We start from the raw sequence: 57671 nt of genomic DNA, 5'->3' as shown, positions 1-57671 counted from the left end.
GAGCCGTGGTCGTAGTCGGCCTCTCCGGCGACGCCGGCGGGTCTGTCGGGCCAGCGGGAGCCGTCCGCGGAGATCGGGTACCCGTCGCGGTCGTGAAAGACCTGGCGCAGGATGCTCCCTTGCCGATAGCGCGTTCGCAGCTCCCAGGCGCCGGGCGGCACACAGCACGGTCGTAACCTGAGCTCCGTCGGGGCGTCGCTGCCGTACACAACCACCTCGCCGTCGAGCTCGCCGCCCCGGTAGCGCCCGCGCTGCGCGGGTTGACCGTTCGGGTGGAACGAGGTGAACGGCCCGTCCTTCACCCCACCCGCGTAGCAGCAGCGCGAGAGCAACGAGCCGTCGCTCGCGCGGTAGACGTGGCACTCGCCCGAGCGACGGCCGTCGGCGTCGGTCTCCACGAGCTCGAACGTGCCGTGCTCGGGGTCGTACCTGGCTGAAGGAGGAACCGACGGAGGCCGCTCCGCGCCGTGGTGTGCCGTGGAGTCCACGCATCGCAGTCTATCGGCTTTCGCGCCGAGAAGGCGGCCCTTCACGCTGATTGCAAAGATCCACGACGCGCGGGTCCGGGGAGCGCCGCTCCGAACCATGGAAGCTCGACCCTCTCGACGACCGCGGCCAGCGCAGCGGATCGCTGCAGTTGGCGCCGCGCTACTGGTTGGCGGTGTCGCCGGTGCAGATGACGAACTGCGTCGCGCCGTCCAGAGCTGCGCCGTCGCCGGTGAACCGGACCTGGCGGCGCTCCGTGGACGGGCACTTGGCGACGACTTCGTCTCGGCCGAAGCCGAGCCGCGGGTCGACATAACACCACCCGTGCACCTTCTCGCCGCCGACCTCGACCGGCGCAGGAGGCACCGTGTCCTGGCACGCCGCGAGCTCCTCCGGCGTCTTCAGCTGCTCGACCTCGCAGACGCAGTTCCAGCCGTTCACCGCCGCCACCGGATCCTCGAGCACCATCCGCTTCGCGGCGAGGTTCTCGCGGAGCACCTCCCGCCGCGCCGTGAGCCCGTCACAGCCGCACTTCCCCTCGGCAGTGCTCCGCGCCTCGAGGACGAGGCAGCTGACCTGTCCGCTCTCGTTCGGCTGGAGCGCGCGGGGCAGGCACTGCCCGCCGAGCTTCGTCTTCAGGCGATCGACGATCGCGCCGATCGCCGGCCGATAGCCGAAGTCGAGCCGGTCCTCCGCCGGGAAGTCGAGCTGCGCCGGGCACACGGAGCCGACGATGCCCTGCTCCCCGAGGTTCCGGATGAGCTCGAGCTGCCGCAGGCCCGGGTAGGCCTTCGCGTTGACCTGGAGGTTGCTGTCGGTGCCGTCGGGGTTGTCCTTGCACAGAGGGCTGTTTCGGTCTTCAGTGCTCTTGCAGTCATCGCCCGTCACGGACTCGAGCAACCGAAACGTGCAAGCGTACTGGAGGTCGCCGAAATCCGGGTTGGGGTTCCATTCATGGCCGTTGATGTCGTTGGCATCGTCCGGCGAGTCCGGGCCGGCGATGCGCGTCCCGGTGATCGGGTTCTGGCCCTCGCGGGGGACCGGCGACTCGATCATGTGGGGATCGCCCGGGCTCCGGCGCGACTTCGGATCTCCGAGGATGATGTCCCAGGTGCTCGCGAAGCTCGCGTTCGGGGTGCTCAGCTCCTTGGCGCTCTTGAAGCCGCCGACGCGGTTGCCGTCCTGGTCCCTGCCTTCCCGGAGATTGGGCTGGCCCGCGTCGTCCTGGCGCGCGATGTCCTGCCACGGGACGCCCACGAGGCCCGCGAAGAACACGTACTCCGGCGGACGGACCGCGCTGTTCTCGTCCTCCGGGTCGAGATCCGAGAAGAGCGGGTTGTCGACGATATTGCCCTGGTGATCCTCGATCCGCGCCAGCGTGAGCGCGTCCGTGTAGCGGTCGATCGGGTAGAGCAGATCGATGCCGAACCGGCGCTTCTGGTCGAAGCAGCGCAGGTTGTGCGGGTCCTCGTCGGGGGGGAGCGTCTTGGGCTGCCCCTCCGGGCCGCAGGTCTCCTTGTCCAGCGGGCACTCGCCCCTGGGCGTCCCGCAGGACTTGCAGCACGGGTCGTCCAGGCCCTTCTCCGCGCACTCCCTGCGCGGCGCGAACATCCGAAAGACGTCGCCGTCGTCGTCCTTCTGCCTCGCGACCCAGAAGGCGTTCCCTCCCTCCTTGATGGAACAGTCGTTCTCGTCCGACAGCATGACGATCGCGAGGAGCGAGTCCGGCCGCAGGAACGCCTTGCGCTGATCCAGGAGCTTCTTGTCCACGCCGCGCCGCTCCGCCTTGCCGTTCACCACCTCGAGGGTCTCGTAGGGCGCGGGGTCCACGAGGAATCGGTACCAGCTCTCCAGCTGCGACTCGAAGCCGCAGCCGTTGTCGGCCACCCCTCGGACCATGTTCGTCAGCGTCGGCACCAGGCCGCGCCCCGCGCCGTCGTCGAGGATCGACTCGCCGGCGGGGCTGAGCTTCTGCTCTGGATCCCAGGCGAGGAACCCCAGGTTCTGGTAGGTCGGCGGGTCGTTGTCTGCGTCGTTGCGGTCGTCCCTGTCGCTCCGGGCGATGAGGTGTCCCTTGTCGTTGTTGAAGAAGGCGAGCGACTCCTCGGGGCACGAGTCCGCGCCATGGCTGCCGAGGCTCGTGCTGATGATCCCGATGTGGATGTCGACGACGGGCTCGAACTCGCGCTCCTTGCCGCTCGGGCAGCGGCCGTCCTCCCCCGGCGGGGACGAATCCAGGGGGTTCAGCGGATCGATGCACCGGGGGTCGACCAGGCGCCTCACGAGGTCGGGCACGGCGAGCGCGAGGATGTCCTGCTTGTCCTTCATCGACGATGAGTTGTCGATGGTCAGGAGGAGATCGATCTTGTCGACGCGCCGCGGGAGCCGCTCGACGACGGTGCCAGTCGTGCGCGTGTCCTGATGGGCTATCGGGCGGCTCAGGCACCCCGGGAGGAGCGATATGCCGCCGACGACGAGGGAGCACAAAAGCGACGCTGCCGCGCGGGCAGCGCGGGACGGACGACGAGCGGCCATGGATCCTTCCTTGCGCGAGAGATGGAGTGGGCCCTTCGCGCGCCATGCGCGCGGAGCTGGCGCGCCCGTCTCGCGCGGAGTGGGTGACAGGCCGCCTGGCGATCGCGTATCAGACGCCGAGAGGGGGTGTTCTCTTGGCTACGTGGCGAGATGAGCGCGACCCCATCACGAAAATCCACGAACCATGGAGAGGCCGCGGTGCGGTGGCCGCGTCGCACAGCGGCGGCACATCCGCGGCAGCGGCTCGCGTCACGGGCGGCACAGCCGCCATCGCGGGCGGAGGCGCCGCCGCCTCGTCGGAAGCGGAGGCGGCCTGCGCCGGCATGCGATGGTATTGAAAGATTATGTGTGGAATGGAATCGTGAAGGCCGGGCGCCGGGGCGTCCTCGGCCGGCGGCGGGAGCTCAGCTCTCGGCGGAGGCGGCCGTCTCGGCGCCAGCGACGAGCGGCGCGTACTGCGCGAGGAACTTGCTCCAGCGCTTGTGCTTGCGGCCGGGCTTCCGGGAGCTCTGGGCGCTCCGCTCCTGCTTCTGGGTGACCTTGAGGGTGAGGTGCTCGTGCTGGCGCGTAGGGCGATGCATGGCGGCGGATGCTGCTCGAACGCGCCCCGCTCTGCAAGCCTCAACGCGACGGAGCCCGCGCCTGCTCGCTCCGTCCGTCCCGCTCCGCCCCCAGCCGGCCGAAGCTGTGGATCCCGTAGATGAGCACCAGGAGCGCGAGCACCGTGAGCCCCATGCCCGCGTCCGACGGCCCGACGCCGACCAGCGCGAGCCCGGCGACGAGGAGCAACCCCCCGCCGCCGAGCGCGCGTCGCGCGCGCTCCTCGGCGTCTCGCTCTCTCCGGTGCCCCCGGCGGCGCGTCGGCCCGCCCTCCTCGCGCGCGCTCACTGGAACTTCTGCGTCCGCGCGTAGGTGATGAAGTCCTGCACGTCGCGCGTCAGCTCGCGCTCGGCGGTGATCGTCGTGCGCTCGTGCGACTCGCCGACGAGGTCGTCGTAGAGGTAGTTCTGCTGGTAGAGGAGCACGAGGCGAATGGCCCCGTCCGGCCCGCCGCGGACGATGCGCAGCTTCTCGTCCCGGCCGTTCGGCGGCGGGATCGCGGCGCCGAGCGCCTGGGCGTCCTCCTCGGTCACGTAGACGACGCCGTACGCGCGGCTCTGCACGCCGACATCGACGCGCACCTTCTGCCCGCTGGTCAGCTCGACCTCGCGCCCGCGCGCCGGCTGCGCGCCCTCGTGCGCCATCGCCCGGCGGATCACCTCGATCGCCCTGCGCTCGTCGAGGGCGCGCAGCGGGTTCGGCGCGCGCGCCTCGCCGCCGCTGCACGCCGAAAGCGCGAGCGCCGCGGTCGCGATCCCCAGCGCGAGGCCGACGAGACGGCGCGCGTCCCGAGCCTGCCCGGGCGCGAGCGCGCGCGCTGAAGGCCGATGCTGAAGGGGGCCGAGATGGGGAGCCCCCGAGCCTGGATGAAGCTTCCTCGACATGAGCGGCATGAGAGTAGCCAACCGCCCGGAGCTTCGCTACTTCTCCCGACATGGCGCGGCTCGCGGCGATCGACATCGGATCCAACGCCATCCGGCTTCGCATCGTCGACGTCGATCCTCCGGCGCTCGGGGCGTTCGGGGCCGGCCGGGATCCGGCGCTCGCCGGGGCCGCGACCGGCGCGCCCGACGCGCCGCGCTTCCACCCGTTCCGCGATGTCCATGCGGATCGCGCGTCGGTGCGTCTCGGGCACGACGTGTTCACGAAGGGCCGGCTCGAGTCGGGGGTCATCGGCGCCGCCTGCGAGGCGCTCCGGCGCTTCCGCACGGCGATGGATGCGGCCAAGGTCGACCGCTACCGCGCCGTGGCGACGAGCGCCGCGCGCGAGGCCCAGAACGGCGACCTCTTCGTCGAGCGCGCCGCGCGCGAGGCCGGCGTCCACATCGAGGTCATCGAGGGGATCGAGGAGGCGCGCCTCGTCCAGCTCGCCGTCCGCGAGCGCGTCGCGCTCGGCGAGCGGACAGCGCTCCTCGTCGACATCGGCGGCGGCTCCACCGAGCTCACGCTGCTCCGCGGCCGCGGGGCCGTCTTCTCGCGCTCGCTCCCCGTGGGGACGGTGCGCATGGTCGAGGCCTTCCTCGAGGATCGCCGCCCGGTCGACGCGGGGCACCGGCGGCTCGTCGAGGAGTACGTCGATCGCGTCATGGTCGAGGCCACGCGCGAGATCGTGGAGCTGCTCGGCGAGGGGTCGGGCTCGGGGGTCGATCTGCTCGTCGGCACGGGCGGCAACATCGAGACGCTCGCGGAGCTCTGCCCCGCGCCGGCCGGGTCCGCGGAGGGGCGGGCGATCGACGTCGGCGCGATGTCCCGCCTGCTCGACGAGATGGCGTCGAAGACGCCCGAGGAGCGCGCGCAGATCTACGGCCTGCGCCCGGACCGCGCCGACACCATCGTCCCCGCGGCGACGATCCTGGGCCGCGTCGCCCGGGCGTTCGCGCAGCGGGTCATCGTCGCTCCCGGGGTCGGGCTCAAGGAGGGCGTGCTCGTCGATCTCGCCCACGCCCACTTCCTCGGCCCCGACTTCCGCGGAGAGGCCGCCGCGGTCAGCGACGCCTGCGTCCGCCTCGGCCGCCGCTACCACTTCGACGAGAAGCACGGCGCGCTCGTGGCCCGCTTCGCCGAGCGGCTGTTCGACGACCTCGCGCCGCGCCATCGCCTCGGCCAGCGCGACCGGATCCTCCTGCGCGCGGCGGCCCTGCTCCACGACATCGGCGACTTCGTCCGCTACGAGGGGCACCACAAGCACAGCTATTACGTGATCGTCCACAGCGACCTCATGGGCCTGACCCCGGAGGAGCGCGCGATCGTCGCGAACATCGCGCGCTACCACAGGAAGTCGCCGCCCAGCATGGACCACGACAACTTCCGCGCGCTCTCGCGCGACGCGCGCGCCAAGGTGAAGTCCATGGCGTCGATCCTCCGCGTCGCCGACGCGCTCGATCGCGAGCACCGGGCCAAGGTCGCGGAGGTGAGCGGCCGCATCGAGGGCGACACGCTGGTGATCGAGGTGCAGGGCGCGGAGGACCGGGCGCTCGAGGAGTGGACGGTCGTCGCGAAGGCGGGGATGCTGCGCGACGCGCTCGGCCTCGATGTGCGGATGGTCGACGCCACGCCGAGATCGCGCCCGCCTCCGGCCGCGAGCGCGGGCGGATGACGCGAGGCACCGCCGCGCTCGCGCCGGCTGACGCGAGGCGCCGCCGCGAGCGCGGGCAGGGTCGACGCCTGAAAAAGGCGCCCTGGCCTTTGCGTGGAGCCCTGCGGGCCACCATGAAGCTCTGCACGGGGGAGGTCCTGCCCCCGTGGACGAGCGCGGCGATGCCGTACCGACGGGCGCGGCTGCGCCGCCGCGGAACAGGGGCGAGCGACCGTTGACGCTGAAATCTCCGAAGCTGATGGAGGCCCGCCGCGCCGCCGGCATCCTGAGGTCCGCACTGCGCGGGCACACGGGCGATCTGACGCTCGCCGACGCGTCGGCGAAGAGCGGCCTGCCGCTGCGCTACGCGGAGAGCGGCCTGCACCTGCTCGTCAGCGAGCACCGCGGGCACCTCAAGGCGACGTCCGAAGGTGAGCTGCTCTTCCGCTTCCCGTACGGCTTCACCAAGCCGTGGGAGACCCGCACGCGCCTCACGCGCGCGCTCCAGGCCGTCCTCCGGGCCGCCGCCGGCGTGGCTCGCTTCCTCGTGCGGGCGTGGATCGCGATCGTGCTGATCGCGTACGTCGTGATCTTCGTCGGGATCCTGATCGCCCAGCTGTTCGCCCGCTCGAGCAGCGGCTCGCGCGACCACGACGGCGTCCCCGGATCGTTCGCCGGCTACTTCCTCTTTCGGCTGGTCCTCGACGCGATCTTCTGGACGTTCCACCCGTTCTCGCCGTTCGTGTGGACGTCCGAGCCGGCGTGGTCCTCGTCGCACGGCCGCCGCGGGGCGCTCGGGCAGCGGCGCGACGAGACGCCCTTCTACGAGAAGGTGAACCGGTTCTTCTTCGGCCCGACGCCGGAGCCTCGCGATCCGCTCGAGACCGAGAAGCTCATCCTGGCCGAAATTCGCGCGCAGCGGGGCCGGATCGGGCTCGCCGACGTGATGCGCGTGACGGGGCTCTCGCGCGACGAGGCGGATCCGCGGATGGCGCGGCTGATGCTCGACTACGACGGCACGGTCGACGTGTCGGAGGAGGGGGGCATCGTCTACCGATTCGAGGCGATCCGGCGGACGGCGGCGGAGGCGCCGGCGCGGGCGCCCGCGCCGGTCTGGGCGAAGCGCGAGGAGCTGCCTCCGCTGACGGGGAACGGGCCGGGGATGAACGCGCTCATCGTGGCGCTCAACGGGTTCAACCTGCTGATGAGCCTCTACGCGCTCGGGGCCCACCTTACGCTGGACAACCTCGGGCTCCTGGCGCGGGGCGTCCCGATGGCGGAGCTGCCCGCCACGGGGACGGCGGTCGCGCTCGGGGTGGTGCCGCTCGTCTTCTCGCTCGCGCTCTTCGCGCTGCCGCTCGGCCGGGCGCTCCTGCGCCCGCTGAAGCAGCGGAGGCTCGCCCGGCGGAACGGCCGGCGGGCCGTGCTTCGGGCGATCCTTACCCGCGTCGGCGCGCGGCAGGGCCGGGAGCCGATCACGGAGGCGGTGCTCCAGCGGGCGTGGCAGGAGGCGGCGGGGGAGCCGCCGCGTTCAGAGGAGATCACCCGCGAGGTGGTCGCCCTCGGGGGCGACGTCGACCTCGAGGCGGGCGAGGGGATCCGGTACCGCTTTCCCGATCTGGAGACCGAGGCGAAGGCCCTCGAGGCCGAGCGGGAGGCGGCCTCCGAGGAAGAGGCGCGCGCCGGGAAGGTGATCTTCTCGTCCGACGCATGAGCGCCGTCGCAGACGGTTTTTTCTGTGGTGCTTGATGAGGGCGCTGACAAAAACCGTCGATGACGTGTGCATGCGCACGGAGCTGTACCGCACGGAACCGCCGTTCATTGACGCGCTCTGGTCTGGACGTCTACGTTAGGGTGAATTTCGCTCATGTACTCCGTTGACAACAGGGCCGGTCGTCTCATCGAGGTGAGGCTCGCATCACCGCTCCCGACTGGCGAGGTCGACGCGTGCATCGCCCGGATCCAGGGCGTCGTGACCCAGAACCGGCATGGCGCTGTTGTGTGCATCGAGCTGCTCCAGGTCGACGTGCTCGCGCCCGAGAGCGCGGAGAAGTTCCTGGAGATGATGCGGGTCCAGAACGCCACGGTGCACCGGACGGCCTACCTGCTGCCGGTGTCGAACGCGATCCTGGGGCTCCAGGTCGAGCGCCTCATCCGTGACGCGCACAACTCGAGCCGAAAGGCGTTTCGCGACACCACCTCGCTCGAGGCCTGGCTCGTCCCGGTGATGACGATGGTGGAGGCGCAGCAGCTCCGGAAGTTCCTGTCCCAGCTCGGCTGAGGTGGCGCCGCCCGCGGCGCGCGCCGCGGGCGCCCCGCCGCGCCAGGCGCTAGCCGCGGACGAACGGCAGGTACTTCGGCTGCCAGAACCGCGCCTTCACGTAGGCCTCGACGTTCCCGGGGTCGACCTTCTTGCTCCTCGCGACGCCGTCCTCGAACGCCGCGCGGATGACCGCGATGGCGACGCGCGTGGAGACCTCCTGGAGCTCCTCCACGGGCGGGTAGATGAGCCCCTTGTCGAGGTGCTTCTCCGCCGTGTAGTCGACGAGCGCATACGCCGCCGCGAGCACCATGCCGTCCGTGATCTCGCGCGCGTCGGACAGGATGGAGCCGAACCCGAGCCCCGGGAAGATGAAGGCGTTGTTCCCCTGGCCGATGGGGATGGTCTTGCCGTCGAGCTCCACGGGCGGGAACGGGCTGCCTGTCGCGACGAGCGCGCGGCCCTCGGTCAGGGCGAGGATCTCCTCGGGGAGCGCCTCGCAGGCGCTCGTCGGGTTGGAGAGGGCGAAGATGACCGGCCGCGGGGTGTTGGCGGCCATGGCCTCGATCACGGGCTCGCTGAACGAGCGCGGCTGCCCGGACAGCCCGAGGAGCACGGTCGCGCGCGTGTTCTCGAGGGTCTCGAGCAGCGTCGGCACGGCTCCGGCCTTCTTCCATGCGGCGATCTTCGCCGGATCCTGCGCGAACTTGCGCTTGTACTCCTCCATCGGGCGGTCCTTCGCGAGGAGGCCCTTGGAGTCGAGGACGAAGATGCGGGCGAGCGCCTCGTCCTCGGTGAGCCCCTCGCGGAGCATCCCCTGGCAGATGGCCCAGGCGACGCCGACGCCGCCGGCGCCCGCGCCGTGGATGACCACCGATTGGTCCCTGAGCCGCTCGCCGCGCAGCCGGCACGCGGCGACGACGCCCGCGAGGGTGACCGCCCCTGTCCCCTGGATATCGTCGTTGAAGGAGGGGATCACCTTCCGGTACCGATCCAGCACGGAGAAGGCGGCCTCCTTGGAGAGGTCCTCCCACTGGATGACGGCGCGGGGGCAGCTGCTCTTCACGGCGTCGACGAACCTGTCGAAGAAGTCGAAGTAGGCGTCGCCGCGCAGGCGGCGCTGGCGAACACCGAGGTAGAACGGGTCCTCGATGAGATCGGCCCGGTCGGTCCCCACGTCGAGGACCACGGGCATCGTGTGGAACGGGCTCACGCCGCCGCCCGCGGTGTAGAGCGCGAGCTTGCCGATCGGGATGGCGAGCCCGCCGTAACCCTGGTCGCCGATGCCGAGGATCGCGGAGGAGTCGGTCGCCACGATCATGCGCACGTCCTCCCACGGGAAGCTCGCGAGCACGCGCTCGGCGCGATCGATGTTCACGGGGGAGAACGAGACGCCGCGCGCGCTCTGATAGAGGAAGTTGAACTGCTGCACGGCCTCGCCCACGGTCGGCGTGTAGACGATGGGCAGCATCTCGCCGAGGTGGCGATTGAGCAGCGCATAGTAGAGGATCTCGTTGCGCTCCTGGAGCGCCCGCAGATACTGATACTTGGCGATCGGCGTCGGCTCGCGGCGAAACCCGCCATAGACGCGGGCGAGCTGCTGATCCATGGTGTTGACCTGCGGCGGGAGCAGCCCGTCGAGCCCGAGGTTCACGCGCTCTTCCGGCGTGAAGGCCGTCCCCTTGTTGGTCATGACGAGCCTGAGGAGGGCGATTCCGTCGAAGTACACCTCCATGTACTCGCGGCCATAGGCGTCTCTCTTGACGTCGAAATACTTTGAGATCCTCACCATGGAGGCATTCTAAACCGACGCGCGCGCGCCGGCGAGCGATCCTTGAGCGCTGAGCGCGCGAGCGGGCGAACTCGGGTGGTTCCCGGTCGGTGACCCGGTCGGTGAATGGAGTGTTTCTGACAGGGGTATCGCCGGCGGGCGAACCCGGGCGGATCCTGCTCGCCGGATGCAGTGCTTCTCACATTGTTATCGCCCCGTGGTATAGAGGCGCGATGCGACGCATTGCCGTCATTGGAGGCGGTCTGGCCGGGTGCATCGTTGCGTTCCGGCGAGCGACGGCGGGCGACCAGGTGACGCTCGTCGAGGCGGCTCCGCGGGTCGGCGGGCAGCTCTGGACGGAGCGGGCCTCGGGCTTCGTCGTCGAGCTCGGCGCCGAGGGGTTCATCGCGCGGAGCGAGGCAGTCCCTGGGCTGGCGAGCGCGCTCGGCATCGCCGGCGATCTCGTCGGTCAGGAGACGCACCGGTCGTTCGGCTTCGACGGCGTCGCGCTGCGGGAGCTCGCGCCGGGCGAGGCGGCGGAGTTCCTCGGCTTCCAGGTGCCGCGCGACGAGCTCGGCAAGGGGATCCGGACCTTCCGCCTCGGGATGGCGCAGCTGACCGAGACGCTCGCGCTCGCGATCGCCGGGCGCGTCGAGCTGCGCACCTCCGCAGCGGTCGCCTCGCTCGCGAAGGGTGCCGGCGGCTTCCGCCTCGCGCTCGCCGGAGGGGCCGAGATCGACGCCGACGCGGTCGTCCTCGCCACCCACGCCGCCGGCGCGGCCGCGCTGCTCGGCGACGCGGGGCGGGCGCTCCGCGACGCCGAGACGCTCTCCAGCGTGACGGTCTCGCTTTCGTACCCGCGCGCCGCGATCGAGCACCCGCTCGACGGCACCGGCTTCGTCGTCGCCGCGGGGCACCAGGCGCACGGCTTCCGCGCGTGCACGTTCACGACCTCGAAGTTCGCCGAGCGCGCCCCCGCCGGCCACGTCACGCTTCGCCTCTTCTTCCGCCCGGATCCGGCGGACCTCGAGCAGATGGGCGACGACGCCTGGACGGCGCGCGCCGAGGCCTCGCTCGCGCGCGTGCTGCGCGTGCACGGGCCCTCCGAGCGCGCGTGGGTCTCGCGCTGGTCGAGCGCGCTCCCGGTCTCCACCCCCGCTCACGCGGCGCGGGTCCGGGAGGTCGAGCAGGCGCTCGCCGGCAGCGGCGTGCTCCTCGCCGGATCGGCGTTCCACGGCTCCGGGATCGACGCCGCCGTGCGCTCCGCCGAGGCGGCCGCGGAGCGCGTCGAGGCCCTGTAGAGCGCCGTCGCGCTCGGGTGCGACCGCGCACGAGAGGCGACCCGTCCTCCCGAATGCGCGCAGGCTGCGCCGACTCGGCGCGAGCAGCGCGGCCTGCCAGCGTCGATCTGCGGTGACAGGCTCGACCCGGGCGGGCGACGATGCGCACCATGACCACGGAAATCACCGGCCACCGCCGCGCGCGCGATGTCCACGGGCGCCTCGCGCTCGGCTTCATCGCGGCGTGTGTCGCCGCGGGCTGCCGTGACCAGCCGCCGCGGCCGACCGCCGAGAGCGCGCCGCCCGTCGCGGCGAGCTCACCTGCCGCCGTCGCGTCGGAGAGCAGCGCTGCGGCGCCCGCGTCGCCGGCGCCGCCGGCCCCGCCCGCGCCGAGCGCGCGCCCGCTCACCGAGAAGGAGAAGCAGGCCCTTGCCACGTACAAGGCCGCGCTGGCGAGAGGCCGGCTCGCGACCAAGAAGAAGGACTATGCGGCGGCCATCCAGGCGTTCTCCGAGGCGATCGCCGCGGACCCGAGCGACGCGCGGGCGCTCGCGGAGCGAGGCTTCGCGCACCTGACCGGGGGCGACAGCAACGCGGCGGACAGCGATTTCGACGCGGCGCTCGCGGGCGCTGGCGATCCCGAGCTCCGCTCCCAGATCTGGTACAACCTCGGGCTCCTGCGCGACAGGGCGGGTGACGCCGAGGGGGCCCGGGTCGCTTACGCCAACGCGCACCTGCTCAAGCCCTCGGCGGCGACGCGCGGCAAGCTCGCCGGCAGATCGACGTGCACCGTGGAGGTCCGCAAGGCCGACCTCGAGGGCGCCGAGCTCGTGAAGGGGTGGACCGAGCTCCTCGCGCGGATCGGCGCCGCCGAGCAGGCGCCCGGCGAGGCGACGAGCGAGGCCGCGGCGCGAGAGCGCCTGTGCAGGCCCGACTCGAGATGGGCGGACAGCCCGTGCGCCGGCGATCCGCCGTGGGTCTTCCCTCGCGACTACATGATGTACGTGCACCACACGAACCATGTGGTCTTCCCCCGCAAGCCGGACGGGTTCCTGGTCGTGAACGGCGGTCATTCGGGGGGCTGGCCCGCGCACTGCCATGGGACACGCAGCGTGAGCGGCTCGGTCGAGGGGGGGCTGCTCGTGCTGGAGAGCTCTTTCAACGGCGCTGGTGCGGTTTATGACGGAGAGGTCGATGACGAGATGCGCTGTCGGGACGGCGCGAGCTACCGCGAGCGGACGTTCTATGACGCGCGCACCGGCCGGGCGATCGTGGCGCTGCGCTGGCCGGATGGGGGCGAGGCCGTCGTGAAGGTGCAGGGCGGTCAGCTGGTCGTCTCTGGCGGCGGATGCGACGAGCGAGTCCGGCTCGATGCCAGCGTCAGCGTCGACGTCGACGCTGGCACGAAATAGGCCACGAGGTGCGCTGCGCGCGGTCGCCTGCTGCCGTCGCCCCTGGCTCAGGGGGCCTGAGCGCCGTCGCGGGTCGCGCCTGACGCCCGCGGCATATCAGGTCCAGGGCGGGCGCCGGCAAAGGGAAGATGGTGTGGCTCTTCGATTGCACCGACCGCGCTCGGACCGGCGAGCGCCGAGGGAGCGCGCCAATGTTGAAGGCGATGAAGGCGATGAAGGCGATGAAGGCGATGAAGGCGATGAAGGCGGCGAAAAAAAGAATCGACTCGAGGAACTTTTCTGTTGCGCAGCCCGTCCAAGGGGAGTACTTAATCTGAACACGAGGATTCGCCATGTTCAGCCGCCGCGACAACCTGCAGATCGTTACCATCCTGTCCAAATCGGGAACGCCCGATGCGGCCATGGCATGGGACCGCCTGCTGGGCGGTGGTGGTGAACATTTGGCGCATAATCCAGGCTACCCTTGCGGCCTCCGTCCGTCGCGGAAGCTCGGTAACCCGGAGAATAGCGCCTAGAGGCAGCCAAGCACGCGTCGATCGACGACGTTCGCGAAGGCCGCCTCGGGAAACCCAGGCGGCCTTCGGCGTTCTGGGGGCTTGTGGGCTGTCGGCTCGTTGCGGCTATCGGCCCGCTCGTGGGCTTTCGATCTGCCGTGGGATGTCGGCCTGCTGGAGGGCTGGAGATCTGTTGTGGGCTTTCGGCCTGCTGTGGATCGTCGGCTGCCGTCGAGTCGAGTAGATGAGTTGTCTTGCGCGCAGCGCGCGACGTCGTCGCGCGCTGCGGTGGGGGAGTTGCGCCCGGAGAAAGGAGGCGCGGCAGAGAATGCGTTGGGAGCATTCGATTCGAGGATGAGCGCCGCGGCGCGCGTTCACGGCGCCGGGTAATGCTTTCGTGGAATGGTCGACGTGGTTTGGCTTGCTGACACGGCAGGCCATGCGGAGGTGTGCCCTCCGCGCGGACCCGTAGCTCAGCTGGATAGAGCAGCCGCCTCTTAAGCGGACGGTTGGAGGTTCGATTCCTCTCGGGTCCACCTGTCCTCGTCCCCGCCGGCGCAGCCGCGCCGGCGGTGGGGACACCTGATCTGTGACAATCCAGGATGATGTAGATGGAGGCGCGCTGCGCCTCCATGTTCCGGTGTAGCTCAATGGTAGAGCGCCCGCCTGTTAAGCGGGTGGTTGGAGGTTCGATTCCTCCCGCCGGAGCCGCGCCCCCATTGCGGGAGGCAGGCCCGCCTCGTTCACGCGAGGCGCCGGCTCGCCGCCGGCCGGGGCGCGTCGGCGCCTCGTTCGAGCGGGCGCTGCGGGATGTAGCCTAGTGGAAAGGCGCCTCATCTGGGGTGAGGAGATCCGCCGGTTCGATTCCGGCCATCCCGACGATGGTTTGCGTGGGTGTTTCTCTTCTGGTGAAGAGGGCAGGTTGTGACCCTGCGGAGGCGGGTTCGATCCCCGTACACCCACCCAGGACGGGTCGAACGTGCTCGGTTATCTTTGGGAGATCAACCCGAGCGCGCTCTTTTATCCGTCCTCTTTTGCCCGGAGGCCCGGGCCGGAGGTGGTGTGATGGCCGATTATCTGAAGCACTTCGCCGCGCTGGTCACCCCGCAGCGGCAGAAGGCCCGCGCCGATCAGGCGAAGAACAGCGCCGGCGGCTTCGCCTTCGCCCTCGACGAGTGGGCGAGGCTCGACCGCTGGCTGATCCTCGGCGCCGAGGGGGGGACCTACTACGCGACCGAGCGGAAGCTCACGGTGGAGAACGCCCGCGCCGTCGAGGCGTGCCTCGCCGCGGACGGGCCCCGCGCCGTGCAGCGCATCGTCGACATCAGCGGCTCGGGGCGAGCGCCGAAGAACGCGCCCGCGATCTTCGCGCTCGCGATCGCCGCCGCCGACGCGAAGATCGAGACCCGGCAGGCCGCGCTCGCGGCCTTGCCCGAGGTGTGCCGCACGGGGACGGATCTCTTCCACTTCGTCCGCGATGTGCGGGGGTTCCGCAAGTGGGGGCGCGGGCTCCGGTCCGCCGTCGCCGCCTGGTACAACCACAAGCCCGTCGACAGGGTCGCGTACCAGGCGATGAAGTACCAGCAGCGCGACGGCTTCAGCCACCGCGATCTTTTGCGGCTCGCGCACCCTGTCGCGCCGACCCCGCAGCACGACGCCCTTTACCGCTGGATCGTCGGCGGCATCGAGGCGCTCGGCAAGGAGTCGGCGCGCGGCAAGGCGCTGCCCATGACCGATCTGCCGGACGCGGTGCGCGCGTTCGAGTCGCTCCGCGCGGCGACGAACCGCAAGCAGGTCACCGCGCTGATCAGGCAGCATCGCTTCACGCACGAGATGCTCCTGACCGAGTGGAAGAACGACCCCGCGGTCTGGGAGGCGCTGCTCGAGCACATGCCTCAGACAGCGCTCCTCCGGAACCTGGGGAAGATGACCGCGATCGGCCTGCTCTCGCCGATGAGCGACGCGTCCCGCAGGGTGGCGCGACAGCTCACCGACGCTGGGCGCCTGCGCGCGGCCCGGGTCCACCCCATCGCCGTGCTCTCGGCCCTCAAGGTCTATGAGCAGGGCCACGGCGAGCGCGCTCGCCGGCGCGCCAACGCGCTCTCGTGGACCCCGGTCCGCGAGGTCGTCGACGCGCTGAACGAGGCGTTTTACCTCGCGTTCCGGGCGGTCGAGCCGACGGGGAAGAAGCACCTTTTGGCGCTCGACATCTCCGGATCCATGACCAGCGGCTCCATCGCCGGCGTCCCCGGCTTGACGCCGCGCGTGGCGAGCGCAGCGATGGCCATGGCGACGGCGAGGATCGAGCGCGAGTACGGCGTCGTCGGCTTCTCGGCGGCGTCGGGCGGTTACGGCGGCAAGTGGGGTGGGGGCGTCTCCGGCCTCATGCCGCTGTCGATATCGCCGGAGCAGCGCCTCGACGACGTGCTGCGCGCGGTGAATGGCCTGCCCTTCGGCGGCACTGACTGCGCGTTGCCGATGATCTGGGCGAAGCGGAACCGGGTAGAGGTCGATGCGTTCGTCATCTACACGGACAACGAGACCTGGGCGGGCGGCGTTCACCCGTTCCAGGCGCTCAGGGAATACAGGCAGGCGATGGGCCGACCGGCCCGGCTGATCGTCGTCGGCATGACGTCGACCGGCTTCTCGATCGCCGATCCCACGGACCCCGGCATGCTCGATGTCGTGGGGTTCGACGGGGCGGCCCCCCAGGTGATGGCGGATTTCACCCGGGGTGTCTCGTGACAGGCAGCGTGACGGACGGGCTCCGCCGGCCCGTCCGTCAGGCGAGGGCGCCTCACGAGCGCCCTCCTCTTGCGGGACGCCGCCATGATGGATGGCACCTGTCCTTCACCCTTTGCCCGGGATCTCCCGGGCCTCAGAGGGACAGTTCTCGTGGTTCGACTCCAGCGTCCCGCTCTCAGCAACAGCCCCCGAGCCCGAATGGATAGGGGCCGGCCTACGAAGCCGGTCGATGCGGGTTCGAGTCCCGCCGGGGGCGCCGGGATCCCCTCTCCGTCGCCCGCTCTCTCGCCCGATCCGGGCCGAAGGACGACGGTTCTCGGATCCCGACCATGCCGCCGTAGCTCAGCCTGGTAGAGCACTTGACATTCCGCTCTCCACCATTTGCCCGATCCGGGCCGAAGGAGGACGGTTACCCGTTAATCTGGATGACGCGGGTTCGAATCCCGTCGGCGGCGCTGGTTTGCCCTCGTATGCATCTGGTGAGGCAGCCTGATTGTCGATCAGGTGAGGGGAGTTCGATCCTCCTCGGGGGCGCCTCGGGGTGTGCGTCATGGAGACGGCGGAGCCTCCAAAACTCCTGCGAGAAGGTTCGATTCCTTCACGCCCCGCCGCAAAAAAAGGAGCGCGATGAACCCAATAAAAACGATGAGTGATCGTCCAACGGGCGAGGAGGTAAAGGACGTGGGGAGACAAGGAGATGGATGTTCGATGATGAAGATCTGACGCCAGAACACCTGGCTCGGGGTGATAGTTCAACCGGGAGAACACTGCCTTCGCACGGCAGGGATCGAGGTTCGACCCCTCGTCGCTCCACCGGACGGGCCAATGTTCGTGGGTTACCATGCCGCTTGGCTGTTCCCCCTTGGGGCCTCCCCACGGCGCCCTTTGCGCGTTCGTTCGTCTCGTTGCCGAGGCGGGCCGCCGTCCGGCGGCCGCACGCGATGCGCGGGCGCGCGGCGCCCGGCGGCCCGCCTCCTTTTTCTTTCGATGAACCCGCGGTGGTAGCTCAACGGTAGAGCGCGAGCGTGCCAGGCTCGCGACGGGAGTTCGATTCTCCTCCACCGCTCCTGTCAGGGGCCGCCCCTCGCGGCGCTCTGCGCCAGCGACATCGCGGCGCCGGGGCCGCAGGTCGGCGCTCCTGAACATGTGCTTATCGTGTGTCCCTGTCCCCATCTCGCTAGAGGCTCAGGCGGCCGGATTTTCGCTCCGGAGGCGCGGGTTCGAATCCCGCTGGGGACACCGGGCCGCTCCGCTCGCCAGCGTGCTCCTTTGGGCGCCCGCGCCCGAGCGGGCGAGCCTGCCAATTCCATCTTGATGAGAACTTTCTGGGTGTGGCTCAACCTGGTAGAGCACCGGCTTCGGGAGCCGGGGACTGGGGGTTCGAATCCCCCCACCCAGACCGCGGAGGGGCGACTGCTCCGCCGCGACGCGCGACGAAGACCCTCTGGGTGTGGCTCAACCTGGTAGAGCACCGGCTCGGGGAGCCGGGGGCTGGGGGTTCGAATCCCCCCACCCAGACCGCGTCGCGCGGACGTCACCGTGACGGAACGGCATACGTGGCAGGCTGAGATCCTGCGCCCTTCGGGGTATGTGGGTTCGAGTCCCACCGGTGACACCCTGCCCGGGTGGCGAAACGGCAAACGCTGCTGGCTTAGACCCAGCCATCTGGGGGTTCGACTCCCTCCCCGGGCACCGATTGCGTCTAACCTGGAGTGACGTCATGAAGAGAAAGAGACGATAGAGAGGTGGGCCATGACCGCGCAGACGCTGCTTTTGACGCCATGGATGGTGCCCCATAAGGTCATCCCCTGGCAGACCGCCGTCACGATGAGCTTCCTGGGCAAGGTGGAGGTCATCGAGGTGTACGACGACGTCATCCGGTCGCCGTCGCTCTCCATCAAGGCGCCCGCGGTGGTGCGGCTGAAGCGGCCGACGCTGGGGATGAAGCGCGGCGTGAAGTTCTCGCGGCTCAACGTCCTCCTGCGCGACGGCTTCCGCTGCCAGTACTGCGGCGTGCAGAAGGTGGCCCGTGAGCTCAACTACGATCACGTCATCCCGCGTGTGCAGGGTGGCAAGACCGTCTGGGACAACATCGTCGCTTCCTGCTACGCGTGCAACTCGGCGAAGCGGGGGCGTACCCCGGAGCAGGCCGGCATGAAGCTGCTCCGCGCCCCCGTGAAGCCGAAGTGGCTGCCGCCTGCGCCCGTCATGGGCCTGAGCGAGCGGCGCATCCCGGAGGTGTGGGCAGGCTACTGCGCGAGCTCGGGGTGAGCCGAGCCCCTCGCGCCGGCGCGCCCGCGGCCCGTCGTGCAGACGGCGGGTCGGGCGCGCCGGCGCGCGTCGGGGCTTCCGCCGGCGGCCGCGCGGGTGCAGGATGTCCAGGCATGGAGACGCGTCAGGCCGAAGGCCGCGCGGAGGACGAGGACGCGCCGTTCCCCGCGATCCTGCGGGGCTGGCTCATCGAGGGAGAGCTCGGCCGCGGCGGGATGGGGCGCGTCTTCCGGGCGCGGCACCCGAAGACGCGGGCGCGGGCGGCGATCAAGGTGCTGCTCGGCGACTACGCCCGCCGGCCGGACGTCGTGGCGCGCTTCCGGCAGGAGGCGATCGCCGTCAACATCATCAACCACCCCGGCATCGTCCGTGTCTTCGACTCCGGTGAGCTCGAGGACGGCTCGCCCTACATCGTGATGGAGTACCTGGACGGGCGGGGGCTGCGCGACTGGGTGCAGGCCGTGCCGGCCGCGGATCGGCCGCGGCAGGTCGTGCGGCTCGGCTACCAGATCGCGTCGGCCATGGCCGCGGCCCACGCGTCCAAGGTCGTCCACCGCGATCTGAAGCCGGAGAACATCATGGTGATCGACGACGAGCTCGCCCCCGGGGGCAGCCGCGTCAAGATCCTCGATTTCGGCATCGCGAAGGTCCTCTGGGGCGGCCTCCCCGAGGTGCTGGAGCTGGACGCGAGGGGCTCCCTCGCGCCCGCGTCCGTGCCCACGCTCCGCACGGAGCTCTCCGCGCCGACGGCGCCGACGGTGGGGATGGCGCCCGACCCCGAGAGCGCCGCCGGGTGGGCGGGGATCGCGAGCGGCCCTGCGAGCGACGCGCGCACGACGGCGGAGAGCGAAGAGAGCACGACGGCGGAGAGCGAAGAGAGCACGACGGCGGAGAGCGAAGAGAGCACGACGGCGGAGAGCGAAGAGAGCACGACGGCGGAGAGCGAAGAGAGCACGACGGCGGAGAGCGACCCGCGCGAGGACGACGCGCTCCGGAGCCTTCCTCGGGTGAGCCTCGAGAGGCCTGCGATCCAGTTCCTCCCCGCGCCGGTCGAGATCCCGCCCGGGGTGGTCTCTTCTGCTGCGGGGCGCGTGTCCATCGAGCCCGCGTCGAGCGGCGGGGGCGCGGGACAGCCCACGATGCCGTTCACGCAGGAAGGCGCGTGGGGCCTCGGGACGAGGAGCTACATGGCGCCGGAGCAGGAGCGCCACTCCGGGAGCGTCGACGTCAAGGCGGACGTCTACTCCCTCGGCGTCATCCTTTACGAGCTGCTCGAGGGGCAGACGCCCGACGCGCCGCGCGGCGCGTGGCCGCCCCCGATGAGCGCCGCCACGCCGCCCGATCTCGTCGCCCTCGTCCACCGGGTGCTGTCGTTCGACCCCGACGCGCGGCCGCGCATGGCGGAGGTGGCGACGGCGCTGCACCGGCTCGGCCGGGCGAAGAAGGAGCTCGACGAGGCGCTCTCGAGGTGGGTCGCGAGCGGCAGGGCGCCGAGGCTCCTGCCGCGCGGCAAGGCGCTGCACGAGCTGTCCGCGTGGGCCCGGGACATCGACGACCTCTCGGGCCTGGAGCGCAGCTTCCTCGACGCGGCCCTCGGCGCGGAGGCGCGCCGCGAGCGGCTCACGCGGGTGCTCCTTGCGCTCGGCGTGGTCTTCCTGATGGGCATGGTCGCGACGACCACGGTGTTCTGGGTGCACGCGACGCGGGCGCGAGCGACGGCCGAGGCCGCCGAACGCGCCGCGCGGGAGCACAGCCGCCTCGAGGCGGCCGCGAACTCCTCCGCGCAGGAGGCCCTCGCGAAGATGACCGAGGCGCAGCGCGCCACCGAGGAGGCGCTCGCGCTCGCGATGAAGGCGAGCGACGACGCGAAGAGCGCCAACTCCGCCAGGGACTCGATGACCGAGGCGAAGCGCCTGGCCGAGGGCGCCGAGCTTCGGGCGAGGCGCGCGGCGCAGGCCGCGGCCGCCGCGAAGGCGGAGGCCGACGAGCGCTACGAGCAATCGAGGAGCGCCTTGGAGCGCGAGATCGCCGGGCTCGAGGGCGACCGCGAGCGCCTGTCGGCGCGGCTCGGACAGGCCGAGGACGAGCGCGAGAGGGTGAGGGACGCGCTCCGCTCGAGAGAGCACGAGCTCAGGGCGACCCTGTCGGAGCTGAGGCGCGAGTCCACGCGCGTGGGCTTGCTCGAGCGCAGGCTCGACGAGGCCTCCGCGCAGATCGACGCGCTGGAGAGGCAGAACGAGGAGTGCGCCCTGCGGCAGCGCAGGGCGCAGCCGCAGCCAGAGCCTCCCCCGGACGGGGACATGCCCCCTGCGAAGGAAGAGAGAGAAGAGATCGCGACGCCGCCGGCCGAGCCTCCGGCGGACCCGAGGCCTCGGCCGGCGCCCCGCTGGCGGTGGCGACGCGATACGACGATATAGCCTCGGCGGACAGCGGGGAGGCGGGGCTCGCGCCGCGCGCCCGTGCCCCGCGCGCCCCGCGTGTTCGTGCTAGCTGAGCGTAGGTATCTCCTCGCGGCCACGGTTGCCGCCGCGCGCGTCCACGACGCGCACGCTGCTCGCCTGAGGCCCCTCGTCGCCGTCCTCCTCGGTGTAGGCGACGCCCATGCCGACCCTCAGATCGGAGAACGGCGCCGATACGATGCTTCGCTCGTGGAAATAGATCTCCCGACCATCGATCGTCGTGATGAACCCGTAGTCGTTGAACAGCTTCGCGATGACGCCGGCCGTGTCCTGCGCCGGGTGTGCCTTCACCTCGCTCCGCTGCTCGTCCGCGAGCTTCTTGAGCTGGCGACCGGCGCGCTGGAACACGTCGCGCACCGCCGCCGGCAGCAGGTTCCTCGCGGCCCGCTCCTCGCTCACGATCTCGTGCTTGCCGGCCACGTGGAGGTCGACGCGCACGCGGTACTCTCCGCCCGTGCCCATGCTCGCGTGGTCGCGCTCGACCACCACCGCGCAGCTGTTGATGTGGTCGTTGAAGCGCTCGATCTTGTTCGCTTGCTCCCGGATCAGCTCCTCGAGCGAGGGGCTTTTGCCGATGTGTCGGAAGGTGAGCTCCACTTGCATGCTCTCTCCTTTCATCCTGCGTCGCTGGGACGCCTCACTGCAGTCATGCGTCTGCTTCGCCGGAGGCGCAGGCTCGGAGGGATTGGCCTGCGATCGTGAACACCTCGCGTGTGCTCGGCGTGATCAGGTTGCAAGTTCGCTGCCACGGCCGCACAACCGCGCAACAGCCGCGCGGCGCGCTCCTCCACGGTCGAGCGCGCCAGGCGCGCGCGCGGAGGCGCAGGCTCTGCGCGGAGGGAGCCAGTTCTTGCGTCCCTCGTGGATCTCCAGGGTGGCGCGGCGGTGTGGCGCGAAGCGACGGGGCGCCCTCTCCTGGGGCAGTTTGCGACGTGCGGCGCGCTTCACGTCGTTTCATGGCGGCTCGTCGGCGCTCCACGCGTGTCGAGTCCGGGAGCGGCGCCGCCCGGTCCAGACGAGCTCTGCCATCAGGGGGCGCCGCGAGGAGCGGCGCCCACGACGGGCCCTCCCGGAGCGCGGAGCGACGCGAAGGCCCGCCCGCCGTGCCGATCGGGAGCACGTGCGCACGGCGCGTCGTCGTGTCGTCGTGCGGCGCAGGAGCAGCGACAGGACGGCGAGCACGAGGGCGAGCGCTCGCGCCGCGAACGTCGCCGCGCCGCCGGCTCGCGCTCCTCCGCTCGGCCTGCCCTCCGGCCTGCGCCGTGCGCCCGAGCTCGCCCTCGTGCTCGCCGTGTGGCCCCTGGATCGAGCTCGCTCCTCGGCGCGTCGGGGCGCCGCTTCAGCGGATCTCGAAGACGTAGTCCGTGTCGTAGGTGCGGACGAAGAGCTTGCCGTCCTTCTCGACGAGGAACTCGGGGCCGCTCTTCAGCGGCAGCTTCGAGACGACCTTGCCGGTGGCGCGCTCGAGGACATAGAGGAAATCCGGCTCCGCCGTGAAGCCGTATCCGCAGAGGAGGTGATCTCCATGCAAGACGAAGTTCTCGGCGTTGCAGACGAGCGGCGCGCTCTGCCAGAGCAGCTGTCCCGAGGCGAGCTCGATGGCCGACAGGTAGGCGTTTTTGCCCTTCGACGAGGCCGCATACGTCCTGTGCCCCGACGAGACATAAAGGACGCCGTCCTCGACCGCGGCCCAGCCGATGCTGCCCTTCACGAAGCCGGCTTCCTTGGGCTCGAACTCAGGCGGCATGAGGAAGCTCTCGAAGTCGAAGAAGGCGACGATCGTGTGCGCCGCGTCGAGGATCGCGACGAAGCGCGCCTCGGCGAAGCTCGGGCCGTAGAGCAGCGCGCTGTGGTCCCCGTGGCCGATCGCCTTGACGAGCGCTTGATCGCGGTAGCGCTCGGGAGCGAAGGAGGGGAGGGTGTCGCTCGCCCCGCCGGCGTCCGCGCCAGGCGCCGGCGTGATCATCGGCAGCGCGAGGCCGTTCGTGGTGAACCATGCCGCCTCGTCCGTGATCTGGTTCTTCTTCTCGCTGACCTTCACGAGGCGCGGCGCGGCGGAGCTTCCGGCTGGCGCGCGCCGGAAGAGCGCCGCGCCGAACGGCGGCGGCGGGAGCCTCACCGGCGACCGGCTATCGAGCGCCGCGCCGTCGCCCGCGGCCACCAGCGCCGGCTGCCCGTTGCCGCCGCGGGGGGGCGGCGCGGGCCGCGGCGGCGGGGCGCCGTCGTGAGGCGCGGGCGCCGCTGCGCTGGCGCTGGCCGCGCCGGGGGGCGCCGCGGCGTCCTGGGAGGCGCGGGCGGGGGGCGCCGAGGCCGGCTGGCACGCGCCTACGGCGAGCAACGCGGCGGCGAGCCAGCGCGCGGGGCGAGGTGGCTGAGGCGGAGGCGGGGCGGCGAGCACGCGCGCAGCGTACCGCATCCGCCCCGGCGAGAGGGCGCTCCCAGGCGCGGGAGCTCAGCGGGCGGGCGTGAAGGAGAGGTTGAGCGTGTAGGGGCCGGCGTCCTGCGCGTTGTACGGCTCGACGAAGATGAACAGCGGCACGCCGCCGTCGACAGGGATATCGGTCCTCTCGTCGTGGCCTTTGATCTGCTCCTCGATGCACGCCAGCTGGCGGCCCGTGCAGCCGGCCCGCACGTAGAAGCCCTGGTCGGTCTCGGAGGACAGCACCACCCTGAGGCTGCCAGCGCTCGGCGGCGTGACCGCGTGGATCCCCTCCCGCATCCCGGCACGGGTGCAGGTGCCGTCGAACACCATCGTCCCGCTCGTCGTGTCGCCCCGGTTCTCGCCCAGGACGGCCACGGGCGCGTCCGCGCAGAGGTCGTCGAGCTCCCAGGTGCACGCGGCGGAGCAGCCGTCGTTGTTGACGGTGTTGCCGTCGTCGCACTCCTCGGGCCGGCTGACGGTGCCGTCCCCGCAGGTGGCCGGAGAGAACGAGAGCTCCAGCGTGTACGGCCCTGCGCCAGCGGACGTGACGGCGTCGACGAAGATCGGCACCTGCTGGTCCTTGCCCACGACGATCGCGATTTCAGGGCCGGCGACCGGGGCGGCGGTCTTGTCCTGGCAGGCGAGCTCGGTGGAGCCGTCCGCGCACGCCGTGCGGGCGTAGAGGACGTGATCCCCCGTCCCCGACTGGAGCACGACGCGGAGCGTGCCGGATTGCCCAGCGGGAGGCGTGAACAGGTGGACGTCCTCGGGCCCCACGCCCCCGCAGGTGCCTTCGAACACGCGCGTGCCCAGCGACGTATCGCCCTCGATCGTCGCGGCCGTCACCGGCGCCGCGTCCGCGCAGGCTGCGTCGACGAGCGGGCGGCAGGTCGCGGCGCAGTCGCTGTCCGCGCAGTCGACGCGCTCGTCGCCCTCGTCGTCCTCGCCGTCGGAGCAGTCCGTCTCGCCGAGCTTGCAGAGGCCGTCGAACGTGTCGCACACGCCGAGCGTCCGGCACTGCGAGTTCTCGGTGCACCCAGGGATGCACGCGGTGCGCTCGCCCCTGACCTCGCTGCACCGGTAGCCGTCGCGGCAATCGTCCGGCCCGCTGCACAGAAGGAGGCACAACCCCAGGCCCTCGCCGAAATCTTCACAGATGCCGCCGTTGGGACAGTCTCCCACGGCGGGATCGCATTGGCCCGCGCAGGCTCCGGACGGCCATCCCCACTCGCGCTCGGTGATGCAGTAGTCCTCGGGGCAGGCCGCATCGCTGGTGCACGCCGCTCCATAGGGCGCGGGGCTCGCTCCGCCGGAGCCGCCGGTGCCCGTGGGCTCGGCGCCACCCGAGCCGCCGGTACCCGTGGGCTCGGCGCCGCCGGAACCGCCGGTGCCCGTGGGCTCGGCGCCGCCGGAACCGCCGGTGCCCGCGGGCTGGGCGCCGCCGGTGCCCGCGGGCTCGGCGCCACCGCTGCCGCCCGTGCCGGTCGCGCCCGACGCACCGGCGCCGCTGCCCGTCGGCTGGGCGCCGCCGGACCCGCCGGAGCCACCGGCGCCGCCTTCGCCACGTTCGCCGTCATCGCCGCCGCACCCAGCGGTCGTCGAGAGCGCGAGCACAAAGAGACCTGCAACGAGTCGTACGTTCATCCACCCGCTCCACCAAAGAGAGATCGTCGAGACGCGGGGTGAACTCCACCCCACGGCGCAGCACTGCACCATCTTCAGTGCAACGGCTTCGCCTGCCAACCCCTGGTTCTGGTTCACGGCATCCGTGCTCGTTGGCGCGCCGCGTTTGCCGCGCGCTCGTCATGCGCGATCCGCGCCGGACAGCGGGCTGTTCCGCGGAAAGAGGGCGCACGGAGGCGGCGCGTAGCATGCGAGACTACGATGCGGACGGGCGCGGCGGCGGCGCCGCGCGCGAACGGGGCGCCGGGACGGCGTTCGACTTTTTCGGCTGAGCGCGGCCGCTACGGCGTCCTCGCGCACCGCACGCCGAGGCTGTAATAGGGCGCCGACGGCGCGACGCTGACCCGCTCGGACGTCAGCAGATAGCTCGGCGTGCCGAAGCTGCTCCCGCCGCGGACCACCCGGTTCGAGGTGTCCGTCAGGTTGGCGCAGTCGACGCATTCCGCCGGATAGGTCCCGTACCCATCCAGCACCCACTCCCGCATGCTCCCGCCGAGATCCGCCTGCGTCCACCGCCCGTCGCCCTTCGGCGAGCGGGACCCGACGTGCGCGATGTCGCTGAAGTCGCTCTGGAATGTGCAGCCGGGCGCCGCGCTCTCCCTGCAATCGTAGGAGGCGTAGCTCGCGTCGATGATCGTCGACGCCGGCGGGTTCGACCACGGATACTGCCGCTGCTCGTCCCCGCCGGCCGCCGCGTAGTTCCACTCGGCTTCTGTCGGGAGCCGGCCCCCGTCCCACGCGCAGAACGCGAAGGCGACAACCCAGCTCACGCAGTTCATCGGCAGGTGCTCCTGGGCGCCCGCCTCCTCCGTCCACGTCCGCATGTCCGCGTTGTCCGGAGTGCACATCACCGCTGCTCGCAGCGCCGCCGCGTCCGGGGGCAGCTCGCTGTTCCAGGCCGGGTTCCACCCGCTCCCCTGGATGCCCGGGTGCGCCCCCGCGTCGGCCGCGGGCTGGCTGCCGGGGTACGCCTCGAAGAACCTCCGGAACCTCCCCACCGTCACCTCGAAGCGATCCAGCCGGAAGTCGCTCACCGTCGCTGGAGATGCAGCATCGTTGCCGCGGTCGAAGGTCCCCCCGGGCACCACCGCGCTCGCGCAGCAGCTCTCGCTTTCGCCCGGCCCGCACGTCGATGGCAGCCCTTCGCAGCTCGGGGGCGTCGTGCACGCCCCTCCGCTGCACACGGGCGCCTCCGCAGGACACGGCTCCGGGGCGTCCCACTGACTGTGGTCGTTGCACCGCTCTAGCCGGTTGTCCGAGCACCGCGCGTCGCCGCGCGTGCACTCGGCGGCGCCGCCGCCGCCGTTGCCGGCGCCGCTGCCGTTGCCGGCGCCGCTGCCATTGCCGGCGCCGCCGCGGCCCGAGCTCGCGTCGCCTCCGCCGGAGACGGCGTCGCCGCCTGCGCCTTCGAACGGGTGATAGTCCTTGTCCAGCCCCAGTATCGCCGTGCAACCGCTCGCCATGAAGGCCGATGCTGTCCACCACCACCGACGCGTGCGCTTGCTCTTCATATCTCCTCTTTGGCCGCTCTCCCCGCGCTGTCCACCGCGGCGCGCGCCCGCGATCTTACAAGTCGCGCCAATCTGCAATGGATGGGCGGCGCCGCGGCGGGCGCGGGTGCAGGCGAGGCTTCGGGCGCAGCGGCCGGCGGCGCGGGGGCGACCTGGGGCTGGGGCGCGGAGGCGCCGCGCTCGGCGGAGACGGCCGGGAAGCGCTCCGCGGCGGCGGGGTCGTCCCGCTCCAGGTAGCGGCCGAGGTGGAGGAGCTCGACGTAACGACGTAAAACGACGTAAAACGACGTAAAACGACGTAAAACGATGCAAGCAGAGAGCCAGTGCGCTGGACGCCGCGTGGGCCCGCGGGAGACCACGCCATTCCACCGCGTGCGCCCGTCCGGCTGGCCTGTGGACGACGAGGCCGTCCCGTCCCCACGAGCTGCTCTTACGCAGGCGCTGTCGCCGGCGTCAGAAGCGCCCTCGCGCGCCGAACACGGCACCCTCTGGCCCTGCCTCCAGCACGCCCGCGCTGATCCACCTCGGGCCCGCGCTGGCCGCCCGTGCCGCGGTCTTCGGCTCGGTGAGATAAAGGACGAGCGCCGTCCCGGCCCCGGCCAGGCCCACCGCGAACCCGATGGTGCTCACCGTGGCCAGCGTGTTCGCGCTATCCCCTGCGTCGCGCCCTGTCGTGTCGCAGGCCTTCGGGTCCGCGGCCTGGATCCCGCGGCCGCAGTGGTCGTCGATGGTGGCCTTCTTGCCGAGCACGAGCGCGCCGGTGATGCCGCCCAGCGCGAGCCCCGCCGCGCCGAGCCCGCCCGCCAGGTAGAGGGCCGTTCGACGGCCCGCGGGCGCCTCCGGCGCATCCGGCGGGGCCGGCGCAGGCGCCGGCACGATCGCGGGCGTCGGGGACGCCGGATGCGGCGCGGGGGCTCGGGCGGCCGGCGCGTCCTTCAGCGCCAGCGTGAGCTCTTTCGTCTCGCCCGCCGCGATCGTGACGTGTTGTTCCCGGACGGGCTCTCCCGGCGCCTGGATCGACACCCGGTGATCTCCCGGGTCGACCGGCAGCGCGACGCCCAGCGCGGCCTCGCCCAGCACGGAGCCGTCGCGCTGGACCACGGTGCCCGCCGGCGCTCCCGGCGGCAAGGAGAGCGCGAGCCTCGGGATCCGGGGCGAGAGCCGATCGCGCTCCTGCCTCGCGAGCTTCGGCCGCTCGCCCTGGCGGGCCTGCTCGGCCGGCGTCATCCGATCGAAACGCGCCAGGTAGTCCTTGAAGCGCGCGACCGCCGTGGCGATGCGGCCCCACTGGGCCTCGCAGGACGCCAGCGTGAAGAGCGTGCCGGGCTGAGGGTCGATGCGCTCGCTCTCGGCGAGGGCCTTGCAGCCCGTCTCGTAACGGCCTGCCTGCATGTCGGCGAGCCCCCGTTCGAAGAGCGCCTCGGCGGCGGCGATGTCCTGCGCCGCCGCAGGAGCCGAGAGGGAGAGCACGCCGAGGGCGGCGAGGAGAGGGGCGGAGCGGCGGAGACAAGAGGGCATGCGCTGGCACTCGGCAGGTGAGGAGAAAGCGGGAGACGCGGTCACTGGCGCGGTGGGCGGGCGGATTGGAGCACGAAGACGGCGAGGTGGGAAGGCGGGGAAGGGGAGGGGAACGGGGCGCCGTGCCGTGCTCTTCACGACGGCGCTCGAACCACTCGGGGCCAAGAGGAGGTGGAGCTCGGCGCGCAGGGCGCGAGCCGGCGCTGCCGCGGAGGTGCAGCTCAATACCGGCCGTACGGGGAGGTCGATGTAGTTTGCGGCAGCGCGGACGGCTTCTTGTCGCTCGAGGGCGGCCTGGGGCCCGACAGCGATGGCTTGGCGGCGGGGGCCCGCGACGGCGCACCCGGGCGGAGCGTTGTCGACGTGGGTGCCGTGGAGGCTCGCACTGCCGCTGTGGACGGCGCGCGTGGCGCCGTCGTCGAGGCGGGAGGAGGCGGCGCCGCGGCGGACGGTTCCGCTGCCGCGGGAGCCGACGCGGGCGCCGGCACGAGGGTTGGTTCGGGCGTCGACGCGGGCGCCGGTACGAGGGTCGGCTCGGGCGTCGACGCGGGCGCCGGTACGAGGGTCGGCTCGGGCGCTGCCGCCGTCGTGACGTCAGCCGCCGCCGGCTCACCGCCGCGGCTGGCGCGCAGCGCGAGCCAGCCGCCGCCCAGCAGCACGAGGAGCCCGAGCCCCGAAAGCCCCGCGGCGAGGGAGGCGCGGCTCGGTCTCGACGGCCTGGACAGCATCGCGGCGCCGGTCGAGCTCCCCACGAGCGCCGGACCGGACGAGCGCGCGTCGCGCTCCGGGCCCGCGCTCATCGCCGCCGCCGGGGCCGGCTCGGTCATGACGAGGGCGGGGGACACCGCCGCCGCGGCGGGGGCCACCGCCGCCGCCGCGGGGGCCGTTCCGGGCCAGGACGGCGCGGTCGGGAACGCCGCCTGGCCGCCGGCGACGGGGATGCCGAGCACCTCGCCGAGGGCCCGCACCGCGTCCGTGGCCCGCTGGAACCGCGCCGCGGGATCGACCGCCGTGGCCCGGGCGAACCACGCGTCGAAGGCCGGCGGCAGCGTCACGCCCATCGAGCGCGCCCGCTGCACCGGCGGCTCCTGCGGGCCGCCGACGGCGATCATCGCGAACGCGAACACGCCGTCGACGGTGCTCGCCTCGGGATCCCAGTACGAGGCGCCCACGAGCAGCGTATAGGCCATCATGCCGAGCGCGAAGATGTCCGCGGCGCCGGTGAGCCTCGTGCGGCCGTGGAACTGCTCCGGGGGCATGTAGATCGGCGTGCCGAGGCTGCTCGTGGCGCCCGCGGCGGTGGAGCCCTCGGCGACGAGCTTGGCGATGCCGAAGTCGAGGATCTTCACGCGGACCGAGCCGTCCTCGCGCTGCGACAGGAAGATGTTCGCGGGCTTGAGGTCGCGGTGCACGATGCTCGCCGCGTGGGTCCGGTCGAGGGCCAGCGCGGTCTGGTAGAGGTAGGTGACGGCCTCGGCGGGCGGCAGGCGGCCGGCGCGCTCGACCCGCTCGCCGAGCTCCTCGCCGCGCAGGAGCTCCATGACCAGGAACGGCATTCCGGTCGCCTCGTCGACGCCCGCGTCGAAGACGTCGACGATGTGCTCGCTCTCGACCCTGGCCCCGATGCGCGCCTCTCGCTTGAAGCGCTCGCGCATCTCCTCGCTCTGGAAGAGGTGAGCGTGCATGACCTTGAGCGCGCGGCGGCGCTCGGTCTCGAGGTGAATCACCTCGTGCACGGCCCCCATCGCGCCGGCGGCGATGAGGCGCACGACGCGGTAGCGGCGCGCGAAGACCGTCCCCTCCGCAAGGATGACCGACACAAGCCGAGGCTCACGCGCCGGGTGGGCGGCGTCAAGGGGACGGGAGGGCCACTGTCCGCCGGTGACGACCCCGGGAGGCAGCGCGCCGCGTGGGACGCGGGGGGAGGCGGTGCGGTCGCGCCTGCACCCGCGCCGGCTCGGCCCCGGGGGAGCCCGCGGCGGGCGCCGCGGGCGCTCCTCGCACCCCGAGGGGCGCGGCGACGCGAGGGTGGAGGGTTCAAGGATCAAGCTTCAAGGGAAGCGATGCGTTGAGCGAAGTTGATGCCATGTTACCGCGGTGTCCTCGCGCACCGGGCCCCGACGTCGATGGTGCGGGCCGACGAGTCGTCGTAGTTGCGGCCGGAAGAGCGCAGGGTCGACGCAACGTTGTTCCAGCCCCCGCCCCGGATCACCCGATACGAGGCCATGGCCATGTTGGCGCAATCTTTGCATTCGCCTGATGGGTACGTCTCCGCGTACCAGTCCAGAACCCACTCCCGCAGGTTCCCGGCCAGGTCCGCCTGTCCCCACCTCCCATCTCCCGGCGACCTCGACCCGACGGCCTGCATGTCGCCGGGGGGCTCGCACTTGCCGTCAGGCCCGCAGCCATACACCGCGTGATCGGCATCGATCGCCGTCGAGTCTGCCGGTTTCGACCATGGATACACGCGCTGCCCGTCCGCGCCGCCTCCTCCCGCCGCCGCGTAGTTCCACTCCGCCTCCGTCGCCAGACGGCCTCCATCCCACGCGCAGAACGCGAACGCCACGTACCAGCTCAGGCAGTTCATCGGCAGGCGCTCGTGATCACCCGCTGCATCCGTCCACGTCTGGTATTCTGACTCGCACATCACCGCCGCCTTCAGCGCCGCTGCGTCCACAGGCAGCTTGCTCGCCCAGTCCGCATTCCACCCGCTACCCGCGATCTTCGGGTGCGCACCTGCTCCCGCCGCCGGCTTGCTCCCGGGATACGCCTCCACGAACTTCCGGAATCGACCCACCGTCACCTCGAACCGATCCAGCAAGAACCCGCTCACCGTCGCTGGATACGCTGCGTCGTTGCCCCGGTTGAACGTGCCCCCGGACACCGCCTCCCCCGTCGCGCAGCAGCTCTCGTTGCTGTCAGGGCCGCACGTCTCGGCCAGTCCGACACAGCTCCGTGGCACGCACTTCCCTGCGTCGCATGCGGGCGTCGTCGCACCACACGGGTCCGCGTCCTCCCACGACCCGCGCTCTCCGCACCGCTGCGGGCGATTGTCATCCGAGCAGCGCACGTCCTCCGGACCACACTCCCCAGTGCACTTCCCGTCGACGCACGTCTGACCGACGCACCGCTGTCCGGCCAGCGTACACTCGTCCTCGCCGCCAGCTCCCCCGGCGCTTCCCACCCCGCTGCCAGCTCCCCCGGCGCCTGCCATTCCGCTGCCAGCTCCCCCGGCGCCTGCCATTCCGCTGCCAGCTCCCCCGGCGCCGGCTTCGGCTCCGGTTCCGCTCCCGCCACTGCCTTCTTTCTGCAGGTAATAACCGTCCTCCAGCCCCGCCGCCAGCGCACATCCGCCTGCCGTCATCGCCCACGCCGCCCACAGCCACCTCGCGCCCTTCGGCTTCTCCATGCCCAGTCCTACTGCCGCTCGGCTCCCGCTGTCCACCGACGCGCGTCCTCCCACGCGTTCCCTGCTGCGCCGCCGCACGCTCGACATGCGCCCGCCCGTGCTGGGCAGCAGGCGGTGCCAAGCGTGACAGACACCGCCGAGGCGGCCCGACGCCCCGAGCGCGCCATCCTCTCCGCCCTCACGCATGGCGCTGGCGAGCAGGGCGCGAACATCGCCGCCGCCGTCCTGCCCGCCATCCGCGAGCTCGATGAGGACAGGGCCAGGTTCTACGGCGATCTCGTGCTAAATTCCCTGGACGATACGGCCCGGCGGGCCCTGGAGTCGATGGTGAAGGGCTACGAATACCAGAGCGATTTCGCCAAGAAGTACGTCGCGCAGGGGCGCGACCAGGGCCGCCGAGAAGGGCGCCTCGAAGGAAAGCGTGCCGTGCTCCTGCGGCAGCTCCGCGCTCGCTTCGGCGAGCTGCCGGATGCCGCCGTGGCCCGCATCGAGGCGGCCGAAAGCGCCGCGCTCGAGCAGTGGGCCGAGCGGGTGCTCAGCGCAAACTCCCTCGCTGACGTGCTCGACATGCCGAGCTGAGCTGCCGAGCTCGTCGCGCTCGCGGGCGAAGTCGAGGTGCTGGGCCTCGGAGACGCAGCGGAGGGTGCGGGCGAGCCGCATGAGCACGCGGGCATGGACCAGGCCGCGTGAGGCGGCGATGAGGTCGGCGCGCTTGTCGCGAAGGGAAGAGGCCTCGACGAGGTGCGCGGTGACGTCGAGGCAGGCATGGAGGAGGCGGTCGCCGACCGTGAAGCGGTGATCGCGGGGGAACTTGGCGACGCGCTCGGCCACCCAGGCGAGCAGCGCTTTCCATGCGGACGGCGATCACCGGCCCCCTCCCGCCGTTGCCTCCTTCCACCACGTCATCGCCGTCCTCCGGGCCCGCCACCGACCCACACCCGCCTGCCGTGAACGCACACAGCGCCCAGAGCCATCTCGCCACTGCCTCCGATCCATATCGTCTCCTATTGCAGCCCGCTGCCTCGGTCCATCGCCGTGCGGGATCCGATGCGGGGGACAGTCATGTAAAACTCGCTGCGATCGCCGTGCCGGTCCGCTATGGCGTCCTCGCGCACCGGACCCCGACGCCGTTGCCGTAATCCGATGGGACGCCGTAGCTGCGACCGGACGAGAGCAGGGACGGCGCACCGAGGCTGAAGCCGCCGCCGCGGAACGCATGGTACATCGTGGGGGTCGTCGTGGCGCAATCGTCGCACTCTTCTGGGTAGTCTCCGTACCCATCCAGGACCCACTCCCACAGGCTCCCTGCCTGGTCCGCCTGTCCCCACTTCCCATCTCCTGCTGGCGACCTCGATCCGACCGGCAGGATGTCGCTGAACGCACACGATCCCGGAGCAGACTCATCCCCGGTGCAGTCATGCACCGCGTGACTGACATCGATTGCCGTCGAGCCCGCCGGATTCGACCACGGATACTCCCGCTGCTCGTCTCCCCCCGCCGCCGCGTAGTTCCACTCCGCCTCCGTCGGGAGCCGGCCCTTGTCCCACGCGCAGAACGCGAACGCCACGTACCAGCTCAGGCAGTTCATCGGCAGGTGCTCGGTCCCCTCGTCCGTGTCCCGCCACGTCTGGTACTCGTCGTGGCACTTCACGGCCGCCGTCAGCTCCGCCGCAGTCTCGGGCAGGTTGCTCGCCCAGTCCGCGTTCCACCCGCTCCCCTCGATCCGCGGGTGCGCCCCCGCGCCCGGCGTCGGCTTGCTCCCGGGATACGCTCCCACGAACCTGCGGAACCGCCCCACCGTCACCTCGAACCGATCCAACAGGAAGCCGCTCACCGTCGCTGGATAGCTCGTATCGTTGCTCCGGTAGAACCTCCCCGCGGGCACCGCCTCCGCGGTCGAGCAACAGCTCTCGTCGCCGTTCGGCCCGCACGTCTCGGCCAGTCCGGTGCAGCTCGGGAGCACAACGCACGTCCCCTCGACGCACGTTCCCTCTACGCACTCGTCCCCGCCGGGCGTGCACTCCTCGCCACCACCGGCTCCCCCGCTGCCGCCGGTGCCCGCGACACCTCCCGTCCCGCCGCCTGTCGCCTCGCCGGCCCCAGCTCCGCCGCTGCCGTCTTCCAGCACGTAATAGCCGTCCTCGAGCCCCGCCAGCTTCGCACACCCGCCCGCAGTGAAAGCCCACGCCGCCCACAGCCATCTCGCGCGCTTCCTCTTCGCCATATCTTCTCCTACAGCCGCTGCATAGCCGCTGTCCACCGCGACCGCGATGCGCGACCGGTCGCGCCCTGCTGCGCGCTCCCCGCGGTCCGCGTAGATGCCCGGGTGAGGCCTGTCACGCTGCTCCGCGCGCTCTGTTGCTCTGTTAAACCCCATTACACCCCATTACACCCCATTGCGTCGGACCGCCGCTCGCGACCACGACGAGGTGCTCATCGAGATCAAGATGGCCGGCGACCACGTCGGCATCGGGGAGATCAAGCGTGCGACGCTGCGCAGGTTGGCGCGCGAGATCGAACGCATCGAGGAGCGCGAGCCACCCTGGATGGGTGAGGAGCCGCTCTGGGTCGTCGCTCCCCACCTGCCGTCGTGGCTGCACTCCGTCCGGACGCTGGGGCGGTTCGCCCCTGGCTGTTACCGCGTCGGGCCCTCGCCGTTTCAGTTCCTCTGGCTCGCGGCCAACGAGCTGCCGCTGCGCGACGAGCTGGTGCCGTTCCTGGTCGCTCGCTCAGGAAGGGCCCTCGACGAGCTCGCCCGGTGGGTGGCACCGCGGCGGGATGTGGAATGGGTGATCTCCATCCTAGAATACTTGCCGATGTCACAGTACACCCGCGAGGACTTGCTACGGCGGTTCGCTCGCTCCGACGACCCGGAGATCGATCCCGCCGGCGTCCAGGGGGCGCGGCCGCGTCGCGGAACCCACACACGCCGGATGCAGACCCCTCCCTGGCGCAGTCATGCGCTGCACGCTGGCCATCGGTCTTCCTTCTGGCGCCGGCCGTCTGAAGTGTCACGCACTGCGATCGTCAGACCGGCTGGCTACAGTGTCCTCGCGCACCGGACCCCGACGTGAGAGCGGTACCACGGGGTGCCGTCGTAGCGGCGGTAAGAGAGCAGGCCCGACGCGTCGTAGAACCAGCCCCCGCCCCGGATCGCACGGAGCGAGGGGTTCGTCAACTTAGCACAATCATTGCATTCGGACGGGTGGTCTACGTACGAGTCCAGAACCCACTCCCAGATGTTCCCGGCCAGGTCCGCCTGCCCCCACCTCCCATCGCCCTTCGGCGATCGCGACCCGACGGCCTGGATATCGTTGACCCCACAGTCGTCGGATGCATCCCCATTCCCCATGCAGCCATACACGGCATAACTGTCATCGATCGTGGTCGAGCTCGCCGGATTCGACCAAGGATATTCGCGCTGCTGGTCTCCACCGGCCGCCGCGTAGTTCCACTCGGTTTCTGTCGGCAACCGGCCCCCGTCCCACGCGCAGAACGCGAACGCCTCATACCAGGTCAGGCAGGTCATCGGCAGGTGCTCCCGGTCACCGGCCTCGACCGTCCACGTCCTGTAGCCTGAGCTGCATATCACCGCATCCTTGAGCGCCTCTGCGTCCATGGGCAGCTCGTACGTCCAGTTCTCATTCCACCCGCTCCCCGCGATCAACGGGTGCGCCCCCGCTCCCGGCGCGGGCTTGCTCTCTGGATACGCCTTCACGAACTGCCGGAACCGCCCTACCGTCACCTCGAACCGATCCAGCACGAACCCGCTCACCGTCGCTGGATACGCTGGATCGTTGTCCCGGTCGAACGTGCCGCCGGGTATCACCTCCCTGCGCGCGCAGCAGCTTTCGTCGCCGCTCGGCCCGCATGTCTCGGCCAGTCCGTCACAGCTCGGCTGCATCATGCAAGTCCCTTCACGGCACACGGGCGCTGACGCAGGGCACGGCTCCGCGTCCTCCCACGCGCCGCGCGCATCGCACCGCTGCGGGCGGTTCCCCGAGCAGCGTACGTCCTCCGGGCTGCACTCCCCAGTGCACTTCCCCTCGACGCAGGTCTGCCCGACGCACTCTCTCCCGCCGGGCGTGCACTCCTCCCCTCCTCCAGTTCCCCCGCTCCCGCCGGTGCCCGCAACACCGCCGGTCCCGCCGCCTGCCTCCCCTCCAGCAGCGGCATGCCCTCCGCCGCCTGCCTCCCCTCCGGCAGCGGCATGCCCTCCGCCGCCTGCTTCGCCTCCGGTGCCCGTCTCCGCTCCGGTCCCGCCCCCGCCATGGCTGCCTGCCACGACGTCGTTCTCCGGCCGTGCCAGCGTCGCACACCCGCCCGCCGCGAGAGCCCACGCCGCCCACAGCCACGTCGCGCGCTTCCTCTTCGCCATGTGTTCACCTACAGCCGTCGCTCCGCAGCCGTCCACCGCGGCGCATGAGCGGGAACGTGCTCTGCCGCGCGAGCCAGGCGTGTGCTCTCCGCGCGGTCCCCGGGCCCGGTAGGGGCGACGCCCGGCGCGCAGCCTCTTGGCCGGCTCGACGGCGCCCCCGCACAGCGCTACGCCCCGAACACCCTCTCCCAGGGCCGGGCAGCCCGGCATCACCCCCTCACACTGCCAAAAACTCCCTTGCGATCTCGTCGTCGAACTCCGCCACGCTCCCCCGCCGCACGATCCCGCCGTTATCCATGATGAAGTACTCGCTCGCCGTCGAGAGCGCGAAATCCAGGAACTGCTCGACGAGCAATATCGCCATATCCCCCTTCTGTCCGAGCCCCTTGATCACTTCGCCGATCTCCTGCATGATCGACGGCTGGATCCCCTCCGTCGGCTCGTCGAGCAGGAGCAGCTTCGGCTTCCTCAGCAGCACGCGCGCGAGCGAGAGCTGCTGTTGCTGCCCGCCGCTCAGCGTCCCTGCCGCCCGCGCGTGAAACTTCTTGAGGATGGGGAACATCTCCATCATCTCGTCCAGCGCCGCCGGGCTCGGCGTCGGGTCGCTCTTCGCCTCGAAGCCCATGAGCAGGTTCTCTCGCACCGTCAGGTACGGGAAGATGCCTCGCCCCTGCGGCACATAACCTATCCCCGCGCGCGCCCTGTCGCTCGGTGACCTCGCCGTGAGGTCTGCCCCGTCGAGCGTCACCTTGCCGCGCCGCGGCTTCAGCACGCCCATGATCGCCTTGAGCAGCGTCGTCTTGCCGACCCCGTTGCGGCCCAGCAGGCACGACACCCGCCCTGGCGCCACGTCCAGGCTGACCTGCGACAGGATGCAGCTCTCCTCGTAATAGACCGCGAGATCCTCGATCACCAGCATGCTGCTACCGCTCCTCCGCCTGAGCCTCGGCCGCCGCCTTGGCCCCGCCCCGCGCGCGCCCAGCGTCGTGCGCCCGCCCGAGGTAGACCTCGATCACCTGCGCGTTGCCCTGGACCTCCTCGACCGGCCCCTCGCACAGCCGCCTGCCGGCGTGCAGCACCGTCACCGTGCTCGCGTAGCGCCGCACGAACTCCATGTCGTGCTCCACCACCAGCACCGACCGCTGCTTCGCGATCTCCTGGACGAGCTCCCCCGTGCGGTCGCGCTCGCGCCGGGTCATCCCCGCCACCGGCTCGTCGAGCAGCAGCAGCTTCGGCTGCTGCACGAGCAGCATGCCGATCTCCAGCCATTGCCGCTCCCCGTGCGCGAGCACCGCGGCCCGCACGTCCGCGCGCCGCCGGAGCCCGACGCGATCGAGCGTCTCGGTGATCTCCCTCTCCTGCGGCGCCGACAGCCCGCGGAGCAGCCTCGGCGCGCTCTCCCGGAAGCCCATCGCCGCCTCCAGGTTCTCGAGCACCGTGAGGCTCCCGAACACCGCCGGCGTCTGGAACTTCCGCCCGATCCCGAGCCGCACGAGGGCGTGCTCCGGCAGGCGATTCACCTCCACGGTCTCCTGTCCGGACTCCCCACCTCCGTGGAACACAACACGTCCGCTCGACGGCTTCGTCTTGCCGGTCAGGATGTCGAGCAGCGTCGTCTTCCCCGCGCCGTTCGGCCCGATCAAAAACCGGAGCTCCCCGCGCTGGATGGAAAAGTCGAGCTCGTCCAGCACCTTGAAGCCGTCGAAGCTCACCGTCACCCGCTGGACCTCGACGATGTTGCCGCGGCTCATCGCGCTGCTCCTCTCCTCGTCTCCGCGCTCGTTCCCGTGCGCGCTTCCGTGCTCGCTTCCGCTCATCTCCGCGCCTCCCCCTCAGCGACCGGTCGTCGCCGGCGCCTCTGGGCCCGCCGCCGGATCGACCTCATCCCCGCCCGCCGGCCCCGCCGCGCCGCCCGTGTCGCGGCGCGAGAGCTTCGCGGCGTGCCGCTGCAGGAAGCCCGAGACGCCCTTCGGGAGCAGCATGACCGACGCCGCGAAGAGCGCGCCGAAGCCGAGCTGCCACACCTCGGGGTACGACTCGCTCAGCGCGCTCTTGCCCAGGCTGACCAGGATCGCGCCGACGACCGCGCCGATCAGCGTGCCGCGCCCGCCGACAGCCACCCAGGTCACCATCTCGACCGACGGGATCACGCCCATCGAGGAGGGCGAGATGAGGCCGACCTGGCAGACGAACAGCGCGCCCGCGATGCCCGCCATGCCCGCTGACAGCGCGAACACAAGCGTCTTCAGCGTGACCGGGTTGTAGCCGAGGAAGCGCACCCGGTTCTCGTCGTCCCGCATCGCCACGAGCAGGCGCCCGAAGCGTGACTGGGTGAGCTTCCGGCACAGGAGATAGAGCGACCCGAGGCAGAAGAGCGTCACGAAATAGAGCACCGTCTGCGTCCCGGTCGCCCCCCGCGCGAAGCCGAAGATCGTCTTCAGGTTCGTGATCCCGTTCGTGCCGCCCGTCACCGCCTGCTGGCCGATGAAGAGGATCGACGCGATCAGCGTGAGGCCCTGGGTGATCAGCGAGAAATAGACCCCCTGGACGCGGCTCCGGAAGACGAGATAACCCACCGCGGACGCGACCGCCATCGGCAGGAGGACGACGGCGCAGAGGGCCACGACCGGCGAGCGGAACGGCTCCCAGAAGAGCGGCAGCGCCTCGAGGCCGCTCCAGCTCATGAAATCGGGCAGGCGCGAGCCGGACGTCTCCAGCTTCAGGTACATCGCCATCGCGTAGCCGCCGAGGCCGAAGAAGAGCCCCTGCCCGAGGCTCAGCATCCCGCCGTAGCCCCAGATGAGATCGAGCCCCAGGGCGACGATGGCGTACGTGAGGAACTTGCCGAGCAGGTTCAGGCGGAAATCGGAGAGCACGAGCGGCGCGACGAGGAGCGGCAGCGCGACGGCGAGCGGCGCTCCCCAGGTCCAGACGAAGGTGCGAAGGGCAGAGTCTCGAGGGGCCATGTCCGTGTCCTCTCTTATCGTGTGCGCAGGGCGAGCAGGCCTGTCGGACGCCACTGCAGGAAGGCGATCACCAGCGCGAACACGAGCGCCTTGCCGAGCGACGCCGTCGTCGAGAGCTCGAGCAGCGTGTTCGCGACGCCGATCACGAGCGCGGCCACCACCGTGCCAGGCAGCCGCCCGAGGCCCCCGAGGATGACCACCATGAAGGCGTCGACGATGTAGTTCGTCCCGAGCGACGGCCCGATCGAGCCGAGCTGCGTCAGCGCGCACCCCGCGATCCCGGCGAGCCCGGCGCCGAGCGCGAACGTCGCGGCGTCGACCCGGCGGGCGCGGACGCCGAGGCACGAGGCCATCTCGCGGTTCTGCATGACGGCCCGCAGCCGCCTGCCGCCCGCGGAGCGGTGCAGGTACGTGTAGACCGCGGCGATGCACGCGATCACGAGCGCGATGAGGAAGACCCGCTTGTAAGGCAGCTGCACGCCGCCCGACAGCGCCACGCCGCCGCTCAGCCACGAGGGGCTCGAGACCTGCACGTTGGACGCGCCGAACAGGCTCCGCGCGGCCTGCTGCAGCACGAGCCCGACCCCCCACGTGGCGAGCAGCGTGTCGAGCGGCCTGCCGTAGAGGAAGCGGACCATCGTGAGCTCGAGCACGAGCCCGAGCACGCCGGCCACGAGGAACGAGGCCGGCAGCGCGAGCAGGAACCAGAGCCCGGCCTCGGTCCCCCCGACGAGCGGCGCGACGTGGTGCCCGATGACGTACGTCGTGTAGGCCCCCGCCATGATGAACTCGCCGTGGGCCATGTTGATCACGTTCATGAGCCCGAAGGAGAACGCGAGGCCCATCGAGATGAGCAGGAGGATCGAGCCCAGGCTCAGGCCGTTGAAGGCGTGGAGGAGAACTTCGTTCATTCTAGAGCACCCAACCGATCGAGACGCCGCGCACAGTGAGGTTCGGGCCGCGGAGGCGCGGAGGGCATCCCGACGAGGCCCCGCGCCCTCCGCGGCTCCGTGATCCGGGCTTCGCGCTCGCGCCGCTCTACTTGGCGGCCAGCTCCTTCGCCCAGGGGTACGCGCTCAGGTACGGATCCGGCTGGACCGGCTTGCCCGAGCTCCACACCTCGTCGATGAGGCCGTCCTTCCGGACCGCGCCGATGCGGACCGTCTTCCAGGTGTGCTGGTTCTTCCCGTCGAGCCGGACCAGGCCCTCGGGCGCGTTGTACTCGATGCCTCCCGCCTTCACGGCCTCCTTCACCTTGGCGACCTCGGTCGACTTCGCCTTCTCGACGGCCATCTTCCACAGGTAGACCCCGAAGTAGCCCGCCTCGATGGGGTCGTCCGTGACGCGCGCGGCGCCGTACTTGGCCTTGTACGCGTCGACGAACTTCTTGTTCTCGGGGGTGTCCGTGGTCTGGTAGTAGTTCCACGAGACGAGGTGTCCGGCGATGTTGTCGGCGCCGATGCCGCGCACCTCCTCCTCGGCGACGCTCACCGAGAGGACCGGCAGCTTGTCGGCGGTGTAGCCGGCGTCCTTGAACTGCTTGAAGAACGCCACGTTGCTGTCGCCGTTCAGCGTGTTGAAGATCGCGTCGGGCTTTGCCGCGCTGATCTTCGTGATGATCGTGCTGACCTCCGTCCCGCCGAGCGGCAGGTACTCCTCGCCGGCGAGCTCACCGCCCTTCGCCGCGAGCTGAGCCTTGATGATCTTGTTGGCCGTGCGCGGAAAGACGTAGTCGGAGCCGAGCAGGTAAATGCGCTTCTTGCCCTTCTCGAGCAGGTAGTCGACCGCGGGGACGATCTGCTGGCTCGGCTCGGCGCCGGTGTAGAAGATGTTGGGCGACTGCTCCAGCCCCTCGTACTGGACCGGGTAGAAGAGCAGGCCGTTCAGCTCCTCGAACGAGGGCAGCATCGCCTTGCGGCTGGCGCTGGTCCAGCCGCCGAACACGACCGCCACGGCGTCCTGCTGCACGAGCTTCCTGGCCTTCTCGTTGAACGTGGGCCAGTCGCTCGCGCCGTCCTCGACCACGGGCACGAGCTGCTTGCCGAGCACGCCGCCGGCCTTGTTGATCTCCTCGATGGCGAGCAGCGTCGCGTCCTTCACGGCCACCTCGCTGATCGACATGGTGCCGCTCAGCGAGTGGAGCACGCCGACCTTGATGGAGCCGCTGTCCGAGGCGGGCGCCACGGGCGCCGTCCCGGGCGCCGAAGCCTCGTCGTTCGCCTTGCCGCAGGCAGAGAGCAGGGCCGCGCCGGCGAGCGCCGCCATCGCGACGCAGAGCGCCCGACGCCGAGAGGTGCCCGCAGCCGGCCGATCCTCAACGTCCAACCCAGACGTGTACATATTCAACGCATCCTCCTTGGGTGCCGAGGGCGCGTCCAATGCCCTGCATCGACGCGGCGCGGCGATTCGACTGCACAAGAGCCGTTGGGAGTTCGGGAGCCGGCCAGTGGAGACTCCCGGCTGGACACACCCGATGGACGCCCTGCACAGCAGAACGCGGTCCCCGGACAAGGGCCAGCCACACGACGTCGTGGTGAAAGGCCTTATGCCGAGTGCCATGTTTCGTCGAGGTTTCGTCGACGTGAAATGTCGCCCGGCCGGCAGGCCCCGTGCGTTTTCCGCAGGCCGTTTGGATTTCTGACCACAAAGCGCGTCGAGCGGATCCATCGTTGTTCTCGTTTCGCTCGAGTTTTCGCCCCGGTTGCGGCTCCGGTGTGATGCACCGCACGCGACGGCGAGGGCGACGCGTGGGGCCGCTGGGCGCGCACGCGCGGCCTCGCCCCGGGTCGTCACCGCCCGATGTCGCTTGAGCCGACACGGTGTGGGGCGCTCTGGCCGCTGCGCGCACGAGAGCTGCGAGCTCCGGCGCTCTTGCGAGCTGTGGCGAGCTGTAGCGATGAGGTGCGCTCTCCAGTGCAGTAAAAAACTTGTATCAAGAGCGGCAAATGGCGAGTACACTGATAGATGCTGTCTGCGCCCTGTGCTCGGTCGAGACGGAGGGCAGGCGGGGTGGAGCGTATGAGAAGCACGAATCACTTGCCGGGCGAGACGGATGGTCGATCCACGAGCGGCGGAGCGGCGCCGGACGGCGTCGCAGCCGGGCCGCGGGACGAGAACTCGGTGGTGATCTCCCTGAGCGCGCTGCTCGCGGTGGAGAAGGACGCCTCCGCCAGGAGCGGCGCGCGGGCCGATCACGGCGCGAGGGGCTCCGGGATGGCGGATAGCCACGGGGCCGCCGCAGGCGACGGAGAGCGCAGCAGCTACCTGGAGATCTTTCCGTTCGGCGTGCCTTCCGAGCTGCCGGCGTTCAGGCCGCCGGATCTCACGCCCGTGCCCTCCGAGGTCCCGATCGACCTGCGCCCGCCGCGCGCGCGGCGGGCGGCCGGCGTGCGCTACGGGATCGCGGGCGCCCTCGGGGCGGCGGTCATCGCCAGCGCGGTGTGGCTCGGCGCCCCGCGCGAGACGCTCCGGGCGGCCGCGCAGCCCGGCGTGCGGCACGCGGCGAGCGCGGCGCTGGCGCAGCTGCCGAAGGTGGAGGCAAAGGCCGCGGCCGCGCCCGCCGAGGCGCCTCCGGCCAAGAAGAAGGGCGACAAGACGCGCGAGCGCGGGGCGAAGGCCCCACCCGCCGCCGGGGGCAAGGCGTCGGCGAAGCGCGCCACGCAGAGCAGTGGACCGGCGGCCGCCGCGCCGCCGGCGAGCCCGGGCGGCGCGCGTGCAGCGGGCGACCCCTGCAAAGGCGACCTCGACTGCGCCATGCGGCGCGCCGCGGGCGGCTCGTAACACCGCCCGCGCAGGCAAAAGGGCCGAGAGCTCGCCGCCGCCTCCATCGAGATCTCGATCGTTCGGAGCGCGACAGGCCACCAGCGAGCTCTGGTGGGCGCCTCCTGTCTCACAGTTGCCGCTGAGGTCGCCCGCATGCCCAGCGCGTTCCCCTGGAGCAAGTTATTCACGCGGAGCCGCTTGATCTCCCGCACCTGCCCTGTGCTAGGGTCTGCTCCTGTTGCAGAAAACTGCTGACAACCGATCTGTCCCGGTGGATTGCGCGCACATTGTGCAGAGACATGCGTGCTCCTCGCGCGGCCGCTCGGGGCGCAGCGGCGCAGCTGTAGGCACGAAGCAGATACCATCACGTAAAATTCTGGTGTAGGAACAGCGCCCGGCGCCGACGGTGGCGTTGAAGTGCACAGGAAGCGTGGCCCGGCGACGTCGCTCGACGTGTAGTGCCGAGTTACGAGCCGCGCGGCGCGACCCTACTCGTCTGGAGGTGGATTCATGAAAGCTCTTGGTTTCGCAGCGATCCTGATCAGCGTGGGTATGATGGCGGCCTGTACGGTCACGAGCGGTAATGGCGACACGAGCGGCGACGGCGGCGCGGGCGGCGACGGCTCGACCACCACCACGTCGTCGGCCACCACGGGCGAGGGCGGATCAGGCGGGACGGGCGGCGGCGAGGGCGGCGGCGGGACCGGCGGGGCCAACGTGTGCGCCGAGGAGACCGGCGATGAGTGCATGGATTGTTGTGTTGCCGAGCACCCCGCCGAGGCGGAGGCGCTGGGCAAGCTGCAATACTGGTTCTGTGGTTGTGCGGCGGAAGCGCCGTGCGCGGCCGACTGCGACACCACGGATGCCACGAGCGATGTCTGCGGGGACGAGGCGATCAACCCGGACGTCGATAACTCCGCCTGCGATATCTGCATCATCCAGGCGGCGGAGGAGTGCTACATCGCGGCGGAGGCGGCCTGTGCGGACGCCGACGACTGCAAGGCGCTCATGACCTGCGGCGACGCCTGCCAGTAGTCGGTTCGGGCTCAGAGGCCCAGCCAACCGGACAGGACAGGCGAGCTCTCGCAGCCCGCCTGTCCTGTTTTGTCTCGTGCTCGTGCGAACGGCGCGGACCGCCGTCCGGCGCGCGCCAGAGACCCGGCCGGGCTCTTCGAGGGCGGCGCTAGCGGGCCAGTCGGAGCAGCAGGATGTCGGACCAGGTCGACTGCGCCGTGGCGCCGTCGAGGTCCACGCTGCCCTCCACGGTCCCGGCGAGCAGGACGTGGCCGCGGTCCACGAACGACGCGACCCCCGCCGCGGACCGGCGCCCGCGGCTGCTCCCGGCGCCCGGGCCGAGCCGCTTGCTCCAGACGTGGCGCCCCCCGGCGTCGAACCGCGCCACGACGATGTCGCTGCCGCCGCCGTCGAGCGGCCCCCCGCCGAGGTGGGTCGGGCCATCGACGTCGCCCGCCAGGACGAGCCCGCCGTCCGCCTCGAGCGCGAGGCGCGGCGGCCGCTCCGCGGGGTAAGCCAGGCTGAAGCGGTGCTGTCGCGCGGGCCCGAGCTCGGCCACGAACGCCGACATCCCCTCCGAGAACAGCTCGCCGCCGCCCAGATCGAGGATCCCCGCGAAGGTCCCGCTCAGCGCGATCGCGCCGTCCAGCCCGATCTCGATGTCGCCGCCGCGCTGCTGGCGGCCGTCTCCGAAGGCCAGCGACGCGATGTGCTCGCCGCGCTCGTCGAGCTTGGCAAGGAACACGTCGCTCATCCCCCTGGACAGGAGCCGGGGCGCGCTGTCGCCGAGCTGGAGCTCGCCGTCGAAGGTCCCTGTCATGACCACATCCCCGCGCGGGTCCACCGCCACACCCGTCGGCTCCTGGTTCCCCGCGCCGCGGAACTCCCGCCTCCAGAGCAGCTCGCCCGACGTGTCGAGCTCGGCCACCGCCACGTCGGTCCCGCCGGGGTCCATCAGCGTCGACACGACGACGAACTCGCCCCGCGCCGAGGCCGCGATGTCCTGCGGGCTGCCGAGGAGCACCGCGCTCCACTGGGGCTCGCCCAAGGCGTCCAGCTTGATCACGAACCCCAGCGGCGCGTCGGCCGTGAGCCCCACGTCGTTCATCTTCCCCACGAGCTCGCCCGTGATCGCGACATTGCCCTCGGGATCCACCGCGAGCGCCTGCAGCGAGCCTCGCCCCTCGGTGACGAGCCGACGCATCCACGCCACGTTGCCGCCCGGATCGAGCCGCGCGACGAAGATGTCCTGCTCGGCGAAGGTTGGGATCTGCCCCGCGCCGAGATCGAGGGAGCCCGCGAACTCGCCGCCCAGGATCGCGGAGCCGCCGGGGCCCGCCGCGAGCGCGCGCGCCCGCTCCTGGCCCGCGCCGCCGAGGAGGGCGCCGAGCGGTCCGCCGGGGAGCACCGCGCCGCAGTCCCATCCGCCGTCGCAGTCCTCGTCGACCGGCGTCGTGCAGTCCTCGACCCGCGGCGTGACCTCGCCGGCGCAGGCGCCCCACCGGCTGTCGAGCCCGCACGTCCGCCGGCCGGCGCGGCACGCGCCGATGCCCACCGTGCCCGGCGGCCCTCCGTACGGGCACGGCTCGAAGGTCCCGGGGGCGCAGGCGCAGACGGCGCTGCCGCCGTCGGCCGCGGGATCCTCGGGCCGGCCGCCGTCGCCGTCCGCCTCGTCGATCGCGCCGTCGCAGTCGTCGTCGGCCGCGTTGCCGCAGCGCTCCGGCGCAGGCGTGACCTCGCCCTCGCAGGGGCCGTAGCCGTCGCCGGCGGCGTTGCACCGCATGAGGCCGGTCTGGCAGGCGCCGACCCCCTCGGTCGCCGGCGGCCCGCTGTAGCAGGCGATGGTCGAGAGCGGCGGGCAGCCCTCGTCCACGAGGATGCCGTCCTCGAGCCCGAGCAGCGCATTGCAGCCGGCGCAGCCGAGCGCCACGAGGGTGAGCCGCGGGCCGAACCCGGCCGAGCCGCGCGCGCCCACGTCAGTAACTCCCGCCCACGACGAGGGAGAACCCGCCGGGGCCGGCGGCGGCCGCCGCCGTGGCGCGGCGCGCGGGCGGGCCGGCGGCGCTGGGCGGGGCCGTCCAGAGGAGCAGGCCGGCCGCGAGCAGCGCGGCGGTGCCGGTCGAGAACGCGATCGTCGAGGCGGTGCCGGCCTCCTGCGCGTCCTCGCGCAGCGAGACCCCGACGGCGTCGCAGCGGCTCCGCGCGTCGCAGTGGCCGCTGTTCGAGGCGTCCCTGCGGGCGATCGCCTCGACGCCGAACACCGCGCCAAGGCCGAGCCCGACGAGGCCGGCGCCGCCGGTCACGAGCGCGATCACGCGCTGCGCGCGCCCTGCGCCGGCGCCGCCTCCGCGGTCGTCGATCGGCAGGGCGGGAGGCGCCTGCGTCCTCTGGCCTTTCGGCGCGGCGGCGAGCGCGCGCGGGGGCGGCTCTTGCGCCAGGAGGAGGGGCACGTCGATGACGACGCCCGCGCCGTCGGGCGGGACGACGCGCTCGATCGACCAGCGCTTCCTGCCAGGCGCCTGCGCCTCGATCGTGTGCGTCCCCGGGTCGACCGGGAGCGCCTGGCCCCACTGGGAGGGCAGGAGCAGCACGCCGTTGCGTCGGATCTCGAGCCCCGGCGCGGCGCTCCCGGGGGGCACGGCGATCGCCATCCGCGAGAGCCGCGGCTCGAGCGCGGCCGCGAGCGCGGCCGCGCGCGCGGCGCGGGGGTCTCCCGCGCTCTTCGCGATGGCCGCGGTCTCGCTGAAGACGTTCCAGGCGCCCGCGGTCCTGCCTGTGCGCGCGAGGCACTCGCCGAGCCGCAGGAGGAGGTTGAGGGCGGTCGGATCGAGCGTCCGGCCCTGCTCGAGCATGGCACACGCCTCGGCGATGCGGCCCGCCTCGAGCAGGCGCGTCGCGGCCTGATAGAGCGCGAGCACCTGCTCCTTGTGTCCGCCCGGCTGTCCCGGGTTGGCTCTGGGCTGCTCCAGGGTGGGCTGTCCCAGGTTGGGTTGTCCCGGGTTGGGTTTGGCCTGTCCCAGGTTGGGTTGTCCCGGGTTGGGTTTGGCCTGTCCCAGGTTGGGTTGTCCCGGGTTGGGTTTGGCCTGTCCCAGGTTGGGCTGTGCCAGGCTGGGGCTCGTCTGTGCCGTGTCGGACTGCGCCGGACCGGGCTCGCCGGCCTGGCCGCCCGCAGGCGCGAGCGACAGCGACAGGGCCGCGAGGGCGGACGTGAGCCCGCGCGGGCGCGAGCAGCAGGGGATCTTCGGCAGGGCTCCTCGGGGCATGGCGATCACCACGGGCTGTCCGGCGCGCCCGCCGGCGTCGCCGCTTCAGCGCCGCTGCGGGGCGCTGCCACGAGGGGCGGCGCGCCTGCCGCCGCGGCCCGGACGGGCGCCGGCGTATTCGCCGCCGTCCGCACCGCGGCGCCAGCGGCGGGCGCCGGCGAGGACCCGGACGCGTGCACCCCGCGCACCGGCGCGCGCTGCGGACTCCCCGCGTTCGCCCGCGCGGGCGGCGCGGTCCTCGTGGACAGGACGGCGCCGGCCCCGCTGCGCGTGGCCGGGCGCGCGCCTGTGGCGTCGGCCTGGGGCGCTTCGCACGCGCTGGCTGCGTCGTCGTGCGGCGCACCTTCGGCCGCGTCATCGGGCGCCTGGAACGACCTGGCTGCCACCGCGTTCCCCTTCGGCTCCGCGGCGAGCCCCTGCGGCACGCCCGCGAGGTGCTGGGCCCCGGCGCCGCCGGCCCAGGTCGACCCCGCCGCCCGCGGCCACCCGGGCGACAGGAGGATCGCGGCCAGCGTGGCGCTCGCGGAGACCGCGCCGGCCGTGGCCGCCAGCCAGGTTCGCCTGGGGCGGCGGCCCTCGCGCCTCGTCTCGGCCGGCCCGGAGGCCGTCGTGGGCGGCCGAACGGAGGCCGCGGCCGGCCGAGCGGACGCCGTGGGCGGCCGCGCGGCGGTCGTGGGCGGCCCATCGTCCAGCCACGTGAACGTCGGCTGGGTACGGTGCACCCCCGTGGGCAGCGTCGCGTCGGGCGCTCCGCGCAGCGCGAACGGCGCGAGCGCGGCGGCGAGCTCGCGGGCCGAGGCCGGGCGGCGCGTCCGGTCCTTCTCGAGGCAGCGCATCACGATCTCCTCGAACCCCTCGGGCAGATCGGCGCACGCGCTCCGGAGCGGCCGGGGCGCCTTCTCCGACACGACCAGCACGAACTGCTCCAGCGTCTCCGCGCCGAACGGCAGCGTGCCGCTCACGAGCTGGTACAGCACGACCCCGAGCGCCCACAGATCCGCGCGCAGATCGATGTCCTTGGGCGTCAGCATCTGCTCCGGCGCCATGTAGCGGCGGGAGCCCATGACCGACCGCGCCGTCGTCATCTCGAGCCCGTCGTGCTCCGGCTTCGCGCTCGTGAACTTCGCGACGCCGAAGTCGAGCACCTTGAGCAGCGGCGTGCCGTCGGTCCGGTACGTCAGGAACAGGTTCGCGGGCTTGAGGTCCCGGTGCACCATCCCGAGCGCGTGCGCCTCCGTCAGGGCAACGCAGGCCTGACGGACGTACTCTGCCGCCTCGTCGACCGGCAGCCGCCCGCGGCGCTCCAGGATCGAGCGGAGATCGTTGCCCGACAGGTGCTCCATCACGATGTACGGCACCGGCAGCGCGATCCCCGGCCTCGGGGCGAGCGCGCCCAGGTCGTAGATCCGCGGCACGTGCTCCGTCTTCATCCGGAACATCCCGCGCGCCTCGCGCTGGAACCGCCTCAGCAGCGCCGCGTTGCCGCAGTGCTCCGGCCGCATGAATTTGACGGCCACCAGCTCGCCCAGCGACAGGTGCCGCGCCGCGACGACGGCCCCCATCCCCCCGATGCCGAGAGGCCGCTCGACCCGGTAGCGGTCTGCGATGACCTCACCGCAGTGCACGGGCACCACTCCCTCTTCATCGCTCACCACGCGCCCCCCACTCCGTCGCTCTGAGCTTGCAGACCGGCGAGCCACGATTCCGGACCGGATGGTTCCTTGCAGGGCCGCGCTCGACGCGCTCGCCGCAGGTGTCTGGTAGATTCGATTCTCCGGAGAGGCGATACGTCGCGTCGTCTGTCGAATTTTCCGGCGCTCCTGTGGGCGCGTGGAGGTGTGCTTCGTCTGCTGAGGGCGATCCGAGGCGCCTCCGCCCTGCACGCGTCGTCGCGCCGGAGGCCGCGATGGGTCGCGCGAAGGCCGCGTTGGATTGAAGTGTCCCGGTTCCTTTCTGCCGTCCTCTGCGATACAGACGTGCCGTGTCTGCCTCTCCCGCCCTGGTCTGCCGCGGCCTGGTCAAGCGTTATGGGGACGTCGTGGCCGTGAACGGGCTCGACCTCGAGGTGCGGCGCGGCGAGTGTTTCGGCCTGCTCGGCCCGAACGGCGCGGGCAAGACGACCACGGTGGAGATCCTCGAGGGGCTGACCCGCCCCGACGCCGGCGACGTCGAGGTGCTGGGCGAGCGCTGGGTGGGGGACGGCATCGCGCTGCGCGCCCGGCTCGGCATCCAGCTCCAGGAGACGCGCTTCCCGGACAAGCTCCGGGTCGGCGAGGTGATCGCGCTGTTCCGCAGCTTCTACCCGCGCGGCATCGAGCCGGAGCAGGCGCTGCGCTGGGTGGCCTTGCAGGAAAAATCCAGCGCCTTCGTGCGCACGCTGTCGGGCGGGCAGAAGCAGCGGCTGTCGCTCGCGTGCGCGCTCGCGGGTGATCCGGAGGTGCTGTTCCTCGACGAGCCGAGCACGGGCCTCGACCCCGCGTCGCGCCGTCAGATTTGGGCCATCGTCGAGGATCTGAAGGCCCGCGGCCGCACGATCCTCCTGACCACGCACTACATGGAGGAGGCCGCGCGCCTCTGCGACCGCGTGGGGATCGTCGATCGCGGGCGGCTGCTCTCGCTCGGCACGCCGGCGGCGCTCGTCGCCTCGCTCGGCGCCGAGCACGTCGTGGAGGTCGAGGTGGACGCGGAGATCGCCGAGGAGGAGCTCACGGGGCTGCCGGGCGTGGAGGCCGTGCGCTCCGCGCAGGGGGCGCTCCGGCTGACGGTGCGCGACGTCGCGCGCGTGCTCCCGCCGCTGCTCGCGCTCTGCGCGGCGCGCGGGGCCGCGCCGAAGCGGCTCGCGACGCACCACGCGAGCCTGGAGGACGTGTTCATGGCGCTCGCCGGGCGGACGCTCGCGGACGACGAGGCCGCGTGATGGCCCGGTGGCTCCGCTCCCTGCGCGCCTCGTCGCTCGCGCTCCTCATCCGGGCGCGGGTCGCGGAGTTCCTGCGCGAGCCCGAGGCGCTCTTCTGGGTGTTCGTGTTCCCGATCGTGCTCTCGGCGGCGCTGGCCGTCGCGTTCAGGGACCAGCCCGCGGAGCCCGTGCGGGTGAGCGTCGAGGAGGGCGCCGGGGCCGAGCCGCGGCGCGCGGCGCTCGAGGCGTCGGGGCAGGTCGTCCCGCGGGTGGTCCCGCGCGCGCAGGCGCAGCAGGAGCTCCGGACGGGCAAGGTCGCGCTGGTCGTGCTCGCCACCGATCCGCCCACGTACTGGTTCGATCCGGCGCGGCCGGAGAGCCGCCTCGCCCGGCTGGAGGTGGACCAGGCGCTCCAGCGCGCCGCGGGGCGCGCCGACGCCTTCCGCCCGGCCGCGCTCGAGGTGACCGAGGCCGAGCGGGGCTCCCGCTACGTCGATTTCCTGGTGCCCGGGCTGCTCGGCATGAACGTGATGCTGACCGGGATCTGGGGGATCGGGGTCGCGATCGTGCAGCAGCGCATCGGCAAGCTCCTGAAGCTGTTCGTCGCGGCGCCCATGCCGCGGTGGCAGCTGCTCGCGTCGCACCTCGGCGCGCGGCTCGTGTTCCTGGCGCTCGAGGTCGTGGCCCTGCTCCTGTTCGCCGTCCTCGTGCTGGGCGTGCCGATCGCCGGCTCGCTCGCGGCGCTCGCGCTCGTCGCCGTGGTCGGCGCGCTGGCGTTCGCCGGGGTCGGCCTGCTCATCGCGGCGCGGCCGCGGACCCTCGAGGGCATCTCGGGCCTGGGCAACCTCGTCACGTTCCCGATGTGGATCTGCTCCGGCGTCTTCTTCTCGGCCGATCGCTTCCCCGACGCGATCCAGCCGTTCGTCCAGGCCTTGCCCCTCACCGCGCTGAACGACGCGCTCCGCGGCGTGATGCTCGAGGGGGCGCCGCTCGCCGTGATCGCGCCCGAGCTCGCGCTGCTCGCCGTCTGGGGCGTCGCGACCTTCGCGCTCGCCCTCAAGCTCTTCCGCTGGGAGTAGCCGCCGCGCCGCGGCCAGCGCGCCACCGAGCCGCGGCCACGGTGCGTGAGCTCACCGGCGCACGCTGTGCGCCAATCGATCCTCGCTCCGCGAGCATGTCAGTCAACCTGCGTCGAGGTGGCGGCGCAGTCCTCGTGAGGCACGCATGGTCCTACCATGTGTCCATATTTTCTGTTCCGGACATTGACCTTCCAAAGCGGCGCGGTCCTGTATTCGTGTACGATGACCGCATGAATGAACGGGGGGAGCGGAGCGGCCAACGCCCTCGCACGGCGCCGAGTCTGTCCTTCTGGGTCGCGGGGCCGCTGGCCGTCGCGCTGCTCGTGTTCGTGGGTCCGGGGCTGTGGATCGCGGCGTGGGCCATCGAGGGCGCGATCCTGAAGAACGAGCTGGGCGTCCTCGCGCGGACGCATGACGAGTGGACCCGCCGCATGAACGACCGCCTGATCCAGGCGGAGGCGAGCGTCGCGCGGTACGGCCGCATGCTCACCTCGGCGCTACATGAAGTCGAGGGAGAGACCCCGCAGAAGTTCGACGCCCTCGTCGGGCCGTCGCGGGACGGCGGCATGGTGTCGCGCAACGCGGGCTTCGAGCCCAGGCGAGACGCCATCGTCTGGCTGCCCGCTGGCTACCCGCTCGACGACCGGGAGAAGGTCTTTCTCCTGGAGCTGAAGCGCATGACCGAGCTGTACTCGGCGGGGGCGCCGGGGGAGCCCATCAACACGTGGCTCATCCCCAGGCGGAACGGGCTCGTGATGTACTGGCCCAGCCACACGAACTACATCGATCAGGTCGACACGACCGTCGATTTCGTCAACTCCGAGTGGACGACGCTCGTGCTCCCGGCGAACAACCCGGAAGGAAAGCCGCGCTGGACGCCGACGAGCTACGACCCGGGGGCGCGCGAGTGGATGGTGAGCGTCGTGGTGCCGTTCTTCCGCGACGGCGCGTTCGCGGGGAGCGCCGGGCACGATGTCACGGTCAACGCGGTGATGGACAGCTTCCGGGAGCTCTCGCTGTATCCGGGGACGGAGCACGCCCTCGTGAGGGGTGATGGGACGGTGCTCGTCTCGAGCGTGCACCAGGACAAGATCCACGGGAGCAAAGGCACGCTGACGGTCGAGTCCATCGGCGACGACGATCTCAGGCGCGCGTTCGAGGCGGCGAAGCGCGACGACGCCGCGGAGGCGCACGTGGTCGGCGGCACGGATCAGCGCGTGATCGTGGCGGCGCGCATCGCGGCGCCGGACTGGGTCCTGCTCACCGACGTCCCTCGCGCGGCGCTGCTCTCGTCGGTGAAAGGGCTGTACTGGGACTACTGGCTGATCGCGGCGTTCTCGATCCTGGCGCTCGTCGCGCTGCCCGTCCTCGTGATCATGCGCGTGACCTTGCCGTCGGTGCGGCAGCTCGTCACGGCGGCCGAGCGGATCCGGGGCGGTGACCTCGAGCAGCGCTTCGAGGCGTCAGGAACCCGGGAGTTCGTGCACATCGGCGACGCGCTGAACGGCATGGCCCAGCAGCTCCGCGAGACGTTCGCCGCCCTGGCGAAGACGAACGAGGAGCTCGAGCAGCGCGTCGAGCAGCGCACCGCCGAGCTCAAGGAGGCCACGGTCGCCGCGGACGCGGCCAACAGGGCGAAGAGCGACTTCCTCGCCAACATGAGCCACGAGCTGCGGACACCGCTCAACGGCATCCTCGGGTACGCCCAGATCCTGAAGCGCTCCAGGAGCCTGGGCGAGCAGGATCTGCGCGGCGTCGAGGTCATCGCCGAGTCCGGCTCTCATCTGTTGACCCTCATCAACGACGTCCTCGATCTGGCGAAGATCGAGTCGCGGACGATGGAGATTCACCCCAACGATTTCCATCTCCCGTCGTTCTTGAACGCGACGGCCGAGATCTGCCGGATCCGCGCGGAGCAGAAGGGGATCGCGTTCGTGTTCAAGCCCGGCCCCGCGCTGCCCGAGGGGGTGCGCGCCGACCAGCGGCGCCTGCGTCAGATCCTGCTCAATCTGCTCGGCAACGCCATCAAGTTCACCGAGAACGGCAGCGTCACCTTCACGGTCGCGGAGGCGCCCGGCGGGCCACGGGGCGCGCGCAAGGATCTCCCGGAGGACGGCGCGAGCCCCGCATCGCGGACCAAGACGCGCAGGATACGCTTCGAGATCGAGGACACGGGGACCGGCATCGGCGCCGAGCACCTGGACCAGATATTCCTGCCCTTCAAGCAGGTCGGAGACAAGAGTCGCCACCGCGAGGGCACCGGGCTCGGGCTGGCGATCAGCCAGCGCATCGTCACGCTGATGGGCAGCTCCATCCAGGTCAGGAGCGAGCTCGGCAAGGGCAGCGTCTTCTGGATGGACCTGACGCTCGCCGAGGCGCCCGACTGGACGGACACCGTGAGGCGCACGGCGCAGGGGCAGATCGTCGGCTACAAGGGCCCGCGACGGAGGCTCCTCGTGGTGGACGACAAGCCGGAGAACCGCGCCGTGGTCATCAGCATGCTCGCGACCCTCGGGTTCGAGCTGGCGGAGGCGAACGACGGCCAGGAGGGCCTCGACAGGACGGCGCGCGAGAGGTTCGATCTGATCATCACCGATCTCGCGATGCCCGTGCTCGACGGCTGGGAGATGATGCGCCGCATGCGAAGGGCGCCGGAGCTCGCAGGGACGGTGATCATCGCGTCCTCCGCCAGCGCGTTCATCACCGACCAGGACAAGAGCCTGGAAGCGGGCGCGGACGATTTCCTTGCCAAGCCGCTGCAGATGGATGAGCTGCTCGAGAAGCTCCAGCGACACCTCAAGCTGGAGTGGATCTACGAGCGGCAGGACGGCGCCGGCGAGGAGACGGAGCCGAGCCCCAGCTCGGGTGTGACAAGCACCCGCGATGTCGTCCTGCCCCCGGACGAGGACCTCAAGGCCTTGCGCGATCTCGCGCGCAAGGGGCTCGTCAATCACATCCAGAAATACGCGGACAAGCTCGAGCTGGGCGACCCTCGGCTCGCGCCCTTCGCCAAGCACCTGCGCGAGCTCTCCGAGGACTTCCGGCTGGAGTCGATAGAAGAGCTCGTCGGCGGGCGCATCGACGGTCGCGCCCGATGAGGGCGTCGGGTTGAGATTTGCTGTGAGCGCAGTCATCCTCGTGCAGCGTCGCTGGCGCGAACAGTGAGGCTGTCTGCTGGAGAGGGCAGTGTGACGAACGTGAGTGATACCGGGACGGTCCTGATCGTCGACGACGAGCCGCGAAACCTGAGGTTGCTCCGCGACAATCTCTCGGGCTGGGGGTTCGAGATCGCGGCCGCGACGAACGGCCTGCGAGCCATCCAGCTCGCGAAGGACGTGGCGCCGGATCTCATCTTGCTGGACGTGAAGATGGAAGGGATCGACGGCTTCGAGACGTGCCGGCGGCTCAAGACGGATCCGGCCACGAGCGACATCCCTGTCATCTTCATGACGGCGAGCACGGAGATGAGCGCGGACAAGGTGAAGGGGCTGAACCTCGGCGCCGTGGATTTCCTCCTCAAGCCGTTCCAGAGCGAGGAGCTGCTCGCGCGCGTCCGGGTGCAGACGAAGCTCAGGCAGCTGATGAAGAGCCTCGCGGCGCAGGTCGAGGAGCGCGTCGCCGCCGAGGCGGCGCTGCAGACGCTCACGCACGAGCTGGAGCGACGCGTGGCGGCGCGGACGGCCGAGCTCGAGCGGGCCCTTTCGGAGCTCACGCAGGCGCAAGCCGCCCTCCGCGGGTCGAACGAGCAGCTGGAGACCGAGGTCGCGCGCCAGACCGAGGAGCTCCGCAGGACGAACGAGCGGCTGACGCTGGAGCTCACCGAGCGCGAGCGCGCGGAGCTGGCGCGCGCGGCGCTGCAGGAGGAGATCATCCGGGCGCAGAAGGAGCGGCTGGCGGAGCTCTCCACGCCGCTCATTCCGATCACCGAGCGGATCATGGTCATGCCGCTGATCGGGACGATCGACGCCAGCCGGGCGCAGCAGGCGCTCGAAGCGGCGCTGAGCTGCGTGCACACGAACCGGACGGACGTCGTGATCATCGACGTCACGGGCGTGAGGCTCATCGACACCGCGGTCGCGACCACGCTGATGGGCACGGCGGCGGCGCTCCGGCTGCTCGGCGCGACGACGGTGATCACCGGCCTGCGCCCCGAGCTGGCGCAAACGCTCGTCTCGCTCGAGATCGATCTCAGCACCGTGGTCACCCGGGGGACGCTCCGGAGCGGCATCGACTACGCGCTGCGACAGGTCCGCTGACATCGTCTTGCCAGCGCGCCCGCGGGGCCGCGCCGGTGAGGCGGCATACCGTGGCACACGGAGAATCGATATCATGACAGTCACGCTGTGCGACCACGTAGCCCAGAACACAGCCAGCGCGTTGGCCATGGATGACGGCGCGACCGCTCGTCCGCTTTTTTGTTGTTAAACGTGTTTATTCTACATAGCTTGAAGGCATGCTGCCATCATGCTGTCTGCGCCGTTTCCTGGCTGTCAGCGTAGGTGCTACGGCCATGTCCCTCGCCGCCGCTCTCCCCGCGGCGGCCGCCACGCCGTTCACGACATTCGAATCGGGCCAGGTCCGCCCCCTGGCCCTGTCGTCGAACGGCAAGCTGCTCTTCGCGGTGAACACGCCCGACAACCGGCTGGAGATCTTCCGCGTCGAAGCCCATCGTCTGCAGCTCAAGGCGTCTGTGCCCGTGGGGCTCGAGCCGGTCGCCGTGGCTGCCCGGGGCGACGATGAAGTCTGGGTGGTGAACCACCTGTCCGACAGCGTGAGCGTTGTCGATGTTCGAGACCCCGCCAAAGCGCGCGTCGTCCGCACGCTGCTCGTGGGGGACGAGCCGCGCGACATCGTGTTCGCCGGGCCGCAGCGCTCGCGGGCCTTCATCACCACGGCCCACCGCGGGCAGAACGCCCCCTTCGATCCGCAGCTCTTGACGCCCGGCGTGGGGCGCGCGGACGTCTGGGTGTTCGACGCGAGGCGGCCCGGGACGTCGCTCGGCGGCACGCCGCTCTCCATCGTGACGCTCTTCAGCGACACGCCGCGCGCGCTCGCGGTGACGCCGGACGGCAAGCGGGTCTACGCCGCCGCCTTCCACTCGGGCAACCGCACGACCGTCATCGACGAGAGCCTCGTGCCGGACGGCGGCGAGGCCGCGGGCGGACTGCCCGGGCCCGACACCAACTTCGAGGGAGTCCCCCGGCCGGAGGTCGGGCTCATTCTCAAGTTCGACGGGGCCCACTGGGTCGACGAGCTGGGGCGCCCCTTCGACGACGCGGTGCGCCTCTCGCTGCCCGACAAGGACGTCTTCGTCATCGACGCGCTCGCCAACCCGCCACGCCAGGTGGACGGGCCAGGCGGCTTCTTCACGGGCGTGGGGACCATCCTGTTCAACATGGTCGTGAACCCGGTGAACGGGAAGGTCTATGTGTCCAACACCGACGCCCGGAACGAAGAGCGCTTCGAGGGGCCGGGCATCTTCGCCGGCCACAGCGTGCGCGGCCACCTGCACGAGAGCAGGATCACCGTGCTCGGCCCGGGCGGCGTCGCCCCGAGGCACCTCAACAAGCACATCGATTACAGCAGCTGCTGCGCGCCGGTGCCGAACGTCGAGAGCGAGAAGAGCCTGGCGCAACCGACGCAGATGGCCGTGACGCGCAACGGCGCGACCCTGTATGTCGCGGCGCTCGGCTCGGACAAGATCGGCGTGTTCGACACGGCGAAGCTCGAGAACGACACGTTCGTGCCCAGCGCCGCGAACCAGATCCGCGTCCCTGGAGGCGGGCCGACGGGCCTCGTCCTCGATGAAGACAGGCACCGGCTCTACGTGCTCGCGCGCTTCGACAACGCGATCTCGGTCATCGACACCCGGACCCGCCGCGAGGTAGCGCACGTGCCGATGCACAACCCGGAGCCTCCGAGCGTCGTCCGTGGGCGCCGCGTCCTCTACGACGCGTCGCGGAGCTCGAGCCACGGCGACTCGTCCTGCGCGAGCTGCCATATCTTCGGCGACTTCGACAGCCTGGCGTGGGACCTCGGGAACCCGGACGGCACCGCGCTGGAGAACCCTGGACCGTTCTGCACCGATCTCTTCGGCCAGGATACGAGCTTGCACCCGATGAAGGGGCCGATGACGACCCAGAGCCTGCGCGGCATGGCGAACCACGGGCCGATGCACTGGCGCGGCGACCGCACGGGCGGCCACGATGCGCCCACGTCCCAGCCGGACAGCGGGGTGTTCGACGAGCGGGCGGCGTTCAAGAAATTCAGCGCATCGTTCGTCGATCTGCTCGGGCGACACGAGGCGATCTCGGAGGAGGAGATGGACGATTTCACGGACTTCATCCTCCAGGTCACGTATCCACCCAACCCCATCCGCGCGCTCGACGACTCGCTCACGCCCGATCAGAGCGCGGGGCGCGACTTCTTCGGGGGGCCCGTGTCGAGCATACTCGGCGCCTCGTGCATCGGGTGCCACGCCGTCGATCCCGACGCCAACCCCGACGACTTCGCGCCGGGCTTCTTCGGCAGCGACGGCGGATCGGCCAACGCCAACGAGACCCAGCTCTTCAAGGTCCCGCACCTGCGCAATCAGTACCAGAAGGTCGGGATGTTCGGCATGGCGGAGTCGTTCGTGTTCCCGTTCGGCGGCTCCAACGCGCACATGGGCGACCAGGTCCGCGGCTTTGGCTTCCTCCACGACGGTGCCGTCGATACGCTCGTCCGCTTCAACGCGTTCTCCGATTTCGTCCAGACGCCGGACAACCCCGGCGGCTTCCCCGTCGACCCCGAGGGGGAGCTGCTGAAGCGCCAGGTGGCGGAGTACATGCTGGCGCTGGAGTCGAACCTGAAGCCCATCGTGGGCCAGCAGATCACGCTCAC

General features: G+C 71.4%; 42 protein-coding genes and 15 tRNA genes (2 of these 57 only partly in view). 34 read left to right on the top strand and 23 right to left on the bottom strand.

Annotated features, from left to right (window positions below):
- From WMF44_RS30435 to WMF44_RS30415, 5 genes are all read right to left on the bottom strand, one after another.
- Positions 1–488: the beginning of a toxin-antitoxin system YwqK family antitoxin gene (locus WMF44_RS30435; RefSeq protein WP_437293548.1), read on the bottom strand. Its footprint begins 1579 nt before the window's first position; the window shows 488 of its 2067 coding nt (coding positions 1–488); the start codon lies at positions 486–488; its stop codon lies off the left edge, out of view.
- A 160-nt stretch (positions 489–648) separates the two neighbouring features.
- On the bottom strand, positions 649–3021 hold the full coding sequence (locus WMF44_RS30430; protein WP_437293547.1) for a hypothetical protein: 2373 nt from the start codon (positions 3019–3021) through the stop codon (positions 649–651).
- A gap of 404 nt (positions 3022–3425) precedes the next feature.
- Positions 3426–3602 carry a hypothetical protein gene (locus tag WMF44_RS30425; RefSeq protein ID WP_012238237.1) on the bottom strand — a complete coding sequence of 59 codons (177 nt, stop codon included), beginning with the start codon at positions 3600–3602 and terminating at the stop codon, positions 3426–3428.
- A 40-nt stretch (positions 3603–3642) separates the two neighbouring features.
- Positions 3643–3909 carry a hypothetical protein gene (locus WMF44_RS30420; protein ID WP_437293546.1) on the bottom strand — a complete coding sequence of 89 codons (267 nt, stop codon included), beginning with the start codon at positions 3907–3909 and terminating at the stop codon, positions 3643–3645.
- Positions 3906–4505, bottom strand: a complete 600-nt coding sequence (locus WMF44_RS30415; RefSeq protein WP_437293545.1) for a hypothetical protein — start codon at positions 4503–4505, stop codon at positions 3906–3908. Before WMF44_RS30415 ends, WMF44_RS30420 begins: the two co-directional genes overlap by 4 nt.
- Positions 4506–4555: 50 nt before the next feature.
- Between WMF44_RS30415 and WMF44_RS30410 the strand changes: the two genes are divergently transcribed.
- The 3 genes from WMF44_RS30410 to WMF44_RS30400 all read left to right on the top strand — a co-directional run bounded on the left by WMF44_RS30410 (position 4556) and on the right by WMF44_RS30400 (position 8477).
- Positions 4556–6217 carry a Ppx/GppA phosphatase family protein gene (locus WMF44_RS30410; RefSeq protein ID WP_437293544.1) on the top strand — a complete coding sequence of 554 codons (1662 nt, stop codon included), beginning with the start codon at positions 4556–4558 and terminating at the stop codon, positions 6215–6217.
- A gap of 214 nt (positions 6218–6431) precedes the next feature.
- Complete coding sequence (locus WMF44_RS30405; protein ID WP_437293543.1) at positions 6432–7910, top strand: hypothetical protein; 1479 nt, start codon at positions 6432–6434, stop codon at positions 7908–7910.
- Between the two features lie 153 nt (positions 7911–8063).
- Complete coding sequence (locus WMF44_RS30400) at positions 8064–8477, top strand: hypothetical protein (RefSeq protein ID WP_437293542.1); 414 nt, start codon at positions 8064–8066, stop codon at positions 8475–8477.
- Positions 8478–8526: 49 nt separating this feature from the next.
- Here the strand turns inward: WMF44_RS30400 and WMF44_RS30395 are convergent, their stop codons facing one another.
- On the bottom strand, positions 8527–10245 hold the full coding sequence (locus tag WMF44_RS30395; RefSeq protein WP_437301633.1) for an NAD-dependent malic enzyme: 1719 nt from the start codon (positions 10243–10245) through the stop codon (positions 8527–8529).
- 215 nt (positions 10246–10460) lie between these two features.
- Between WMF44_RS30395 and WMF44_RS30390 the strand changes: the two genes are divergently transcribed.
- The 22 genes from WMF44_RS30390 (at position 10461) to WMF44_RS30285 (ending at position 20846) form a co-directional block, all read left to right on the top strand.
- Positions 10461–11528 (top strand): protoporphyrinogen/coproporphyrinogen oxidase, encoded by a 1068-nt coding sequence (locus WMF44_RS30390; RefSeq protein WP_437293541.1) that lies wholly within the window; start codon positions 10461–10463, stop codon positions 11526–11528.
- 149 nt (positions 11529–11677) lie between these two features.
- Entirely contained in the window at positions 11678–12919 is a 1242-nt protein-coding gene (locus tag WMF44_RS30385) for a tetratricopeptide repeat protein (RefSeq protein ID WP_437293540.1), read from the top strand.
- 191 nt (positions 12920–13110) lie between these two features.
- A complete protein-coding gene (locus WMF44_RS30380; RefSeq protein ID WP_437293539.1) occupies positions 13111–13236 on the top strand; it encodes a hypothetical protein in 126 nt (41 codons plus the stop codon).
- Between the two features lie 15 nt (positions 13237–13251).
- The gene (locus WMF44_RS30375; protein WP_437293538.1) at positions 13252–13434 is read left to right on the top strand and encodes a hypothetical protein; all 183 of its coding nucleotides are present in this window, start codon (positions 13252–13254) and stop codon (positions 13432–13434) included.
- 441 nt (positions 13435–13875) lie between these two features.
- Positions 13876–13949, top strand: a tRNA-Lys gene (locus WMF44_RS30370).
- 100 nt (positions 13950–14049) lie between these two features.
- Positions 14050–14121: transfer RNA gene (locus tag WMF44_RS30365), tRNA-Asn, on the top strand.
- A 98-nt stretch (positions 14122–14219) separates the two neighbouring features.
- Positions 14220–14292, top strand: a tRNA-Pro gene (locus tag WMF44_RS30360).
- 12 nt (positions 14293–14304) lie between these two features.
- A tRNA-His gene (locus WMF44_RS30355) sits at positions 14305–14379 on the top strand.
- A 99-nt stretch (positions 14380–14478) separates the two neighbouring features.
- Positions 14479–16158: a TROVE domain-containing protein gene (locus tag WMF44_RS30350; protein ID WP_437293537.1), complete on the top strand. Its 1680-nt coding sequence runs from the start codon at positions 14479–14481 to the stop codon at positions 16156–16158.
- A gap of 184 nt (positions 16159–16342) precedes the next feature.
- Positions 16343–16414, top strand: a tRNA-Arg gene (locus WMF44_RS30345).
- A 75-nt stretch (positions 16415–16489) separates the two neighbouring features.
- A tRNA-OTHER gene (locus WMF44_RS30340) sits at positions 16490–16613 on the top strand.
- 7 nt (positions 16614–16620) lie between these two features.
- Positions 16621–16692, top strand: a tRNA-Asp gene (locus WMF44_RS30335).
- Positions 16693–16696: 4 nt separating this feature from the next.
- A tRNA-Trp gene (locus WMF44_RS30330) sits at positions 16697–16766 on the top strand.
- A gap of 133 nt (positions 16767–16899) precedes the next feature.
- A tRNA-Ala gene (locus WMF44_RS30325) sits at positions 16900–16971 on the top strand.
- Positions 16972–17153: 182 nt separating this feature from the next.
- Positions 17154–17224: transfer RNA gene (locus WMF44_RS30320), tRNA-Gly, on the top strand.
- Between the two features lie 99 nt (positions 17225–17323).
- A tRNA-Glu gene (locus tag WMF44_RS30315) sits at positions 17324–17397 on the top strand.
- Between the two features lie 86 nt (positions 17398–17483).
- A tRNA-Pro gene (locus WMF44_RS30310) sits at positions 17484–17557 on the top strand.
- A gap of 45 nt (positions 17558–17602) precedes the next feature.
- A tRNA-Pro gene (locus WMF44_RS30305) sits at positions 17603–17676 on the top strand.
- Positions 17677–17691: 15 nt separating this feature from the next.
- Positions 17692–17773 (top strand) — tRNA-Leu (locus tag WMF44_RS30300).
- 4 nt (positions 17774–17777) lie between these two features.
- A tRNA-Leu gene (locus tag WMF44_RS30295) sits at positions 17778–17850 on the top strand.
- Between the two features lie 60 nt (positions 17851–17910).
- Positions 17911–18429, top strand: coding sequence for an HNH endonuclease (locus WMF44_RS30290; RefSeq protein WP_012238227.1), 519 nt, complete (start codon positions 17911–17913; stop codon positions 18427–18429).
- 113 nt (positions 18430–18542) lie between these two features.
- Positions 18543–20846, top strand: coding sequence for a protein kinase domain-containing protein (locus WMF44_RS30285; protein ID WP_437293536.1), 2304 nt, complete (start codon positions 18543–18545; stop codon positions 20844–20846).
- A 69-nt stretch (positions 20847–20915) separates the two neighbouring features.
- Here WMF44_RS30285 and WMF44_RS30280 read toward each other — a convergent pair whose 3' ends face one another.
- The 7 genes from WMF44_RS30280 to WMF44_RS30250 form a co-directional block, all read right to left on the bottom strand.
- Positions 20916–21491 carry an HPF/RaiA family ribosome-associated protein gene (locus tag WMF44_RS30280; protein ID WP_437293535.1) on the bottom strand — a complete coding sequence of 192 codons (576 nt, stop codon included), beginning with the start codon at positions 21489–21491 and terminating at the stop codon, positions 20916–20918.
- Between the two features lie 736 nt (positions 21492–22227).
- Positions 22228–23286, bottom strand: coding sequence for a hypothetical protein (locus WMF44_RS30275; protein WP_437293534.1), 1059 nt, complete (start codon positions 23284–23286; stop codon positions 22228–22230).
- A gap of 54 nt (positions 23287–23340) precedes the next feature.
- Positions 23341–24954: a DUF4215 domain-containing protein gene (locus tag WMF44_RS30270; RefSeq protein ID WP_437293533.1), complete on the bottom strand. Its 1614-nt coding sequence runs from the start codon at positions 24952–24954 to the stop codon at positions 23341–23343.
- A 320-nt stretch (positions 24955–25274) separates the two neighbouring features.
- Positions 25275–26504, bottom strand: a complete 1230-nt coding sequence (locus tag WMF44_RS30265) for a formylglycine-generating enzyme family protein (RefSeq protein WP_437293532.1) — start codon at positions 26502–26504, stop codon at positions 25275–25277.
- A gap of 453 nt (positions 26505–26957) precedes the next feature.
- A complete protein-coding gene (locus WMF44_RS30260) occupies positions 26958–28022 on the bottom strand; it encodes a hypothetical protein (protein ID WP_437293531.1) in 1065 nt (354 codons plus the stop codon).
- Between the two features lie 221 nt (positions 28023–28243).
- Positions 28244–29842, bottom strand: coding sequence for a protein kinase domain-containing protein (locus WMF44_RS30255; RefSeq protein ID WP_437293530.1), 1599 nt, complete (start codon positions 29840–29842; stop codon positions 28244–28246).
- 269 nt (positions 29843–30111) lie between these two features.
- Complete coding sequence (locus tag WMF44_RS30250) at positions 30112–31431, bottom strand: formylglycine-generating enzyme family protein (protein WP_437293529.1); 1320 nt, start codon at positions 31429–31431, stop codon at positions 30112–30114.
- A gap of 123 nt (positions 31432–31554) precedes the next feature.
- On the opposite strand from WMF44_RS30250, the gene WMF44_RS30245 reads away from it, so the two are divergent.
- The gene (locus WMF44_RS30245; protein WP_437293528.1) at positions 31555–32010 is read left to right on the top strand and encodes a DUF4351 domain-containing protein; all 456 of its coding nucleotides are present in this window, start codon (positions 31555–31557) and stop codon (positions 32008–32010) included.
- A gap of 517 nt (positions 32011–32527) precedes the next feature.
- On the opposite strand, the gene WMF44_RS30240 is transcribed toward WMF44_RS30245, so the two are convergent.
- On the bottom strand, positions 32528–33655 hold the full coding sequence (locus WMF44_RS30240) for a formylglycine-generating enzyme family protein (RefSeq protein ID WP_437293527.1): 1128 nt from the start codon (positions 33653–33655) through the stop codon (positions 32528–32530).
- A gap of 205 nt (positions 33656–33860) precedes the next feature.
- Between WMF44_RS30240 and WMF44_RS30235 the strand changes: the two genes are divergently transcribed.
- Positions 33861–34505, top strand: a complete 645-nt coding sequence (locus WMF44_RS30235; protein ID WP_437293526.1) for a hypothetical protein — start codon at positions 33861–33863, stop codon at positions 34503–34505.
- On the opposite strand, the gene WMF44_RS30230 is transcribed toward WMF44_RS30235, so the two are convergent.
- The 6 genes from WMF44_RS30230 to urtA form a co-directional block, all read right to left on the bottom strand.
- A complete protein-coding gene (locus WMF44_RS30230) occupies positions 34472–35809 on the bottom strand; it encodes a formylglycine-generating enzyme family protein (RefSeq protein ID WP_437293525.1) in 1338 nt (445 codons plus the stop codon). The genes WMF44_RS30235 and WMF44_RS30230 overlap by 34 nt on opposite strands.
- 217 nt (positions 35810–36026) lie before the next feature.
- Positions 36027–36728, bottom strand: coding sequence for an urea ABC transporter ATP-binding subunit UrtE (gene urtE / locus WMF44_RS30225; protein ID WP_437293524.1), 702 nt, complete (start codon positions 36726–36728; stop codon positions 36027–36029).
- Between the two features lie 4 nt (positions 36729–36732).
- Entirely contained in the window at positions 36733–37626 is an 894-nt protein-coding gene (urtD, locus tag WMF44_RS30220) for an urea ABC transporter ATP-binding protein UrtD (protein WP_437293523.1), read from the bottom strand.
- Positions 37627–37641: 15 nt separating this feature from the next.
- Complete coding sequence (urtC, locus tag WMF44_RS30215) at positions 37642–38775, bottom strand: urea ABC transporter permease subunit UrtC (protein WP_437293522.1); 1134 nt, start codon at positions 38773–38775, stop codon at positions 37642–37644.
- Between the two features lie 14 nt (positions 38776–38789).
- A complete protein-coding gene (urtB, locus tag WMF44_RS30210) occupies positions 38790–39686 on the bottom strand; it encodes an urea ABC transporter permease subunit UrtB (protein WP_437293521.1) in 897 nt (298 codons plus the stop codon).
- A gap of 127 nt (positions 39687–39813) precedes the next feature.
- Positions 39814–41040: an urea ABC transporter substrate-binding protein gene (urtA, locus tag WMF44_RS30205; RefSeq protein ID WP_437293520.1), complete on the bottom strand. Its 1227-nt coding sequence runs from the start codon at positions 41038–41040 to the stop codon at positions 39814–39816.
- A gap of 753 nt (positions 41041–41793) precedes the next feature.
- On the opposite strand from urtA, the gene WMF44_RS30200 reads away from it, so the two are divergent.
- Positions 41794–42555, top strand: coding sequence for a hypothetical protein (locus WMF44_RS30200; RefSeq protein WP_437293519.1), 762 nt, complete (start codon positions 41794–41796; stop codon positions 42553–42555).
- 492 nt (positions 42556–43047) lie between these two features.
- Positions 43048–43572 carry a hypothetical protein gene (locus WMF44_RS30195; RefSeq protein ID WP_437293518.1) on the top strand — a complete coding sequence of 175 codons (525 nt, stop codon included), beginning with the start codon at positions 43048–43050 and terminating at the stop codon, positions 43570–43572.
- Between the two features lie 148 nt (positions 43573–43720).
- Here WMF44_RS30195 and WMF44_RS30190 read toward each other — a convergent pair whose 3' ends face one another.
- The 3 genes from WMF44_RS30190 to WMF44_RS30180 are packed head-to-tail and all read right to left on the bottom strand — an operon-like array spanning position 43721 to position 48439.
- Positions 43721–45526, bottom strand: coding sequence for a hypothetical protein (locus tag WMF44_RS30190; protein ID WP_437293517.1), 1806 nt, complete (start codon positions 45524–45526; stop codon positions 43721–43723).
- A gap of 1 nt (position 45527) precedes the next feature.
- Positions 45528–46814 (bottom strand): tetratricopeptide repeat protein, encoded by a 1287-nt coding sequence (locus WMF44_RS30185; protein ID WP_437293516.1) that lies wholly within the window; start codon positions 46812–46814, stop codon positions 45528–45530.
- Positions 46815–46819: 5 nt separating this feature from the next.
- The gene (locus tag WMF44_RS30180) at positions 46820–48439 is read right to left on the bottom strand and encodes a protein kinase domain-containing protein (RefSeq protein WP_437293515.1); all 1620 of its coding nucleotides are present in this window, start codon (positions 48437–48439) and stop codon (positions 46820–46822) included.
- 356 nt (positions 48440–48795) lie between these two features.
- On the opposite strand from WMF44_RS30180, the gene WMF44_RS30175 reads away from it, so the two are divergent.
- From WMF44_RS30175 to WMF44_RS30155, 5 genes are all read left to right on the top strand, one after another.
- Complete coding sequence (locus WMF44_RS30175; protein WP_437293514.1) at positions 48796–49731, top strand: ATP-binding cassette domain-containing protein; 936 nt, start codon at positions 48796–48798, stop codon at positions 49729–49731.
- The gene (locus WMF44_RS30170) at positions 49731–50789 is read left to right on the top strand and encodes an ABC transporter permease (protein ID WP_437293513.1); all 1059 of its coding nucleotides are present in this window, start codon (positions 49731–49733) and stop codon (positions 50787–50789) included. Before WMF44_RS30175 ends, WMF44_RS30170 begins: the two co-directional genes overlap by 1 nt.
- 230 nt (positions 50790–51019) lie before the next feature.
- Positions 51020–53887, top strand: coding sequence for an ATP-binding protein (locus WMF44_RS30165; RefSeq protein WP_437293512.1), 2868 nt, complete (start codon positions 51020–51022; stop codon positions 53885–53887).
- A 90-nt stretch (positions 53888–53977) separates the two neighbouring features.
- Complete coding sequence (locus tag WMF44_RS30160; RefSeq protein WP_437293511.1) at positions 53978–55045, top strand: response regulator; 1068 nt, start codon at positions 53978–53980, stop codon at positions 55043–55045.
- A gap of 254 nt (positions 55046–55299) precedes the next feature.
- Positions 55300–57671: the 5' portion of a beta-propeller fold lactonase family protein gene (locus WMF44_RS30155; protein WP_437293510.1), read on the top strand. 388 nt of this gene lie beyond the right edge of the window; only the first 2372 of its 2760 coding nucleotides appear in the window; it begins with the start codon at positions 55300–55302; the stop codon falls past the right edge of the window.

Origin of the sequence: Sorangium sp. So ce426 (assembly GCF_051475585.1) — a bacterium.
In the GTDB taxonomy this organism is placed as follows: domain Bacteria; phylum Myxococcota_A; class Polyangia; order Polyangiales; family Polyangiaceae; genus Sorangium; species Sorangium cellulosum_B.
The sequence above is the reverse complement of the archived record's forward strand: the minus strand, read 5'-3'. Positions and strand labels throughout refer to the sequence as shown.

What these genes read in the sequence shown, in the direction of transcription:
- WMF44_RS30430 (WP_437293547.1), bottom strand. Translation starts at nt 3,021, where the DNA reads ATGGCCGCTCGTCGTCCGTCCCGCGCTGCCCGCGCGGCAGCGTCGCTT.
- WMF44_RS30425 (WP_012238237.1), bottom strand. Translation starts at nt 3,602, where the DNA reads ATGCATCGCCCTACGCGCCAGCACGAGCACCTCACCCTCAAGGTCACC.
- WMF44_RS30415 (WP_437293545.1), bottom strand. Translation starts at nt 4,505, where the DNA reads ATGTCGAGGAAGCTTCATCCAGGCTCGGGGGCTCCCCATCTCGGCCCC.
- WMF44_RS30410 (WP_437293544.1), top strand. Translation starts at nt 4,556, where the DNA reads ATGGCGCGGCTCGCGGCGATCGACATCGGATCCAACGCCATCCGGCTT.
- WMF44_RS30400 (WP_437293542.1), top strand. Translation starts at nt 8,064, where the DNA reads ATGTACTCCGTTGACAACAGGGCCGGTCGTCTCATCGAGGTGAGGCTC.
- WMF44_RS30390 (WP_437293541.1), top strand. Translation starts at nt 10,461, where the DNA reads ATGCGACGCATTGCCGTCATTGGAGGCGGTCTGGCCGGGTGCATCGTT.
- WMF44_RS30385 (WP_437293540.1), top strand. Translation starts at nt 11,678, where the DNA reads ATGACCACGGAAATCACCGGCCACCGCCGCGCGCGCGATGTCCACGGG.
- WMF44_RS30380 (WP_437293539.1), top strand. Translation starts at nt 13,111, where the DNA reads ATGTTGAAGGCGATGAAGGCGATGAAGGCGATGAAGGCGATGAAGGCG.
- WMF44_RS30375 (WP_437293538.1), top strand. Translation starts at nt 13,252, where the DNA reads ATGTTCAGCCGCCGCGACAACCTGCAGATCGTTACCATCCTGTCCAAA.
- WMF44_RS30350 (WP_437293537.1), top strand. Translation starts at nt 14,479, where the DNA reads ATGGCCGATTATCTGAAGCACTTCGCCGCGCTGGTCACCCCGCAGCGG.
- WMF44_RS30290 (WP_012238227.1), top strand. Translation starts at nt 17,911, where the DNA reads ATGACCGCGCAGACGCTGCTTTTGACGCCATGGATGGTGCCCCATAAG.
- WMF44_RS30285 (WP_437293536.1), top strand. Translation starts at nt 18,543, where the DNA reads ATGGAGACGCGTCAGGCCGAAGGCCGCGCGGAGGACGAGGACGCGCCG.
- WMF44_RS30280 (WP_437293535.1), bottom strand. Translation starts at nt 21,491, where the DNA reads ATGCAAGTGGAGCTCACCTTCCGACACATCGGCAAAAGCCCCTCGCTC.
- WMF44_RS30270 (WP_437293533.1), bottom strand. Translation starts at nt 24,954, where the DNA reads ATGAACGTACGACTCGTTGCAGGTCTCTTTGTGCTCGCGCTCTCGACG.
- WMF44_RS30265 (WP_437293532.1), bottom strand. Translation starts at nt 26,504, where the DNA reads ATGAAGAGCAAGCGCACGCGTCGGTGGTGGTGGACAGCATCGGCCTTC.
- WMF44_RS30260 (WP_437293531.1), bottom strand. Translation starts at nt 28,022, where the DNA reads ATGCCCTCTTGTCTCCGCCGCTCCGCCCCTCTCCTCGCCGCCCTCGGC.
- WMF44_RS30250 (WP_437293529.1), bottom strand. Translation starts at nt 31,431, where the DNA reads ATGGAGAAGCCGAAGGGCGCGAGGTGGCTGTGGGCGGCGTGGGCGATG.
- WMF44_RS30240 (WP_437293527.1), bottom strand. Translation starts at nt 33,655, where the DNA reads ATGGCGAAGAGGAAGCGCGCGAGATGGCTGTGGGCGGCGTGGGCTTTC.
- WMF44_RS30230 (WP_437293525.1), bottom strand. Translation starts at nt 35,809, where the DNA reads ATGGCGAAGAGGAAGCGCGCGACGTGGCTGTGGGCGGCGTGGGCTCTC.
- urtE (WP_437293524.1), bottom strand. Translation starts at nt 36,728, where the DNA reads ATGCTGGTGATCGAGGATCTCGCGGTCTATTACGAGGAGAGCTGCATC.
- urtD (WP_437293523.1), bottom strand. Translation starts at nt 37,626, where the DNA reads ATGAGCGGAAGCGAGCACGGAAGCGCGCACGGGAACGAGCGCGGAGAC.
- urtC (WP_437293522.1), bottom strand. Translation starts at nt 38,775, where the DNA reads ATGGCCCCTCGAGACTCTGCCCTTCGCACCTTCGTCTGGACCTGGGGA.
- urtB (WP_437293521.1), bottom strand. Translation starts at nt 39,686, where the DNA reads ATGAACGAAGTTCTCCTCCACGCCTTCAACGGCCTGAGCCTGGGCTCG.
- urtA (WP_437293520.1), bottom strand. Translation starts at nt 41,040, where the DNA reads ATGGCGGCGCTCGCCGGCGCGGCCCTGCTCTCTGCCTGCGGCAAGGCG.
- WMF44_RS30200 (WP_437293519.1), top strand. Translation starts at nt 41,794, where the DNA reads ATGAGAAGCACGAATCACTTGCCGGGCGAGACGGATGGTCGATCCACG.
- WMF44_RS30195 (WP_437293518.1), top strand. Translation starts at nt 43,048, where the DNA reads ATGAAAGCTCTTGGTTTCGCAGCGATCCTGATCAGCGTGGGTATGATG.
- WMF44_RS30185 (WP_437293516.1), bottom strand. Translation starts at nt 46,814, where the DNA reads ATGCCCCGAGGAGCCCTGCCGAAGATCCCCTGCTGCTCGCGCCCGCGC.
- WMF44_RS30170 (WP_437293513.1), top strand. Translation starts at nt 49,731, where the DNA reads ATGGCCCGGTGGCTCCGCTCCCTGCGCGCCTCGTCGCTCGCGCTCCTC.
- WMF44_RS30165 (WP_437293512.1), top strand. Translation starts at nt 51,020, where the DNA reads ATGAATGAACGGGGGGAGCGGAGCGGCCAACGCCCTCGCACGGCGCCG.